This window comes from Nocardioides furvisabuli (assembly GCF_021083185.1).
GTDB lineage: Bacteria > Actinomycetota > Actinomycetes > Propionibacteriales > Nocardioidaceae > Nocardioides > Nocardioides furvisabuli.
The window spans coordinates 1-56390 of the sequence record NZ_JAIGQB010000010.1; the positions used below are offsets into that span (position 1 = coordinate 1).

Consider the following 56390-nt stretch of genomic DNA (forward strand, 5'->3'; position numbering starts at 1 on the left):
GACGTTTCGACACCTCGCAGCCTCGAGCGGGGGCACCAGCCTGCTACGACGCCATGCCGATGTCGTGAGACATCACTATTCCGATGTCGTGAGACACCCCATTCCGATGTCCTGAGCCAGCACACTGTCAGCCCGACGGTGTGATGTCTCAGGACATCGCGGACACCCGAACCTACGGAGACGTAGGTTCGGGTGTTCTTCATCTCGGGGGTCCTGCGTTGGATGCCTCGCCCGCAGGACGACGCACACGCGCATGCGCGTCGTTGCTGTTGCACGGTCCGGTCACTCGGGCGGACCTGCGCGTCGCCTCCTCGCTCGCAGCCGAGCGACGGCAGCGAGCGCGAGCACCGGGCCGGCGACCAGCAGGGCGACGTCCGCCACCGCGAGCAGGGTCGACGCCTCGAGCACGTCGGCCGGAGGGGTGGCATAGCCGTCCTCGAGTCCCAGGACGATGTGCAGGTTCACGACGACGACGGCCGCGACGAGCAACCCTGCGAGCGCCGCGAACGCGTACACCACAGCCGTCACGGCCGGGTGCGGTGTCATCCTCGTCATGGGCGGTCTCCTGATGTGGAGGGCGCGTGATGTGACCCACGCGCAGGGGGGTGGGCGGGCCGACAACTTTGTGGGTCCGGGGGGCGTCCCTGACAGTGGTACCGCATCCGTGTAGACGAACGTCGCCCGCGACGGCGACCGGGAAGGCTGAATTCGTGTCGAGATCGTTGGTCCTGCTGTCCCTGTGCCTGGTGCTGGGGGCCCCGCTGTCGGCGGTGCCCTCCGCGACGGCCGCCGATCCCACGCGGAGTGGTGCTGTGGTGGCGGCCGCGCAGCCGCGTACGGTCGCTGCGAGCTCGGCCGCGGCGCCGGCGAAGGTGGATCGCAAGCGGTGGAAGGCGCCGCAGGGCCCGTTCTTCAACGACCCACGCCGCAAGAAGGGCTGGTTCCGCATCGAGCGCAAGGTCATCGACACGATCAAGCACACCCGCAAGGGGTCGACGATCCGGATCGCGGTCTACTCCTTCGACCGCATGCCGGTCGCCAAGGCGCTCATCGCCGCCCATCGTCGCGGTGTGAAGGTGCAGATGATCCTCAACGACCACCAGTACACGCGAGCGATGCGGGCGGTCCGCAAGGAGATCGGGGCCAGGCGCTACCGATCGAGCTTCATCTACCGGTGCACCGCCGGGTGCCGCAGCAAGCAGAACCAGTACAACAACATGCACACCAAGTTCTACTCGTTCTCCCAGGCCGGCCGGTCGAAGGACGTGCTGGCCGTCGGGTCGGCCAACCTGATGCTCAACGCCGACAAGCACCAGTGGAACGACCTCTACTTCACCTCCGGCGACCACGAGCTGTTCCGACAGTTCGTCGGACTCTTCAACGACATGCGCAAGGACTACGACACCCGGCAGCCGCCGCAGTTCTTCTGCGGCACGCCCGCCAACGGCGTCGCGTGCGACGACTCCGTCGACAAGCACACGGTCTGGGCCTTCCCCAAGCCGTCGGGTCCGAGGAACGACGTCGTGCTCGACATGCTCGGCAAGGTGCAGTGCCTGACCCCCGACGGCGCCGGCGGTCGGACGCGGACCCGCATCGTGGTGTCGATGCACACGATGCGCGGGAACCGCGGCGACTACCTCGCCGAAGCGATCCGGCAGAAGTGGGCCGAGGGATGCAAGGTCCGCGTGATGTACGGGCTGATCGGCTACCACACCAAGCGGGTCCTCGGCGCCCCGACGGCGCGCGGGCGGATCCCGCTGCGGTCGACCGGTCTGGACTTCAACCCCGACGACGACTACGACCTCAACAAGGACGGCAAGGACGACCTGATCCTGTCGGTCTACAGCCACCAGAAGTACGTCGCGATCCAGGGCAACTACAACGGCAACCCCGACACGCACATGGTCGTGACCGGGTCGGCCAACTGGGCGAGCCTCAGCCCCGGCAACGACGAGGTCCGAATGACGATCCGCGGCAAGAAGCTGACCCGCAAGTACGTCGGGAACTTCAACTACCAGTGGCGGAACAAGCGCAACTCGCGCAACGCCTACACCACGACCTACGTGAACTTCCGGGTCGCCCGCAAGGTCGTCGACGAGGACGGCGACACGCGCACGGTCTGGCGCACGGTGCGGCGACCGGTCGTCACCGTCGAGCCGGACCCCTACCGTCCGGGGCCGTACTGGGAGAACGACTGAGCCCGCGGCTCACGCCAGGGTCGTGAGGTCGGTGTTGGCCCCGCACACCACGACAGCCACCCGTTCGCCGGACGCAGGGACGTAGGCGCCCGACAACAGGCCGGCGAGCGCCGCTGCGGCGCCGTGCTCGGAGACGATGCGATAGCGCTGCCAGAGGTGGTCGCGCGCGGCGACGATGTCGTCGTCGTCCACGAGCACCGACACCGGGGCCTCGAGCTCGGCCGCAGCGAGCGCGAGGTCTCCGACGCGCCGGGCGCCCAGCGAGTCGGCGGCCACCCCTGAGACCTCGACGTCGACGGGGTGGCCAGCTGCGATCGCGTGGTGGAGCGTCGGGATCCGTCGTGGTTCGACGGCGACCACGCGCGCGCGTCCCCGCACCGAGGCGGCGACCCCGGCGTAGAGCCCGCCGCCTCCCACGGCGACGACGAGGGTGTCGATGCCCGGCTCGTCGTCGAGGACCTCCTCGGCGAGGGTGCCTGCCCCGGCCGCCACCTCCGGCTGGTCGTAGGCGTGGGCGTACGCCGCTCCGACCTCCTGGGCGAACTCGAGCGCGGCCTGCTGCGCCTCGGCGTACTCGGTGCCGACCAGGCGCACGTCGGCGCCGTAGCGCCGAATGCGTTGGACCTTCACCGCCGGCGCGGTCTCCGGGACGAACACGGTCGCGCGGACGCCGAGCTCGCGGGCGGCGTAGGCCTGGGCCAGGCCGGCGTTGCCGCCGGACGCCACCACCACGCCGGCGTCACCGAGCTCGCCGCGCTCGATCGCCACGAGCTGGCGGTTGAAGGCGCCGCGGGTCTTGAACACCCCGCAGTGCTGGAGGTGCTCGCACTTGACCCACAGGTCGTCGGAGTCCGACGGCGCCAGCAGGGGAGTCCGGCGCACGCGGCCGGCGATCCGCTCGCCAGCAGCCAGGACGTCGTCGCGGGTGATCGTCACGGCACCAGTATCCGGGTCGTCACCGAGGGCGAGAGGTGGGTGGAGGACCTCGGCCACGTCGATCAGGAGGACGGGTCGGGCACGGGCCCGAAGACCTGGTTGCAGGTCCAGCCTGCGCAATCGACCAGGTCGGTGCGTCGCAGCTCGAGCGCGGCCCGGACCTCGGCGTAGTCCGGGTCGTCGACGAGGTTGACCGTCTCGTCGGGATCGAGCAGCCGGTCGTAGAGGAACCCGTCGACCCCGTCGGTGCCGTAGAGGTAGCGCTCGGTGCGCACGCCGCGGTGCGACCAGCCGTTCCCCAGGGTGCGGCCGGTCTGGATGAGGGTGGTGTCGCGGAAGGTCTGCTCCTCCCCACGCAGCGTCGGCGCGAGGGAAGCGCCGTCGACCAGCCACTGCGGGGACACGTCGGTCAGCGCGGCGAAGGTGGCCGGCAGGTCGACGAGGGTCACCGGCAGCGCGGAGGTCGAGCCGGGCTCGATGCCGGGGCCGCGCACCAGCAGCGGCACCTGGAGCGCCTCGTCGGTCAGCACGTCCTTGCCGACGAAGCGGTGCTCACCGAGGGAGTAGCCGTTGTCGGAGGTGAACACGACGTAGGTGTCGTCGAGCACGCCCTGCTCCTCGAGGGTCTGCACCAGCGAGCCGACGGCGCGGTCCACGGACTGGAGCGAGCGGAGGCGGGCGGTGTTCTCCTCGGCGATCTCCTCACGGGAGACGGGGGCGAGCCGACGCAGGTAGGCCGGCTGGTCGCTCACGTCGGCCTCGTTGAAGGCGGGGGAGTCGAAGGCAGAGGGCCGCTGGTCGGTGAACAGGTCGCGGTCCCGCGGCTCGGCCGGCGGCAGGCCGCGACCGCCCTCGGCGGCGATCCGGTAGTGGGGCGCCAGGTGCCAGGCGTAGACGACGAACGGGTCGCCGCTGGCGGCGAAGTCGCGGATGTCGGCGTTCGTGCGCTCCTCGATGACCGACGTGACGTAGCTGTCGGTGAAGCGTTCGGGATCGCCGTCACCGCTCATCGTGAAGTCGACGTAGTCGTAGACGCCGCGGGTGAGCGCGTTCCAGTGCGTCCAGCCGGCAGGGCGTACGTCGCCGGGGTGGTAGCCGTTGAGGAACTTGCCCACGAAGCCGGTGCGGTAGCCGCTGTCACGGAACCACGAGCTGGCCTCCTGCGTGGGGTCGAGCGCGCTGAAGCCGCCGTGGACGCCGCGGTTGTGCTGCACTCCGTTGTTCTGCGCGTACTGCCCGGTGGCCAGCTGCGCCCGGGCCGGGCAGCACAGCGGGTGCGGCGAGATCGCGTCGGTGAACTCCATGCCCTCGTCCGCGAGGAGGCGCCGTGTGATCGGCATGTGGTCGAGGTCGTCGTCGCGCATGTCGTCGGTGAGGACGAAGACGATGTTGGGGCGGGCCGCGGCACCGGGCGCCTGGGTCGTCTGGACCATGCGGACCGACTCCGAGCCGCGCGCTCCGCCGTCGGAGGCCGTCACCGTGGCGAGGGTGGCGACGAGCACCACCAGGAGTGCAGCAGTCACCGACTGTGCCCACGATCGCATCTGTGCCATTCCCCCGCCGGGACCGTCTCGGTCCTGTGTCTCGCCCCACGTGTGGGGGCCACAGTAGGGCGGGCGGGGGCGCCTCCCCAAAGCGACACGACGACTGGGGCGAAGACGGCTGCGGCCGCTAGTCTGAGGACTCGCCGACGCCGATGCCACTGCCCAGAAGGAACCCACGCGCCGACCATGGACGACAGTCAAAGTCCCCGCACGACCGCACTGAACGACCGGTGCGCGTCGTGACCCCCCTCCTCCTGCTCCTGCTGTCGCTGGCCCTCGTGGCCGCCTGCGGACTCTTCGTGGCCGCGGAGTTCTCCTTCGTGACCGTGGACCGGCCGAGCGTCGAGCGCGCCGCTGCCGAGGGCGACGAGGGCGCGCGCGGTGTGCAGCTGGCCCTGCGGTCGCTGTCCACACAGCTCTCCGGCGCCCAGGTCGGCATCACGGTCACCAACCTGGCGATCGGCTTCCTCGCCGAGCCCGCGATCTCCGACCTCATCGACGGTCCGCTCGCCGCTGCCGGCACGCCCGACTCCGTGGTCACGCCCCTGTCGCTGGCCCTGGGCCTCGCGCTCGGCACCGTCGTGACGATGATCTTCGGCGAGATGGTGCCCAAGAACATCGCCATCGCGCGCCCGCTGCAGACCGCCCGCACCACGCAGGGCTTCATGCGCGGCTTCACCGCGCTCACCAAGCGCCCGATCCGGGTGCTGAACGGCTCGGCCAACTCGATCGTGCGGCGACTCGGCATCGAGCCGCAGGAGGAGCTGCGCTCCGCGCGCAGCTCGCAGGAGCTGGCCTCCCTCGTGCAGCGCTCGGCCGACCAAGGCACTCTCGACGCCGACACCGCGGAGCTGATGGAGCGCTCGGTCGAGTTCGGCACCCGCACCGCGGGCGAGATCATGACGCCCCGGGTGCGCACCACCACGGTGGAGGACGGTGACCGGGTGTCCTCGATCATCGAGCTGGCGCGCCAGACCGGTCACTCCCGCTTCCCGGTGCTCGACGCCGAGGATGCCGTCGTCGGGACCGTGCACGTCAAGCACGCCGTCGCGGTGCCGGTCCACGAGCGCGCGACGACGCGGATCAAGCACGTCATGGTGCGTCCGGTCGTCGTGCCCGACAGCCTGCGCCTCGACCCGCTCCTCGCCCTGCTGCGCCAAGACGGTTTCCAGATGGCCATCGTGCTCGACGAGTACGGCGGCCACGCCGGCATCGTGACCCTCGAGGACGTCGTCGAGGAGATCGTCGGCGACATCTCCGACGAGCACGACCGCCTCGGCGCGCGCATCCGCCAGCGCCGCGACGGCAGCTGGACGCTGTCGGGCCTGCTGCGCCCCGACGAGGTCGAGGACGTCACCGACGTCGAGCTCCCCGACCACGAGGACTACGACACGATCGCCGGTCTGGTGATGCGCGAGCTCGGCAAGATCCCCGCGCCCGGCGACCGCGTCGAGCTGCCCGTGCCCGACCGCAGTGAGCCGCACGAGCCGCGTGAGCGGCTGGTGACGCTCACCGTGGAGCGGATGGACGGACTGCGCATCGACCGCATCGAGCTCCGCATCGTCCACACCGCGGAGCTTGCGAGCCAGCAGGGGGCCTCCGATGAACAGTGACCTCTTCGGCGTCGGTCTGGCCGTCGTCCTGCTCGCCCTCAACGCCTTCTTCGTGGGCGCCGAGTTCGCGCTGCTCGCGGCCCGGCGCAGCCAGATCGAGCCGCTGGCCCAGGAGGGCTCGCGCGCGGCACGCACCACGCTCCGTGCCATGGAGAACGTCTCGCTCGTCATGGCCGGCGCCCAGCTCGGCATCACCGTCTGCTCGCTGGGCCTCGGCGCCATCGGCGAGCCGGCCGTCGCCCACCTGCTGGAGCCCCTGTTCCACGCGGCACGGGTGCCCGACGACCTGCTCCACCCGGTCTCCTTCGTCGTGGCGATGTCGATCGTCGTCTACCTCCACGTGGTCCTGGGCGAGATGGTCCCGAAGAACATCGCCCTCGCCGGCGCCGACCGCGCCGCGATGGTGCTGAGCCCGCCGATGATGGTGATCGTGACGGTGCTCCGACCGGTCATCGCCGGCATGAACATGGTCGCCAACGCAGTGCTCCGCCTGCTGCGCATCGAGCCCAAGGACGAGGTCCACTCGAGCTTCACGCGCGAGGAGGTCGCGGCGCTGGTCGAGGAGTCGCGCGGCGAGGGCATGATCGAGGCGGACGAGTACGACCGCCTCGCGGGCGCGCTCGGCTTCACCGAGAAGTCGGTGGCCTCGATCGTGATGACGCCCGATGGCCTCGCGACCGTGGCACCCGGTTCGACGGTCGCCGATGTCGAGGCCCTGTGCGCTGCGACCGGCTTCAGCCGGTTCCCGGTCGCCGCCGCGGACGGCACGCTGCTGGGCTACCTCCACATCAAGGACGCGCTCGAGTCCGACGACGACAAGCGCTCCCGGGTCATCGAGGACAAGTGGATCCGCCCCTTCGCCTCGGTGCACCCCGACGACCTGCTCCACGACGCACTCGAGAGCCTGCAGGCCAAGGGCGCGCACATGGCGCGCGTGGTGCAGCGCGACGGTGCGGTCATCGGGCTCGTCACGCTCGAGGACGTCCTCGAGGAGCTGGTCGGCGAGATCCGCGACGCCGCGCACCACGACGTGTCCACCGTCGACGCCACCTGAGTGCTGGATAGGGTCTGAGCGTGTCCGAGGAAGCGTCCCGCGTCTGGACCGTGCCCAACATCATCAGTCTGGTGCGGCTCGCCGGTGTGCCCCTGTTCCTCTGGCTCGTGCTCGGACCCGAGGCGGACGCGATCGCGCTCGTCGTGCTGATGGTGGCCGGCTTCACCGACTTCCTCGACGGCTGGCTGGCCCGCCGGCTCGACCAGTACTCCCGGCTCGGGGAGATCCTCGACCCGGTCGCGGACCGGCTCTACATCCTCGCCGTCGTCATCGGCCTCTACATGCGCGACATCATCCCGTGGTGGGTGGCGCTCGCCCTCCCGCTGCGCGACCTCCTCCTGTGGGGCCTGGTTCCGATCCTGCGCACCCGGGGCTTCTCCGCGCTGCCGGTGCACTTCCTCGGCAAGGCGGCCACCTTCAACCTGCTCTACGCCTTCCCCCTGCTCCTCCTCGGTGAGGGCGACGGCGTCGTCGCCACCCTCGCGCGCAACTTCGGCTGGGCCTTCGCGTGGTGGGGGATCGGCCTCTACTGGTGGGCCGGGGTGCTCTACGCCTGGCAGGTGCGCACGCTCCTGCGCGACACACCACGGCGTACGTCGCCGGCGACCGATCATGGCTGAGCCGCGCCTGCAGGGCGGACGGACCACCGGGGAGGACGCCCGGCGGCTTCCCGACCACGTGACCACGCCGCTGCTCTCCCTGATCACCGCCCGTTCGATGGACGAGGACTACGCCCACGTCGCCCAGAAGCGAGCAGCTGCCGGCCTGGAGCCGGCTCCGGGGCGGCCGCGCCCGCACTGGACGAGCATCGCGGCCGTGGCGCTGCTCGGGGTGATGGCCGCCGTCGTCGCGGCTCAGACCGACCGGCAGGCGCCCGTCGACGAGCTCAGCCGGGCGGCACTGATCGAGCAGATCGAGCGTCGCAGCGACACCCTCGACGCCCTCCAGGGGCAGGTCGGTGAGCTGACCCGGTCCAACGCCGAGGCAGCCGTCAACAGCACCCGCACCCAGGGCCAGCTCGACGACATCCAGACGAGGCTGCGACGCGTCGAGCTGGTCACCGGCTTCTCCGCCGCCCGCGGCCCCGGGGTGCGCCTGACGGTGCAGAACCGACCCGACGTCGACGTCAACGACGAGATCCGCGACGAGGACCTGGCGTTCCTGGTCGACGGGCTCTTCGCGGCCGGCGCCGAGGCGGTCGCCGTCAACGACCAGCGGATCAACCTCCTGGGTGGGATCCGCAACACCGGCCGCGCCATCCACGTCAACGGTCGCCCGGTCAACCCCCCGTACGTCATCTCGGCCATCGGCGACCCGCAGACCCTCCAGGCGCGCCTGCTCCAGACGAGCCAGGGGCAGGAGTGGTTCAATCGCGTGAACTTCTACGGATTCGTCTACGAGCCGGAGAATGTCGACGACATCCGCCTGCCCGCTGCGCGCGAGCGTGTGCTGCGTGATGTGATCGAGCTCAACGCCGACCCGGACGGCGTACAGGATGGAGGGGGGAGCGCGCCGTGATAGCCGCCCTTGGCCTGCTCATCGGCATCCTCGTGGGGCTCGTGTTCGCCCCCGACGTGCCGCTGAGCCTGCAGAACTACCTCCCCATCGCGGTGGTGGCTGCGCTCGACGCCGTCTTCGGTGGGCTGCGGGCCTACCTCGACGGGATCTTCGACGACAAGGTCTTCGTGGTCTCGTTCGTCAGCAACGTGGTGATCGCGGCCGCGATCGTCTACCTCGGGGACCAGCTCGGAGTGGGCGCCCAGCTCACCACGGGCGTGGTCGTGGTGCTCGGCATCCGCATCTTCTCCAACGTCGCCGCCATCCGGAGGCACGTCTTCCATGCCTGAGCAGGAGCCCGCCCCGACACAGGAGGACGCCGGGTCCGACCCGGGGCGCGACCGGCTGCGGGGGGCGCTCACCCGCCCCTCGGGCCGACAGGCGGTGGTGGCGGTGCTGCTCGCGGTCCTCGGGTTCGCCGTCGTGGTGCAGGTGCGCGACACCCAGGCCAACGACACCTACGCCGGGCTCCGCGAGAGCGAGCTGATCCAGGTGCTCGACGGACTGACCGGCACCGCCGAGCGGGCCCGCCGCGAGGTCGAGCGCCTCGAGAGCCGCCGCGACGAGCTGCGCGACGAGAGCACGCGACGTTCGGCGGCGCTCGACGAGGCCGAGCAGCGGGTGCGCACCCTCAACATCATCGCCGGGCTGGTGCCTGTCACAGGGCCCGGCCTGCGGGTGACGATCACGGAGTCGACGACCCGGGTGAGCGTCGGCTCGCTGCTCGACACCGTGCAGGAGCTGCGTACGGCGGGCGCGGAGGCGATCGAGCTCAACAACTCCGTCCGACTCGGCGCCGACAGCCACTTCGAGGACGGGATCGGCGGCATCGAGCTCGACGGCCAGCTGCTCGAGCCGCCCTACGTCCTGGAGGTGATCGGCGACGTCCACGTCCTGCGCACCGCCCTGACCTTCTCCACCGGACCGGTCGAGACGCTGCAGACCCTCGACGGCGCCGCGGTGCGCATCGAGGAGCTCGAGCAGGTCGAGATCATGAGTGTCCGCGAGCCCACCCGACCTGACTATGCGGAGTTCAGCGAAGGCCAGTAGCCTGCCGGGCAGTCCGCCGCGGCATCCGAACCGGCATCCAGCACCAGACAGCTCGAGGAGTCCCACGTGTATCCGGAGAACCTGAAGTACACCAGCGAGCACGAGTGGGTGCGCACCCCCGGCGACTCAGAGGGATCGGTGCGCGTCGGCATCACCGACTTCGCGCAGGACGCGCTCGGCGACATCGTCTACGTCTCGCTGCCGCAGGTCGGCGACGCGGTGACGGCAGGGGAGACCTGCGGGGAGCTCGAGTCGACCAAGTCGGTCAGCGACCTCTATGCACCGGTCACCGGCGAGGTCGTCGCCGTGAACTCCTCGCTCGACTCCACCCCCGAGCTGGTCAACAGCGACCCCTACGAGGCCGGCTGGCTGTTCGAGGTGAGCGTCGGTGACGCCGCCCAGGTCGAGGGCCTGATGGACTCCGCCGCCTACCAGGCCAGCCTCGCAGGCTGAGCCGTCCGCCGACCCACCGCCACCGTCCCTGATCGTTCCCGCGTGCCATCGCGGGGCTGATAGGTTCGGAACAACCGTCAACCTCAACCCTCGGCTGAGGGTTGGGTGTCGATCCGCCGAGGAGCCCCCATGCCGTTCTGCACCGCCTGTGGCAAGCAGAACCCCGACGACGCCCGCTTCTGTGCCCAGTGCGGCACCAAGCTGCTCGTCGGGGAAGACACCGGGTCCAGCCCGGTCGAGTCCACCGCGACGATCACCTTCGGCGTGCCCGACCAGCGCGAGTCCTCCGACCGCCAGCTGAGCCCGGTGGACGCCGCCGCCGTCGACGCCCTCCCCGAGGGCCACGCGCTGCTGGTCGTGCAGCGCGGGCCGAGCGCCGGCAGCCGCTTCCTCCTCGACACCGACGTGGTCGGCGCGGGCCGTCACCCCGACAGCGAGATCTTCCTCGACGACGTCACCGTGTCGCGCCGGCACGCGGAGTTCCGACGCTCCGGCGCCGGCTACAGCGTCAGCGACGTGGGCAGCCTCAACGGCACCTACGTCAACCGCGACCGCATCGACTCCGTCGAGCTCAACGACGGCGACGAGGTCCAGATCGGCAAGTACCGCCTGGTGTTCTTCTCCTCCCACCCGAACAGCTGACCGGTGAGTGCCCCGACGCCCTCGGCATCGAGTCGCGGCGCCCGCTTCAACATCGGGCAGGTCCTCGACCAGCTGCGGCCGGACTTCCCCGGGGTGACGATCCCCAAGATCCGCTTCCTGGAGGACCAGGGCCTGGTCAAGCCGGAGCGCACGGCCGCGGGCTACCGCAAGTTCTCCGGCGACGACGTCGCCCGGCTGCGCTACATCCTGCTGATGCAGCGCGACCACTACCTCCCGCTCAAGGTCATCGGCGACCACCTCGACGCCATCGACCGGGGCCTGGAGCCCCCGGCCATCGAGTCGGTCGTCCCGCGGGTGCCGAAGGTGGCGCTCAGCTCCGACGGCCTGCCCAGCCCGGAGTCGTTCCGCCGCAGCAGCGACCTGCGGCTCTCGCGCCGTGAGCTGCTGAAGGTCGCCGACATCTCCGAGGACCTGCTCTCGCAGCTCGAGCAGTACGGCCTGGTGAGCGCCCGCACCGGGACCGGGCACTTCGACAGCGACGCCCTCGTGGTGGCGCAGACCGCCCGGGAGCTCGCCGACTTCGGCTTCGAGCCGCGGCACCTGCGGGCCTTCAAGACCGCTGCCGACCGCGAGGTCGGGCTGGTGCAGCAGGTGGTCGCACCCCTGGCGCGGGGTCGGGACGCCGCAGCGCGCGGGCGTGCAGAGGACGCGACGTCCGAGATCGCGGCGCTCTCCGTACGCCTCCACGCCACGCTGGTGAAGGTCGGCCTCGACCGCGGCTGAGCCCGGCCCGACCGGATCAGGGGACCTGAGTAGGGTGGGGGCATGCGCGAAATGGACGTCGTCGGAGTCCGCGTCGAGATGCCCTCCAACCAGCCGATCGTGCTCCTGCGCGAGGTCACGGGGGAGCGGTACCTCCCGATCTGGATCGGAGCCGTCGAGGCCACGGCCATCGCCTTCGCGCAGCAGGGCGTCACGCCGCCGCGCCCGTTGACGCACGACCTGATGCGCGACGTGCTCGAGGCGACGGGCCAGCGCCTCGACGAGGTGCGCATCGTCGACATGCAGGACGGCATCTTCTTCGCCCAACTGGTCTTCGACGGTGGCGCGGAGGTCGGGGCCCGTCCCTCGGACTCGATCGCCCTCGCCCTGCGCACCGGGACCCGGATCGTGTGCGCCGAGGCCGTGCTGGAGGAGGCCGGACTCGCGGTGCCTGCCGAGCAGGAGGACGAGGTCGAGCGCTTCCGCGAGTTCCTCGACCACGTGTCACCCGACGACTTCGAGGAAGCGCCCTGATCGAGCGCCGCCCCGCGTCTCGACCATGACCCTCAACCTGAGGATGAGGGTTGCGACACGCCGCTCGGTGGATGGACAAGCCGAACTCCCGGGCTTACCTTGAACTGTCTCTGTTGTAACTCCACCGTTGTGGTTGTCGGCCCCGGCCGACTCCGGGCGGGCCCTTCCCCCAGGAGTTACCGCTCAGCGGAGGAACTGACCTGGAGGGTCACTGTGGCTAGCAACGAGAACGAGCAGGGCGCCGACGCCGCCAGGATCAAGGCTGCGGCGGAGGCCGCCGAGGTTGCCGAGGAGCAGGGTCTGCTCTTCGGCGACGACGTCTCGCCGCTGCCCAGCGACACCGGCTACCGCGGACCGACCGCCTGCAGCGCCGCCGGGATCACCTACCGCCAGCTCGACTACTGGGCCCGCACCGGTCTCGTCGAGCCGAGCGTGCGTGGTGCAGCCGGCTCCGGTTCCCAGCGTCTCTACTCCTTCCGCGACATCCTGATCCTCAAGGTCGTCAAGCGCCTGCTCGACGCCGGGATCTCGCTGCAGCAGATCCGTACGGCGACCGCGCACCTGCGCGAGCGCGGCACCGACGACCTGACCCGCGTCACCCTGATGAGCGACGGCGCCTCGGTCTACGAGTGCACCAGCAACGACGAGGTCATCGACCTGCTCCAGGGCGGGCAGGGCGTCTTCGGCATCGCCATCGGCGGCGTGTGGCGCGAGATCGAGGGCACCCTCGCCGAGCTGCCCAGCGAGCGCACCGCCGGCGAACCTGCCGCGCCGGTCGCGGGCGACGAGCTCGCCGCGCGTCGTGCCGCCCGCCAGACCGGCTGACCCCGCACGTCACGACCCTCCGACGAGGCCGCCCGGACGTCCGGGCGGCCTCGCCCATTTAGCCCACCTTCGGCATGGGTCTGTCGGCGGACCGGGTTAGACTGCTGCTCGCCGACATCCCGTGCGGGAGAGTCACCACGGCCGGTCCACGGACCGGCCGGTGTGCGCCGAAGGGGCAATTCCTCCCCGGAACCTCTCAGGCACCCGGACCGCACGGGTTGGCACTCTGGAGGCCACCGGGCCGACAGAGGGGGAGGCCCCACTGAAGCGACCTCAGGGAGCCCCCGTGCCGGACGCCACCCCCACCACCAGCGACGCGACCTCCCTCGGTGAGTTCGTCGCCCGCCACATCGGCCCCGACGACACGGGAGTCGCGCACATGCTCGAGGCCGTCGGCCACGACTCGCTCGAGGCGCTGATGACGTCCGCGGTCCCCGGTGGCATCCGCACCGCCGCGTCGCTCGACCTGCCGGCCCCCCTCGACGAGGAGGCGACGGCACGGGCGTTGCGCACCCTCGCCTCGCAGAACCGCCCTGCCGAGGCCATGATCGGCCTGGGCTACCACGCGACGATCACCCCGGCGGTGATCCGACGCAACGTGCTCGAGGACCCGTCCTGGTACACCGCCTACACGCCCTACCAGCCCGAGATCTCCCAGGGGCGCCTCGAGGCCCTGCTGAACTTCCAGACCGTGGTCGCGGACCTCACCGGGCTGCCGACGGCGAACGCCTCGTTGCTCGACGAGGGCACTGCCGCGGCCGAGGCCATGACCCTCGTACGCCGTGCGCAGCGCAATGCCACCGGCCCCTTCGTCGTGGACGCCGACGCCCTCCCGCAGACCATCGACGTCGTGCGCACCCGCGCGGAGGGGATGGGCATCGAGGTCGTCGTCACCGACCTCGCAGGCGGCCTGCCCGAGGGCCCGGTCAGCGGTGTCCTGGTCCAGTACCCCGGTGCGTCCGGCGCGGTCGTGGATCCCCGACCGGTGATCGACGCGGTGCACGAGCGTGGCGGGCTGGCCGTGGTGGCGGCCGACATCTTGTCGCTGGCCCTGCTCGAGGCGCCCGGGACCATGGGAGCGGACGTCGTGGTGGGCTCGTCGCAGCGCTTCGGCGTGCCCCTCTTCTACGGCGGGCCGCACGCAGGGTTCATGTCGGTCTCTGTGGGTCTGGAGCGCCACCTGCCCGGGCGCCTGGTCGGCGTCTCGGTCGACGCGGAGGGCCGTCGCGCCTACCGCCTGGCCCTCCAGACGCGCGAGCAGCACATCCGTCGCGACAAGGCCACCTCCAACATCTGCACCGCCCAGGTGCTGCTCGCCGTCGTGGCGTCGATGTACGCCGTCTACCACGGGCCCGACGGGCTGCGCCGGATCGCGCAGCGCACCCACGCCCACGCCGACCGGATCGCCGGAGCCCTGCGCGCGGACGGCGTCGAGATCGTCAACGACACGTGGTTCGACACGCTCACCGTGGCCGTGCCCGGTCGGGCCGACGAGGTCGTGGCGGCGGCTCGCACCGTGGGCCTGCACCTGCGGCTGATCGACGCCGACCATGTCGGTGTCTCGACCTCGGAGCGCACCAGCCCCTCGACGGTGGCCGCCGTCCTGCGCGCCTTCGGTGTCGCGGCGAACGGCGACGAGACGGCCGAGGGCCTGCCGGCCGACCTGCACCGCACCACCGAGTTCCTCACCCACGAGGTCTTCAACTCCCACCACAGCGAGACGCAGATGCTGCGCTACCTCGCCCGGCTCTCGGGCCGCGACTACGCCCTGGACCGCGGCATGATCCCGCTGGGCTCGTGCACCATGAAGCTCAACGCGACGACCGAGATGGAGCCGGTGAGCCTGCCCGGCTTCGCGGACCTGCACCCCTTCGCCCCGGCGCAGGACGCCACCGGCTACCGCGAGCTCGTCGACGACGTCGAGGGCTGGCTCGCCGAGGTCACCGGCTACGACAAGGTCTCGGTGCAGCCCAACGCGGGCTCGCAGGGCGAGCTGGCGGGCCTGCTCGCGATCCGCGGCTACCACCTCGCCAACGGCGACGCCGGTCGTGACATCTGCCTGATCCCGTCGTCGGCGCACGGCACCAACGCCGCGTCGGCGGTGATGGCCGGGATGAAGGTCGTGGTCGTGAAGGCCTCCGACGACGGTTCGGTCGACCTCGACGACCTGCTCGCCAAGTGCGAGCTGCACGCCGACACGCTCGCCGCGATCATGGTCACCTACCCCTCGACCCACGGGGCCTACGAGGACTCCATCACCGACCTGTGCAAGATCGTGCACGACCACGGGGGCCAGGTCTACGTCGACGGCGCCAACCTCAACGCTCTGCTCGGCTACGCACGTCCCGGTGAGTTCGGTGGCGACGTGTCGCACCTCAACCTCCACAAGACCTTCTGCATCCCGCACGGCGGCGGCGGTCCCGGCGTCGGCCCCGTCGCCGTACGCGCCCATCTCGCGCCCTACCTGCCCTCACACGCGTGGCACCCCGAGGCGGCCAAGCGCGCGGGCATCGGCCCCATCAGCGCAGCGCCCTACGGCTCGGCCGGCATCCTGCCGATCAGCTGGGCCTACATCCGGATGATGGGCGCCGAGGGCCTGACCCGCGCGACGGCCGTGGCCGTGCTCTCGGCCAACTACATCGCCCACCGGCTGAACGACCACTTCCCGGTGCTCTACCGCGGGCACGGCGACCTCGTGGCGCACGAGTGCATCCTCGACCTGCGCGGCATCACCAAGGCCAGCGGCGTCACGGTGGACGACGTGGCCAAGCGCCTGGTCGACTACGGCTTCCACGCCCCGACCATGTCGTTCCCTGTCGCCGGGACGCTGATGGTGGAGCCGACCGAGTCCGAGGACCTGGCCGAGATCGACCGGTTCTGCGACGCGATGATCGCCATCCGTGGAGAGATCGCGCGGGTCGAGGCGGGGGAGTGGACGCCGGAGGACTCCCCGCTGCGCCACGCCCCCCACACCGCCCGCGCCCTCGTCGGGGAGTGGGACCGCAGCTACTCGCGCGAGGTCGCGGTCTTCCCGCAGGGCATCGACCCCGACAAGTACTGGCCGCCCGTCGCCCGCATCGACCAGGCCTACGGCGACCGCAACCTGGTCTGCGCGTGCCCGCCGCCGGAGGCGTTCGCGCAGGACTGAGCCGCGGGCGAGGCCCACGTCGTAGGGTCGGCCGCGTGAGCGATCAACGGCAGCGCCTCCTCGACGTCGCGCAGGCCGAGGGCCGGCTGACCTCCGTGGTGGGTGCGGTCTTCGACCGCTACGGCGCGGTGTGGGCCGGCGGCGCCGGTGACGCGCCCGGCCTCGACGGGCAGTACCGGATCGGTTCCATCACCAAGACGATGACGGCCGTCCTGGTCCTGCAGGCGCGTGACGCCGGACTGCTGGACCTCGACGACCGGCTCGGCGACCACCTCGGTGACGTCGGCTACGGCGAGGTGAGCATCCGGGACGTCCTGGCGCACACCTCCGGCATGCAGAGCGAGCCCCGGGGGCCGTGGTGGGAGCGCACCCGCGGGAGCGACTTCGGCGCACTCGCCGCAGCCAACCGCGGCGACGGGAGGGTCGCAGGCACGGGTGAGTGGTTCCACTACTCCAACCTCGGCTACGGCCTGCTCGGCGAGGTGGTCGCCCGCCGCCTCGGCGCCCCGTGGCGGGTCCTCGTCGCGGAACGGCTCCTGCGGCCGCTGGCCATGCGCGCCACGTCGTACCTCCCGCGTCCGGGCGCGCAGCCGGGCTGGAGCGTCGACCACTTCACCGGCATCCGCGTCCACGAACCGTTGACCGACACCGGCGCGATGGCGCCGGCCGGCCAGCTGTGGTCGACCCTGGCCGACCTCGTCACCTGGGGCCAGCTGCTGGGCGGTGCGCGCCCTGACGTCCTCGCCGACGCGTCGCTGGCCGAGATGCAGCGGCCGGTGACCGACGACTACGGGCTCGGACTGATGCTCGGGCTGCACCCCGGCGGACGTCTGGTGGGCCACAACGGCTCGATGCCGGGTTTCATGGCTGCACTGCACGTCGACCCCGACAGCGGCATCGGCGCGGTCGTGCTGACCAACGCCACGACGGGCATCGACCCGCGGGAGCTCGCCGTGTCGCTCATCGAGGGCGATCCCGACGCCGACGAAGCCCGACCGGCACCCTGGCGTCCCACGCGTTCACTGCCGGGTGCGGTGCAGGGCGTGCCGGGGGTGTGGTTCTGGGGCAACACGGCGTACGACGTGCGCTGGCACAACGACGGCCTCGAGCTCCGGGCCATGGCGCGCGGCAACGTCGTCACGGACCGCTTCGCGGTCGTCGACGGCACGCTCGTCGGCGTGAGGGGCTACCACCGCGGCGAGCGGCTCGACGTCGTACGCCGTCCGGACGGCACGATCCGCAACCTCGAGTGCGCGACCTTCGTCTACACCCGGGTGCCCTACGACCCCGAGGTGGAGATCCCCGGCGGCCACCCGCGTCGGTAGACCCCGACACGTGCTCAGACGCCCTGCGACACGCTCGACATGTTGAAGTCCGGGATGCGCAGGGCCGGGGTGGCGGTGCGTGAGAAGTAGTCGTCGCCCCACTCGCGGCTGAAGCTCGGCACGGTCTCGGTGGCCGCGCTGAAGCGGTTGAGCAGGTCGACCGGGCTCTCGTTCCAGCGGAAGTTGTTGGCGGCGCCGATGATCTCGCCGTCCTCGACGACGTAGACCCCGTCGCGGGTGAGGCCGGTGAGGAGCATGGTCTGCGGGTCGACCTCACGGATGTACCACAGGCAGGTGAGCAGCAGGCCGCGTTGCACGCCCGTCACCATGTCGTCCATGCTGCCCGCACCGTCGCCGACCTCGAGGACGAGGTTGTCGATCATCGGGGTCACGGGCTGGCCCGTCATCGCGGCCGAGTGGCGGGTCTGGAGCAGGCCGGTGAGCAGCCCGTCGCGGATCCAGTCGGTGCGCTCGAGCAGCAGGCCGTTGTCGAAGACGGAGTCGGTGTTGTCGGAGGCGCCTGCGATGACGAAGGGCGCGCACTCCAGCCCGGGACGGGCGGGGTCGGAGAACAGGCTGACTCCCGGGGCTGCGACCTTGTCGCCGATGCGGGTGCCGCCACCACGGCGGCTGTAGACGGACTCGCCCTCGTGGGCCACGCGGGCGCCGGCGCCCCAGTAGGCGTCGATCATCAGGTCGGCGACCGAGGACGGCGGCAGGATCGTGTCGTAGCGCCCCGCGGGCAGGTCGATGCGGCGCTCGGCCCATCGCAGACGCTGCGCGACCGTGGCGGCCATCGCGGCAGCATCGACGTCTCGGAAGTCGCGGGTCGCCCCACCCGTCCAGGCGCTGCGGGTCAGCGAGGTGTCCTTGCCGGTGCAGGCGTAGTGGCCGGTGGGCTGCACGTGGCGCAGCCGCAGCCCCCGGGTGGAGCCGAGGTAGGTGGTGGCGACGTCGTGGTTCACGAAGCCGTAGAGCAGGCGGTCCTCCGCGCTCGCCTCGCGGAACGCCTCGCCCAGGGCGGGCGCGAAGGCGTCGTAGACGCCGATGTCGGTGGTCTCCGGCTCCAGCTCCCAGAGGGGGGAGGTCAGGTCGGAGACCAGCTCGCCGGCGTCCTCGGCGGGCGAGCCGGCTCGCGCGGCGGCGTCGGCGCCCTGCACCAGTGCGGTGACCTGGTCGGTGGTGGAGGCGCTGCCGGAGACCGAGCCGGTCGCGACGCCGCCGGTGACGGAGGCGAAGCTGATCACGGTGACCGAGACCTCGGTCATCACGCCGTTGGTGGTCAGCGTGTTGTTGGCCCAGCGCAGGTTGGCGCTGGTGACGTCGCGGACGATCGCGATGCAGTCGTCGGCGGTCGAGGTCGCGAGCGCGTGCTCGACGAGCTCCTGTGCGGTGGTCCTCATCAGTGGCCTGCCTCGTCGATGGTGTTCAGGATGTTGACGCCGCGGAAGAGCGCCGACGGGCAGCCGTGGCTCACCGCCGCCACCTGGCCGGGCTGGGCCTTGCCGCAGTTGAACGCACCGCCGAGCACCCAGGTGTCGTGCCCTCCCACGGCCTCCATCGAGCCCCAGAAGTCGGTGGTCGTGGCCTGGTAGGCGACGTCGCGGAGCATGCCGTCGAGCCGGCCGTCGGTGATCTTGTAGAACCGCTGGCCGGTGAACTGGAAGTTGAAGCGCTGCATGTCGATCGACCACGACTTGTCGCCGACGACGTAGATGCCGCGCTCGACGCGCGAGACGAGGTCGTCGGTGGCGAGGTCGTCGGTGCCGGGCATGAGCGACACGTTGGCCATCCGCTGGATCGGGATGTGGCCGGGGGAGTCGGCATAGGCGCAGCCGTTGGATCGACCGTCGTTCAGCTCGGGCTTCAGGTGCCCCATCGAGCGGTCGAGCTGGTATCCGACGAGGACGCCGTCGCGCACGATGTCCCAGGCCTGCGTCTGCACGCCCTCGTCGTCGTAGCCGACGGTGGCCAGGCCGTGCTCCTGGGTGCGGTCGCCGCGGACGTTCATCACCTCGGAGCCGTACTGCAACGTGCCGAGCTTGTCGTAGGTGGCGAACGACGTGCCGGCGTAGTTGGCCTCGTAGCCCAGCGCCCGGTCGAGCTCGGTCGCGTGGCCGATGGACTCGTGGATCGTGAGCCAGAGGTTGGACGGGTCGACCACCAGGTCGTAGGAGCCGGCCTCGACACTGGGCGCCTTGAGCTTCTCCGCGAGCAGCTCGGGGACCTCGGCCAGCTCGGAGTCCCAGTCCCAGTGGGCGCCGGAGAGGTATTCCCAGCCACGGCCGACCGGCGGGGCGATCGAGGCCATCGAGTCGAAGATGCCGGTCTCCGCGTCCTCCCCGGTGGCCTCGAACCCGGGCTGGAGGCGTACGCGCTGCTGCGTGGTGCGGGTGCCGGACAGGTCGGCGTAGTACTTGTTCTCCTGCACCTGCTGCAGGAAGGCGGTCGCGTGGGCGACCGCGCTGCTCGCGCGCAGGCGCTCGGTCCACTCGACGAGCAGATCGGCCTTGTCGCGGGTGGGGACGTCGAGCGGGTTGACGTCGTAGCCGGAGATCCAGGTGACGTCGTCGTGCACCGGCTCGGGGGCCAGCTCGACGGGGGTGGTGGTCATCGCCGCGGCCACGCGCGCCACGGCCACGGCCGTCTCGGCCAGGCGCCGCGCCTCGTCGTCGGTCAGCACCACGCCGGAGGCGAAGCCCCAGGCGCCGCCGTGGACCACCCGCACCGCGAACCCGAGGTCCTCGGCGTCGCTGGCGGTCTGGAGGTGGCCGTCGCGGGCGCCGAGGTACTGGTAGCGGTTGCGCTCGAAGCGGAAGTCCGCGTGGGTCGCACCCAGCTCCTGGGCCCTGGCCAGGGCGACGTCGCCGAGACGGCGGTGCGGCAGTTCGCTGAAGGTCGGGTCGAGCCCGGGCGCACTCATGGGAGCGAACCTATCCGAGCCACGGCCGGCGCTACGACCGGCTCAGGCCAGCTCCAGCGTCGTACGGCTGCCGGTGCGGCCTCGGTGCACGCGCAGCTGGGTGGGGATGCGGGTCTGGAGCTCGGGCACGTGGCTCACCACGCCGACCACCCGGCCCCCGTCGCGGAGCGTGTCGAGGGTGTCCATGACGTCCTCCAGCGTCTCGGAGTCGAGCGATCCGAACCCCTCGTCTACGAAGAGGGTCTCGAGGTCGGTGCCGCCGGCCTCCTCGGTGATCACGTCGGCCAGGCCGAGGGCGAGGGCGAGGGAGACCACGAAGGTCTCCCCGCCGGACAGGGTCGCGGGGTCGCGGTCGTCACCGGTCCAGTCGTCGCGCACGACCAGGCTCAGGCCGCCACGTGTCTCGCCCGCACCGCGCTGCCCGGTGTGGACGAGGGAGTAGCGCTGGTCGCTCATCGTGGACAGCCGCAGGTTGGCCGCCTCCACGACCTGGCCGAGTCGGTGGGCGAGGACGTAGGCCGACAGCCGCATCTGGAGGCGGTTGTCGGGGTGCTTGCCCTCGACCATCGCGGCCAGGTCGGTGACCAGCTCGAGATCGTCGCGCACGGGGGTCCACGCCGCGAGGGCGACCTCCACCTCGTCGGCGAGCCCGCGAAGACGACGGCCGCGGTCGCGCAGGCTCATGTCGCGGTGGCGTTCCGCGGCGGCGGCCTCCTTCGCGCGGTGATGGGCCTGGGCCAGCGCCTCCAGGTCGGGCGGGTCGGCCGCAGCGGAGCGCACGAGGTCCTCGTCGGTCAGGAGCTCGGCGACCCGGGCGGCCTCCCGCTCGTGGCGCTCGACGAGGCGTTGGAGCTCGGCCACGTCGTCGTCGGACAGCCAGGACGCGGCGGCGGCCGTCGAGGAGTCGAACCCGGCGCGCCCGGCCAGCTCGTCGGCCGCCTGCTGGGTGCTGGTGGCGGTGGCGTCCGCGCGGGAGACCTCGGCGGTGAGGTCGCCGATGCGTTGCGCCAGTGACTCCACCTGCTGGTGGAAGGTGGTCAGGGCATCGAGGTCGACGTCGTCGGCATCGGGCACGACGGCGGCGACCTGCTGTCGCAGCGCCTCGAGCCGGGAACCCAGTACTGCCGCCTCGGTGTCGTGCTGCGCGGTGGCGGCGACGAGCTCGTCGCGGGCGGCCGCGAGCGCGTCCTGCTCGGCACGCAGGGCGTCGACGCGTGCCTGGAGGGAGGGGAGGAGAGCTGCGTCGGCACGCGCCCGGTCCAGGCGTGCGAGCGCGGACTCCTCCTCGATCAACAGCTGCTCGACGGAGTCGCCCGACTCGGCCAGGGCGGCGGCGAGCTGGGACTCCAGGCCACGCACCTGCTGGGCGTGGGCCTCCACGACGACCTCGAGGTCGTCGACCTCGCGCCGGGCCTCTCGCTCGGCGGCCTCGTCGGGAGCACCGGGGGCGGGTGAAGCGAGGGAGGGGTGGTCGGCCGAGCCGCACACCGGGCAGCAGGCGCCTACGGCCAGCTTGCCGGCGATCTCGGCAGCCATGCCGTCGAGGCGCTGCTCGCGGATCTCCACGAGCGTCTCGCGGGCGAGGAGTCGGGTCTGCGCGGCCTCTGCGAGAGCGACCTCCGCCGTGACGAGCTGGGCGCCGATCGCCTCCGCAGAGCGAGCGGCGCGCAGCCGGACGCGGAGCACCTCGAGGTCGCGGGAGAGGGCCTCGGCCGTGACCACCGAGTCCTGGGCGGCGCCCAGCGGCACGAGCGCCTGCTCGAGCGCGGCGGGAACCTCGTCGGCACGCTCCTGCAGCTGTCGCAGTCGGGCCGCGGACTCCTCGCGCACCCGCTCCACCCGGGCCAGCTGTCGGGCGACGTCCACGGCCTGGCGCTGGAGGGGACGGACCCGGGCGATGTCGGTCAGGGCCCGGGTCGCGGCACGCCGGTGGTCCGCCACCTGCTGGTCGTCGAGGGACTCCTGCTCCAGCAGCTCGCGCAGGCGTCCACGAGCCTCAGCGGTCTGCTGCTCGAGGTCGTCGACGTCTCGGCGAGCCTGGATCGCGAGGTCGTGGAGCGGGCGGACCGCGCCGGCGCGCTGTGCCTTGTCGACGCGTCGCCGGCGACTCGCGTGCTCCGGCTCGGCGGCCTCCACGGCGGCGTGGGCGCGGCGGGCGGCGGCGTACGTCGCGCGGAGTCCCGCCAGCTCGATCCCGGCAGCCGACGCCTCGGACGCGGCCACCTCCTCCGCAGAGGCGTTCTCGACGGCGATCGCCTGCTCCACCGATGCGGTGACCGCGGCCTCGCTCAGCCCCCGCAGCCAGTCCTGGAGTGCGGTGGGATCGGCGGACCAGTCGTCCGGAGCCTGGTCGTCGGCGACCTCGCTCACCCGGCTGACGAGGTCCGCGACCGCGCGGTGGTGCGCGTCGCCCGTGCGGCGCAGCTCGATCCGCCGGTCGCGCAGCCAGCGCTCGGTGCGGTCGAAGCGGCCCGTCTGGAACACCTGCTGCAGGAGGGCGTGGCGCTCCTCCGAGCGCGCCCGCAGGAAGGCCTGGAACCTGCCCTGCGGCAGGAGGGCGACCTGGCAGAACTGGGGGAGGGTCATGCCGACGAGGCGGGTCACGAGGTGCCCGGTCTCGTCGAGGCGGGTGCTGAGCGGGTGCCAGGCATCGGCGCCGTCGTCGTCTGCCCGGCGCTCGGAGATGACGACGCGGGCCTGCTCGGTGGTGGTGCCCTGGCCGCGGCGCTTGGGGCGCGTCCAGGCGGGGGAGCGCTCGATCCGGAACCGTCGACCCGACATCGTCGCCTCGAGCACGACCCGCGGAGCGACGTCGGCGGCGGCGTGGTCGGAGCGCAGCCGCTTGGCGACGGCGCGGTCGCCGGGCACGTCGCCGTAGAGGGCGAAGCAGACGGCGTCGAGGATGCTGGACTTGCCGGCGCCCGTGGGACCGCTCAGCAGGAACAGCCCAGCGTCCGAGAGCGCGTCGAAGTCGACGCGGGACGCCTCGGCGAACGGGCCGAACGCGACCACCTCGAGGTGGTGCAGCCTCATGCGGACCTACCTCCGTCGTTGTCGCTGCCGAGGCTCGCACCGACGAGGACGTCGAGCTCGGGGTCGTGGCAGCAGGCGTCGAAGGCGTCCTGGAGCAGCGCGGACTCAGCGGGGGTGGCCTCCACGCCGCGCACGTGGCGGACGAAGTCGAGCGCGATGGCGTGGTCACTGGTGCCGGGGGCCGGACGTCCGGGGGCCTGCACGTCGGTCACCGGGGCGGGGAACTGCAGCACGAGCGTGCGCGGGAAGCGTCGTCGCAGCTGCTCCATCGCGCGAGCAGGGCGCGGCACGTCGGTGAGGGTGGCCTGGACCCAGTCCTGCTCGCGGTCGGCGAGCGACCGGTCCGTGAGCAGGTCGGCGAGCGAGCCGCTGATGCGCGAGAGCCGACGCGGGACGGGCGCGTCGATCCACCGCGCGGAGGCGAATCCCTTGGCGTTGAGCTCGACCAACCAGCTGCCCTTGACCTGGTCGGCCTCGGAGAAGGAGTAGGCCAGCGGCGAGCCGGAGTAGCGCAGTGCGTCGGACAGCACGTGGGGGCCGTGCAGGTGGCCCAGCGCGGTGTAGTCGATGCCGTCGAAGGTGCTGGTCGCGACCCGTGAGACCCCGCCCACGCTGATGTCGCGCTCGGACTCCGACGGGGTGGCGCCGGCCACGAACGCGTGGGCCAGCACCACCGAGCGGGTCTTCGTGCGCGCGGCCAGGTCGCGGCGTACGCGGGTCATCGCCTCGGACAGCGCCGCCTCGTGGCTGCGGTGGCCCAGCGACCACGGCTCGAGGAGGGCGGACGGGTCGAGGAAGGGGATCGCGTGGATCGCGACGTCGCCGTGGCGGTCCTTGAGCACGACGGGGCTGCCGACCGAGGCGGCGCTGGTGCGGACGAAGACGCCCGCGGCGTCCATCAGGCGGGAGCCGAAGCCGAGGCGCTGGGCGCTGTCGTGGTTGCCGCTGCTGACCACGACCTTGGCACGCGACGCGGCGAGACGGGCGAACGTCTCGTCCGCGAGCGCGACGGCGTCGACGTGGGGGAGAGCGCGGTCGTAGACGTCGCCCGAGACCACCACGACGTCGACCTTCTCCGCCTCGACGACCTCGAGCAGGTGGTCGACGAACGCACCCTGGTGCCCGAGGAGGTCCTCGCGGTGGAAGGACCTCCCGAGGTGCCAGTCGGAGGTGTGGAGGATGCGCACGTGACGACCGTAGGACGCCGCACCGACAGCGGTGGGCCACCACGCCGCGAGGGCGCTCAGCAGTAGCGGACGGAGCGCCCCGGGGAGGTGAATCCCCACAGGTCGATGCCGGCGTTTTCGGCGAGGCGGGCCGCCAGGCTGGTGGGCGCCCCGACGGCGACGATGGAGCCGACGCCGCTGGCGGCGGCCTTCTGGACCAGCTCGAAGCCGACCCGTCCGCTGAGCACGAGGCACGCGGCGGCCGCCGGCTCACCGGCCAGCACGCGGGCGCCCACGACCTTGTCGACCGCGTTGTGGCGCCCCACGTCCTCGCGCACGACCAGCAGCGTGCCGTCGGCATCGGCGAGCCCCGCGGCGTGCACCCCGCCGGTGCGCTCGAAGAGGGTCTGGCGCTCACGCAGCGCGTCGGGCAGACGTCGTACGACGTCAGCGTGTGGGCGCGGTCCCGCCCACGGCGCCGCCGTCCGGGCGGTGAGCGCGTCCTCGACGCTGTCCTTGCCGCAGACCCCGCAGGCCGATGATCCGGCGGAGGCGGAGACGTGCCGGTGGGGGAGGTCCGCAGCATCGGTCAGCGTCACGGTGACGACGTTGAACTCCTGCTCGGGAGCCAGGTCGGTGTCGGTGCAGTAGGCCACCTGCGTGAGCGCGGCGGGGTCGGCCACCCCCTCGTGCACCAGCCACCCGGCGGCGAGCTCGAAGTCGTGGCCAGGGGTGCGCATCGTGACCCAGGCACGCCGCGGCGGGAGCGCCCCGGCGCGGACGCGGATCTCCAGCGGCTCCTCGGTGATGAGTCGGTCCTCTCGGGGGACCTCACGCTCGGGGAAGTGCTCCACGACCCGGGTCCGGACCGAGGGACCGGGACGTCTGACGCGCTCGCTCACCACCCGTCGACCCTAACCGCAGGGCGGTCGCGACCAGGCGTCGGCAGGTGGTCGAGATCACCCCGTCCGCGATGCAGGGGAGGACCGACGGGGTCACTAGCATGTAAGAGTCGCGATCGCGCGACCACATCTTACATTCACTGCTCATCACGTGGAGGGCCGGATGCCCTCGGAAGGACAGATCTCCATGATCTCGCAGCTGCACCTCGCCCTGAGCCTCGTCGATGCACGGGCCCACTCGGTCGAGGACCAAGCCCTCCTGCGGAGCGTGGAGATCGCCCGACGTGAGGAGCGCCGCGCTCGTCGCGCAGGGCGTCGCGCCCCACGCTGACCCCGCGCCAGAACCCCCTCTGGCAGGGTGTCCTGCATGACGGACGAGACCCTGCGCAGCGTCGACATCACCCGCATCGGCCCGGCCCGCTTCAAGGCCACCAACGCCCGTGGTGGGGAGACCTTCTTCGGCACCGGGGGAGACGACCCCGACTTCACGCCGGTCGAGCTCCTCCTGGCCGCGATCGCCGGATGCAGCGCGCTCGATGTCGAGGCGATCACGCACAAGCGCACGACCAGCACCCGCTTCGACGTACGAGCCGAGGGCGAGAAGGTGCGCGACGAGCACGGCAACCACCTGACCGGGCTGCGGGTGTCCTTCGAGGTGGAGTTCCCCGAAGGACCCGACGGCGACGCTGCACGCGACCGGGTGCAGTCGGCCATCGCGATGTCGCGCGACCGCTTGTGCACGGTCTCGCGGACCGTGCAGCTGGGCGAGGACGTCGTCTACGACGACCTGGCCCCGGAGGAGCCCGTCAGCCGACCGTGACCGACTCGATCGTGACGTCCTCGTTGGGGGCGCCGCCACCCGCGGGGTTGGCGTTGTCGTTGCCCACCGCGGCGATCTCGTCGAGCACCTCGAGGCCCGCGGCGTCGATCGTGCCGAACACGTTGTAGCTCGGCGGGAACTGCGAGTCGCGGAAGACGAGGAAGAACTGCGAGCCGTTGGTGTCGGGCCCGGCGTTGGCCATGGCCAGGGTGCCGGCGGGGTAGGCCTCGTCGCCGGTCAGCTCGTCGGCGAAGGAGTAGCCCGCGCCGCCCGCTCCGGTGCCGGTCGGGTCACCGCACTGGAGGATGCCGAAGCCCTCCATGTCGCCGATGCGCGGGCACGGGGTGTCGTCGTAGAACCCCTGCTCGGCCAGTGAGACGAACGAGTTGACCGTGCACGGCGCGCTTTCGGCGTCGAGGGTGAGGCCGATGTCGCCGAAGTTGGTCGTGATGGTCGCAGCGACCGTGCCCTCGGCCTGCGCGTCGGCGTCCGGCGCCTCGACCTCGCGGGCGGCCTCGCGGCCGTCCTCGGGGTACTCGCACGTGGCCGTCTCGCCGGAGGCCGTGCTCTCCGAGGACGACTCCGAGCTGCCGGCGGGGTCCGACGCGGTGTCGTCGCCGCTGTCACCGCACCCGGCGAGGACGAGGACGGACAGGCACGCCAGGACGGCGGCAGGACGCTTCAGTGCGGGTCGCTTCGACATGCGGGCGATCGTAGGCGAGCCGCGCCTCACATCTCCTCGTGGGTGTCGGGGTCGCCGCCGAACAGGCGCCCGTCGTCCTCGCCGAGGGCGGTGATGGCCGCCATCTCGCCGTCGGAGAGCTCGAAGCCGAAGACGTCGAGGTTCTGCGCCTGGCGTCCCGCGTCGGCCGACTTGGGGATCGGCACGGATCCGAGCTGGACGTGCCAGCGCAGGATGACCTGGCCGGGGGAGACGTCGTGGGCGCGCGCCGCGGAGGTGACGGCGTCCTCGTCGAGCGGGGCACGACGCTTGCCCATCGGGCTCCACGCCTCGGTACGGATGCCGAGGCGCTCGTGCACCTCGCGCATCCGGTCCTGCGGGAAGCGCGGGTGCAGCTCGACCTGGTTGACCGCGGGCGTGACGCCGGTGTCGTCGATGATGCGGGCGAGGTGATCCTCGGTGAAGTTCGAGACACCGATGGAGCGGACCAGTCCGTCCTTCTGCAGCTGCACGAGCGCGCGCCATGCCTCGACGTACTTCCCCTGGCTGGGGTTGGGCCAGTGGATGAGGTGCAGGTCGGTGTGCTCGAGGCCGAGACGCTCCAGCGAGCCGCGCACCGAGGCGATGGCGTCGTCGTAGCCGTGGTGGCGGCCGGGGATCTTGCTGGCCACGAGCACCTCGTCGCGAGCGAGCCCGGAGCGACGCAGCGCCTCGCCGACCTCGAACTCGTTCTCGTAGTTCACCGCGGTGTCGAGCAGCCGGTAGCCGGCTTCCAGTGCGCTGAGGATCGCGCCGGTGCCGGCCTCGCCGCGCAGCGGGTACGTGCCGAAGCCGATCGCCGGGATCGGGGTGCCGTCGTTCAGGGCGTACGTCGGGATGTCAGCCATGCGTCCAACCGTAGGGGACGTCCGACACCGGTGTAGTTCGTGGCCGCTGGCGGGGAGGGCCCGACCCCCTCTATCTGACATAATGTCAGTTATCGGCGAACCGGGTGGAGTCCAGCCCACAGGGGCATATACGGCCAGATGCAGGTGCGGAGTCCCTCGTCTCTGCCACTCCACCACCCAGTGCCACCGGCTAGTCCAGCACGCAACTCCGTCGCTTGCGGGACGCCCCCGCCGGGAACGCTCTCGTGCTTGATGCGGAACGATCGACCCGCAGCCCCGAGAGACATGTCAGCTGCGTCAGGACTCCGAGCCGAACCAGTCATCCGAGTCCGGTACAAGCGCTGCCCACAGCGACCTCAACTCAGTCCACGCGACCTGGGACTGCCACGACAGCCACGCAAGTTCCTGGGAGGTGTACGTCAGTCGCTTCACGGAGCCCCTGTTGACAGTCGTGATGCGGAAGTGCCCATCGACACGCTCAACGAAGCCATGTGCCAACGCGTTGCGCAACTTGTTCACTCGTGCCAGAACTTCCGGGAGGAAGGGCCACCGATCCATCAGGTCAGCGTCCAAGACCGTGGTCAGCAGCGCGATGCGGTCCTGCATGGAGACTCGACTGAAGACTCGCTCCGCCAGCACGTCGGCAGCCTCTTGGTCGCGGGCGTAGCGCATGGCCAGAACGTCGTTCAGGGCTGCGTCGAGAGCGACGAAACGCTCTAGGACCACCGTGCGGACGACATGGCGAGCGACGTCGCTGGTGTCGAACTCGTGCAGCCCAGCGAAGTACTGCTCTAGGTCAGTCGGCTCTTGCACGCGGGCGACAGTACGCGGGGGAAGCCGCGGCAGTTGTTGAAACCTCCCCCGTGCTACTGGTCGGGGGCGGTGCCAGGTCGATGCGACTCCGGACCGTGGATCGACTGGTCGGTGCGACTTCCTTCCTTCTCCCAAGTCACCTCTCCGGTTTCTAAGGAGTACCACCGCTGCCAGTACCGCCCTGACCGCTGGTCTATGACGATCACCTTGCGCTCTTCACGACCACGATCGTGGTTCCACTCAATCCGCATCGTGACATCGAGCTGGGTGCCTGCTGCCCGATCGCCTGCACGAAGCCGCATGGTGATCGGATTCCGTTCATCCCCGACGCGCACAGTCGCTGACTGCCTGACCTTCTCGGCAGGTAGGCACTCATCACAGATCAGCAGACGCGTTGAACCACCGCAGATCGCACAGGGAACGTTGGCGAGCACACCACGAATCGTGTCACGGAGGACGCTTTAGGTCTCCCCATCGCTACTTCTCTTCCCTAGTCCATCCAGCGGCCAGCGCACCTCCGGAGTACCTCTGCGATGGCATCGGTGTCGGACAGTCGTCCGTCGGCGATCGAGATGACGAAGTCGTACGCATCGTCGTCGGGTGCGTCGATCTCGACGCCGTTGAGGTCCAGGAAGACCAGCGCGGCCAACCATCCGAGTCGCTTGTTGCCGTCGACCAGCGCGTGGTTCCCCAGGAGGGACTGCAGCAACGCAGCGGCCTTCTCCTCGATGCTGGTGTAGGCGTCGTCTCCCCACAGGCGCGTCCGAGGACGGTGTGCCGCGGAGTCGAGCAGGCCGATGTCCCGCACGGGTCCGACGCCGAGGTCCTGGGCGAGCAGCAACAGGTCCTCCAGCGTCAGGTGCGTGGTCACTCGCCGAGTCGCCGCAGCACGTCGGCGTACCTCGAACGCAGTCGGGACGAGGCGTCGCGCACCGACGCCTCGTGGGCGTGCCGGTCGACGTACTCCCTGACGGCGGCGCGAGCGACGTCCTGCATCGAGCGGTCCTCGGCCTCGGCCTGCGCGCGCAGGGCCTCCGTCTCGTCGTCCGTGAGTCGCAACGTCATGGCCATGCTGGAATGATACCACTCTGGTATCAAATCGTCACTGCGTACAACACTGTCACGGGAACCCCTGCGGCGCACGACGCGTTGGACACTCGCCCGTCGTGCGTCGAGAGGAACCCATGCTGCCCAGTCCCACAGTCCAGGCTGACCGACTCATCTCACTCGGTGTGCACGAGCACGCCGGTCTCACTGCCGACCAGCTGCGAGCCGCCGCCGCGACGTCTGCTGACGGCCTGCTCGTCACCGCGGCACCGGCCTCCACGCTGGCTCCGCTGATGACCCGGGGCGAGCGGACCGGCTTCGTGGTCGAGGACATGACGGACGTGGACGCCTTCGACGCCGCTCCCCTGCCGCCGACGCCGTACGTCGTCAGCGGGCCCACCCGCGGCGACGAGCACGCGAACCGGAGCCCCGAGGAGTGCCTGCCGGAGATCCTGGCGGCGGGCCGATCGCCGCTCACCCTCGGCGAGGGGATCCACTGGGTCCTCCAGGACCCCGACGTGCTCGAGCGCAACCGGTGCTTCATGACCATCGGGTCCAGGCTGCCCAAGGCCAACGGGACCTACGACGCCCGCACGCCGGCGCTGTGGATCAGCAACGGCACCGGTCGCGACGGGCGCGAGCGCAAGGACGCGGCCAAGGTCGGGTGGTGCTGGTGGGGCAACCGGCACACGTGGCTCGGGATCGCCTCGTGCTCCGGGCGGACTCCCCTCGGCTGAGAGGGCCGCGTCAGCTCGGCTCCCAGGCCAGCACCGCGTCGCGCAGCTCGTCCGGAGGTGCGACGCTGTCGAGCGTCAGCACCGGTCGCCCCACCTCGGCGAGCCACTCCTCGTGGGCCCAGAGGCTGCGACCGGTGAACTCCGGGTCGTCGTAGCCGCTCGCCCAGGTGAGGAACTCCTCCCAGGCGCCCGGGTCGGACGTGCGCCCCTCCCGGCGCAGCTCCTCGCGGGCGTGCAGCCGGCGCATCCGCTCAGCCGGGTCGAGCCGCAGGAAGACCACCGCGTCGCACTCAGCGACGATCTCCTCGCCCCAGCCCAGCATCGAGCCCGACAGCACCCACGCCTCGCGCGGCACGAACACCCGCCGCATGAGGGTGATCCGGTCGGCCTCGGGACGTTTCTCGGCGTACGGCGGGTCGGTGGGCACCCAGAAGTAGTCGTCGGCGTCCGCGTGCGGGACCGACCACCACGACGCGAGGGTGCGTGCCAGCGTCGTCGTGCCCGATCCGCTGGCGCCCATCACGTGCAGCCGGCAGCGCCGCATCAGAACCGCCGCAGCTGATAGGTCCCGACGGTCGTGGCCACGACCTCGTCCTGCGCGTCGGTGATCGACGCCTCCAGCACGAACTCTCCCCTGCCGGTCGCGAGCGCGTCGCGGCGCACCCGCGCCACCTCGTCGTCGGACAGGCTCGTCGCGGCGCGTACGACGCCCAGCGCGGGCCGCCGGAACCGGATGGTCGACTCCTTGACGAGCGGCACGAAGCCCGCGAGCTCGCCGTCCGGGTCGAGGTCGAAGGTCGCCAGGCTCAGCACGCCACCGAGCATCTCGGCGACGCTGAACAGCGACCCGGCGTAGGTGACGCCGAAGTGGTTGACGTTGGGCTCGGCCGGCAGGTCGGCGACAGCACGGCCCGGCCCCACCTCGACGAGACGGATGCCCATCGCCTGGAGGATGGGCATCGAGGCGACGGCGTCGGCGAACCGGTCGGACACCTCACGCCCCCAGCGTCGTCCGCAGGGCCGTGACGTCCTCCGGCCCGACGCGGCAGCAACCACCGACGAGCCGGGCGCCCGAGACCACCCATGCGTCGACGTCCTGGGCGGTGAAGTCCGAGCGCCCCTCCCACTCGCGGGTCTCGGCGTTCCACGACTGTCCGGAGTTGGGGTAGACCACGACGGGGCCGTGGGGGCCGGCGAGCTGGACGGCGTCGCGGGCGTCGACCGGTGTCGTGCAGTTGACCCCGACCGCCAGCACCTCGGCGACGTCGGCCGCCATCGCGAACGCCTCCTCGAGCGGCTCCCCTGCCCGGGTGCGTCCGTCCGCAGCCGACAGGGACAGCCACGCCGGGATGCCGGTGCCGTCGAGCTCGGCCAGGACAGCCTCGACCTCGGCCAGGCACGGGATGGTCTCCACCGCCAGCACGTCGGCGCCCTCCCCCACGGTCGAGGCGAGCACGTCGAGCCGGGGTCGGTGGAAGGCCCGCAGCCCGTCGACGTCGAGGTCGTAGTCGCCGCGGTACTCCGACCCGTCGGCGAGCGCGGCGCCGTACGGCCCCACGGACGCGGCGACCCAGCCGTCCGGGGCTGCGGCGTCGCGGGCCGCGGCGGCCAGCGCCACGCTGCGGCGCAGGAGGGTCTCGACCTCGTCACGGTCGGCGCCTGCGGCGCCGAAGCCCTCGAAGGAGACCTGGTAGGACGCAGTCGTCGCGACCTCGGCGCCCGCAGCGAAGAACTCCCGGTGGGCCGCCTCGATCGCGGCCGGGTCGTCGAGCAGCAGGCGCGCGGACCACAGGTCGCTCGACAGGTCGTGACCGTGCCGTTCGAGCAGGGTGGCGAGCCCTCCGTCGAGGACGACGGGGCGGGAGGCGATGGTCTCGCGGAGGCTGTGCGGGCTCATGTCCCCCATGCTCGCAGGTGCCGGCGAGCCGTGGGGTTGGACCCGTCGGTCACGATCACGGAGTGCCAGAGGGACACACCATCCATCGACTCGCCCGCCACCACGCGGCGATGCTGGTCGGCCAGCGCATCGCCGTCGACAGTCCGCAGGGGCGCTTCGCCGACGGCGCGCGGTTGCTCGACGGACGGGTGCTCGGCGCGACCGACGCGTGGGGCAAGCACCTGTTCCACCGCTACGACGACCTCTGGCTGCACGTGCACCTCGGGCTCTACGGCAAGTTCCGCGACGGCGTCCTTCCCGCCCCGGAGCCGCGCGGGGCGCTGCGACTGAGGCTGGTCGGTGCAGGACACTGGCTCGAGCTGCGGGGACCGACCGCCTGCGAGGTGATGACCGGCGCCGAGCGCGCGTCGGTGCTCGCGCGGCTCGGTCCCGACCCCCTGCGCCGCCGACCGGACGCCGAGGCGTTCGTGGCACGCGTCCGGCGCAGCCGGGCCCCGATCGCCACCCTGCTCATGGACCAGTCGGTCGTCGCGGGGGTCGGCAACGTCTACCGAGCCGAGGTCCTGTTCCGGCAGCGCCTCGATCCCTACCGCCCCGGCCGCGAGCACGACGGCGGGACCCTGGGGCAGCTCTGGGACGACCTCGTCGTGCTCCTGCGCGCAGGTGTGCGCGCCGGGCGCATCGTGACCACCCTGCCGGAGGACCGGGAGCGTCCGGCGGGCCGGCCCCGGAGGGTCGACTCGCACTACGTCTACGGACGGGCCGGGCTGCCGTGCCGGATCTGCGGGACCCCGGTGCTGGACGCGCAGATCGCCGCCCGGCGGCTGTTCTGGTGCCCGGTCTGCCAGGGCTGATCCGGCCGCGACCTCAGGCGCCGACGTACGCCGCCAGGTGCTGGCCGGTCAGCGTCGGTGTCCCCGCGGCCACCATTTCGGCCGGGGGCCCCTCGAAGACGATGGCGCCGCCGTCGTGGCCCGCGCCCGGACCGAGGTCGATGATCCAGTCGGCGTGGGCCATCACGGCCTGGTGGTGCTCGATGACGATGACCGACTTCCCGGAGTCGACGAGGCGGTCCAGCAGCCCGAGGAGGTTGGCGACGTCCGCGAGGTGGAGGCCGGTCGTGGGCTCGTCGAGGATGTAGACGTCGCCCTTCTCCCCCATCTGCGTGGCGAGCTTCAACCGCTGGCGCTCGCCGCCCGACAACGTCGTCAGCGGCTGGCCGAGCGTGACGTAGCCCAGTCCGACGTCGGCGAGGCGCTCGAGGATCTTCCCGGCGGCCGGGATCCTCGCCTCTCCCTCGCTGAAGTGCTCCAGCGCCGCGACCACCGACATCTCGTGCACCTCGGCGATGTCCTTGCCGCCGAGCGTGTGCTCGAGCACCTCGGCACGGAAGCGGCGGCCCTCGCACTCCTCGCAGGGCGACTCGACGGTCGCCATCGGGCCGAGCTCGGTGAAGATCACGCCCGCGCCGTTGCAGGTCGGGCACGCGCCCTCGGAGTTGGCGCTGAAGAGCGCGGGCTTCACGCCGTTGGCCTTGGCGAATGCCTTGCGGATGGGCTCGAGCAGTCCGGTGTACGTCGCGGGGTTGCTGCGCCTCGACCCCTTGATCGCGCCCTGGTCGATCACGACGACCTCGTCGCGGCCGGCCAGCGATCCGTGGATCAGCGAGCTCTTGCCGGAGCCGGCGACCCCGGTGACGACCGTCAGCACGCCCAGGGGCACGTCGACGTCGACGTCGCGGAGGTTGTGTGTCGAGGCGCCGCGGACCGCCATCGCCCCGGTCGCCCCGCGCACGGACTCCTTGAGCCGGGCCCGGTCGTCGAGGTGCCGGCCGGTGACCGTGTCGCTGGCGCGCAGTCCGTCCACATCACCCTCGAAGCAGATCGTCCCGCCCTCGGCGCCCGCGCCCGGTCCGATGTCGACGACGTGGTCGGCGATCGCGATGGTCTCGGGCTTGTGCTCCACCACCAGCACGGTGTTGCCCTTGTCGCGCAGCTGGAGCAGGAGGTCGTTCATCCGTTCGATGTCGTGCGGGTGTAGGCCGATGGTGGGCTCGTCGAAGACGTAGGTGACGTCGGTGAGCGAGGAGCCGAGGTGCCGGATCATCTTCGTGCGCTGCGCCTCGCCGCCCGACAGCGTCCCGGCCGGACGGTCGAGCGAGAGGTAGCCCAGGCCGATCTCGGAGAACGAGTCGAGCAGGTGCTGCAGGCCCTTGAGCAGCGGCGCGACCGACGGCTCGTCGAGCGCGCGGACCCAGTCGGCGAGGTCGCTGATCTGCATCTCGCACAGGTCCGCGATCGACTTCCCACCGATCGTCGACCTCCGCGCCTCGGGCGTGAGTCGCGTCCCCTCGCAGTCCGGACACGTCTGGAAGGTCACCGCGCGGTCCACGAAGCGGCGTACGTGCGGCTGCATCGCCTCGGGGTCCTTGGACAGCATCGACTTCTGGATCTGCGGGATGATGCCGTTGAACGTGAGGTTGACGCCCTCGACCTTGATCTTGGTCGGCTCCGACCACAGCATCGTCTCGAGCTGCTTCTTCGTGAAGGTCCTGATCGGCTTGTCCATCGGCAGGCCCATGCCCTCGAAGAGCCGGCCGTACCACCCGTCCATGGAGTAGCCGGGCACCGTGAGCGCCCCGTCGGCGAGCGACTTGTCGGCGTCGTAGAGCGCGGTCAGGTCGATGTCGTTGACCTTGCCCATGCCCTCGCAGCGCGGGCACATGCCGCCGAGGTACACCTCCTGCTTGGCGACCTTGCGCTCGGTGCGCCCGCCCTTCTCGGTGGTCATCATCCCGCTGGCCTTGCGGGTGGGGACGTTGAAGGAGTAGGCCGTCGGCGGGCCGACGTAGGGGTCGCCGAGGCGGCTGAAGAGGATCCGCAGCATCGCGTTGGCGTCGGTGGCCGTGCCGACCGTCGAGCGAGGGTTGGCACCCATCCGCTCCTGGTCGACGATGATCGCGGTCGTCAGGCCCTCGAGGTGGTCGACGTCGGGTCGGGCCAGCGACGGCATGAAGCCCTGCACGAAGGCGCTGTAGGTCTCGTTGATCATCCGCTGCGACTCCGCAGCGATCGTGGCGAAGACGAGCGAGCTCTTGCCCGACCCGGACACGCCGGTGAAGACCGTCAGGCGCCGCTTGGGCAGCTCGACGGTGACGTCCCTGAGGTTGTTCTCGCGCGCTCCCTCGACCCGGATGAGGTCGTGGTCGTCGGCCGGGTGCGTGGTGGTCATGCGTGCTGCTCTCCCCTGTCTGCGCGCCGCGGCCTCCCGCCCGGCGGCTGCCCGTCATCCTGCCAGTACGACGTCCTGTGCGGCAGGGACGTGACAGCGCTCGCCCCGCAGGATGAGGCCCGGTCCTGGGGCGGCGTGCCATGGTCGTGGCATGACCTCACACGACGACCAGCTCGAGACCGTCGCCCGGATCATGGAGGACACGCGCATCGCGGTGCTGACCTACGTGAGCCCCGAGGGCGCGCTCGTGTCCACGCCGATGGGGACGCAGGACTTCGAGCAGCCCGGCACCACCTGGTTCCTCACCGAGCGCGACACCGACAAGGTCCGCGCCATCGAGGCCGACCCCCGCGTCAACGTGTCCTACTCCAGCGACGCCGGTTGGGTCTCGCTCTCCGGCACCGCGCGCGTCAGCGAGGACCGCGCGAAGCTCCGGGAGCTGTGGGACGCCTCCGCCGGCGCATTCATGTCGGGCGGACCGGAGGACGCGTCGAACGTGCTCCTGGAGGTCGATGGTGCGACCGCGGAGTACTGGGAGTCGCCGGGCAAGGTGAGGGCCGCCGTCGAGCTCGCCAAGGGCCTCGTCGGCCGGCACACGCCCGACATGGGCGACAACGACACCGTCAGGCTCTGATCCCGTGCTGGTCGACGCGCACGGACCCGCTGGCGCCGGTGAGGCGTGGCGGCTCTTCACCACCCCCGAGCTCTGGCCGACGTGGGCACCGCAGATCAGCTCGGTCGAGGCCTCCGACACCGTGCTGACGACGGGCACGACCGGTCGCGTCCACGGCCCGGCCGGACTCTCGGTCGACTTCACGGTCACCCACGTCGACCACGCCGAGCGCTCATGGTCCTGGCAGGTCGGACGCGGGCCCGTCGAGGTGGGCATGGACCACCACGTGCTCCCTGCCCCCGACGGCTGCCGAGCCGTGCTGCGCGTCCCGGGCCGCTCGGCTGCTGTCGCGCAGCCCTACCGGGTCCCCGCAGCGCTGGCCCTGCGCCGTCTCGTGGCCGGCTCCCCGGGCGGTGGTGACGGCGATCCCGTGGAGGAGGTGGGGACCTTCGACTTCGCCTTCACGCCGTCGTACGCCGTGGCCGGGCGTGCTTTCGGCATCACCCCCCGGACCACGACCGTCGAGGTCGGGCCCGAGTGGCTCTTCGTCCGCTACGGCCCGTGGCGCCTGGTCACCCCGCGCAGCAACCTCGCCTCCGCCGAGGTCACCGGCGGGTTCTCCTGGGTGAAGACCGCCGGGCCTCCGCACCTGTCGCTCAGCGACCGCGGGATCTCGATGACCACCAACGGTGACCGCGCGCTGTGCCTGTCCTTCCACGAGCCGGTGCCGTCGATCGACCCGACCGCCTCGATCGCGCACCCCGGTGCGACGCTGTCGGTGGCGGACCCCGAAGGCCTCGCCGCCGCGCTGGGCCTGGGCGCCTGACGACCCTGCGTCAGGCCCGGACGACCTCGAGATCGAGCCACTCCCCCAGGGCCTCGATCTCGGCGTCGACCCGAGACCGGCGACCGGCCGACCAGTCGTCGTCCTCGTGCACCGCGTCGACGACGAGCACGCCGGCCGCGGGGTCGGCGGTCGCGTCGACCTTGCCGACCAGCTCGTCGCCGTCGAGGACGGGCATGGCCCAGTAGCCCCATCGCCGTGCCTCGACCGGCTTGTACATCTCGAGCTGGTAGTCGAAGCCGAAGAGGTCCGCCATCCGCTTGCGGTCGAAGACCAGCCGGTCGAGGGGCGAGAGGATCGCAGTACGCCCCTCGAAGGCGTCGCCGTCGGCATCGTCGAGGAGCGCCGGGTCGACACGCCACTGGCCGCGGGTGCCCTCGACGCGCGCGGGCTCTCCGACGTCCCGGACGGCGTACGGCTCGTGCCAGGCCTCCAGCGCTCGCGGACGCGCCAGCCCGAGGGCGCGGAGGCGTCGTCCGGCGAGGGTGCGGTGGGCTTCCTCGGCGGGCACGGTCGGGTCGCCCGGGTGGACCCGCTCGGCGAGGTCCCACCGGCGCTCGCGCCCCTCGCGGGACGCGACCGCGACCTCACCGCGCGCCTCGAGGCACTCGAGGAGCTTCAGGACGTTCTTGTGGTCGGTCCAGCCCGTCGAGCGCCACGGCACCTCGCAGGTGTCCGGCAGGTCGCGGGCGGGCGTCGGGCCCTCCGCCCGCAGGTGGGCCAGCACGTCGCGCCGGCACCCGTCGTTGGCGGCCACCCAGTCCGCGAGGTCGTCCTGCCACGGCTTGACCGGCGGCTCCCCCGGCCAGGCGTCCATGTCGGCGCGCAGGAGGGCGACGTCCTCGGCCGGCCGGAGCAGGCCCTGCACCTCGACGACGGAGCCGTTGCCGACCAGCTCGTCGAGGTCGTCGGTCTCGTAGGCGCTCCCCAGCCGGGTCCACAGCGCGAGGTCGGCGTGCAGGGCCACCACCGAGGTGAGGTCGACCTGGAGGAATCCCAGGTGGCGGATCGTGTCGAGGACGTCGGTCGGGCGGTGCGCGTCGAGCAGCTGGGCGCGGACGGCCACGCGCCGGGCCTGCTGCCGCGTCAGCTCGTGCACCCCACCCATGACGTGATCCTAGGGGTGCGCGGACCTCTGCCCTCGCGCGCGCGGCCGGGCCACCCAGGCATGGCCCCATCGGGTCATTCGGGTGCCAGATCGGGTAAACGAGCGGGTGTCGGGCCCCGAACGGCGTCATCCGGTGCCACTCTCGACGTCACGAGGACGAGGGGCAACCGGTGCCCCCGCCCACCCGGGAGCGGGAAGGAGCCAGACCATGTGGGACACCGTCGAGACCACCACGGACCACCTGTCGCACGACCTGCCCTGCGCGGGATGCGGGCACGGGCGCCACACCTACCTGCCGTGCTCCGACACGTGCGACTGCGCCGAGGGCCGCGACCGGCTGCTCAGCGCCGTGTGACCGGCGCAGCCCAGGGCGCCCTCAGCGCTGCTTGACCCGGTCGAAGACCTTCGCCTCCAGCCGGCGCTTCATCCCCCGCCTGAAGCGCTGGTGCACCCGCTCGTGGGCGGGCGGGCGACCATCCTCGTCGAGGGCGTAGCTCGCGACCTTGGCCAGCCGGGGACGCTCGTGGTCGTCGATCACCTCGCCGGTGACCCACCACATGCGCAGGCTGGGTCCGTCGAGCTGGAGGCACGCGAGGTTGTTGTCGAACCACGGACCCTCGGCGTAGCGCCAGGTGAGCGGCGCGTCGGGAACCCGCGCCGACCTCGACGCCAGCCGGCCCACGGGCCCGGCGACCCCGTAGGACAGCACCGCGGTGGCGAAACGCATGTTGCGTGACAGGGGGTTGCGGATGGGTGAGCAGACAGCCTGGAGGATCGTGGAGCGCATCGGCGGGCCGTGTCGCAGGGGCTTGGCCTCGCTGACGTAGCTGTGGTGCACGTCGCCGGACAGGAAGGTCACCGTCGACGGCGCGGCCCCGCGCTCTCCCGCGGCCACCTCCATCACCTGGTGCACCACGTCCTGGAAGCTCTTCTGGAAGGCGCCCCAGTGCTCGAGGTCGACGAGCTGGCGCAGCCACTCCCCCGCGCGACCGCCGCGCTCACCCCAGGCGCCGTCGGCAAGGGCCTCGCTGAAGGCCTCGAGGTGGTGGAGCCCGCGGGCGAGCATGAAGGGCAGCGACGTGCCGATGAGCAGGTGGTCGACACCGCCGCGGAGCTGATCGTCGAGCCATGCCGCCTCGTCGGGGTCGAGCAGCGCACGTGCGTCGGGCTCGAGCTCACGGGCGGCCCGCGAGTCGACCACGACGAGCCGCGCCTGGGTGTCGAACTCGCGGACGTAGCTCCAGCGGTAGGTGCGCGGGTGCTGGTCGACACGCTCGGCGAAGGCGTCGAGCACCTCGCCGAGGTCGAGCTCGTCATCGCCCGAGTGGGCGAGCACCTGCGCCCAGACCTCGTCCTGGGCCCGCTCCTGCGGCGACATGTTGCCGAGGTGCTGGTAGACCCAGTAGGACCCGAGACCGGCGACGATGCGCCCGTGCCACCACGAGGTGGCCTCCATCTCGCGGCGCCAGTCCTGCGAGGTGTTCCAGTCGTCGCGGATGTCGTGGTCGTCGAAGATCATCGCGCTCGGCACGGTCGACAGCAGCCACCGGTTCGCCGGGTCCGACCACGCGAGGGCGTAGAGGTGGGCGTACTCCTCGTAGTCCTTGAGCTCGGTCCACGGCGCCTGCTCGATGTCGCGCCGCGCGCTGATGAACTCGCGCATCGCCTCGGTCGTCTCGTCGGCGTAGACCTGGTCGCCGAGGAAGAGCACCAGGTCGGGCATCCGGCTCGGGTCGAGGTCCTCGTCGTCGGGGTCCATCGGCGCGACCTGGCCGGCGAGCTCGAGCGCCCAAGCGCGCATGGCGTCGACGCCGTGCGTGCGGTTGCCCTTCTCGTCGTGGGAGACCGACGTGCGGCACGAGCCGAAGGCGAGCCGGAGCGGTCGTCCTGCCTCCAGCGTGGCGATCACCGGGGCGGGGAACGCGGAGGAGGGGTCGGGCCAGACCTGCCGACCGTCGATGTCGACCGAGTAGGTGCCGGTGCTGCCCGGCTCGAGGCCCTCGAGGCAGACGAGCGCGTAGTGGTGCCCGTGGACGGTGAAGGTCGGCGCGCTGGCCGAAGCGGCGCCGCGGGTCACGGTGACCGTCCCGCGGTCGCGGGTCTCGACCCACACTGCCGCGGACGTCTCGTCGACGTGGCGCAGGAGCGGGCCGAGGACCAGGGGGGCGTCCGAGGTGCTCACGGCTGGAGGAGGACCTTGGTCGCGCGGCGCTCGTCCATCGCACGGTAGCCCTCGGCCGCCTGCGCCATGGGCAGCGTCAGGTCGAAGACGCGTCCGGGGTCGATGGCGCCCGACAGGACACGCTCGAGCAGGTCCGGCAGGTAGCGGCGCACGGGGGCCATGCCGCCGGCGAGGCCGACGTTCTTCTGGAACATCCGCCGCACGGGAAGCTCGACGCCGTGGGGCACCCCGACAAAGCCGACCGTGGAGCCGGGCCGGGCGACGGCGAACGCCGTCTTCATCGCGCCGTCGGTGCCGACGCACTCCAGCACCGCGTCGGCGCCGACGCCCTTGGTGAGCTCGGCGATGATCGCCTCGCCCTCCTCGTCGCGCTCGGCCACGACATCGGTCGCACCGAACGCGCGGGCGATCTCCTGGCGCGACTCGTGGCGCGACATCGCGATGACGCGGTCGGCGCCCATCTGCGAGGCGGCGAGCACGCCGCACAGGCCCACGGCGCCGTCGCCGACGACGACGGCGGTGCCCCCGGGGCGTACGCCTGCGGCGACCGCCGCGTGCCAGCCGGTGGCCATCACGTCGGTGAGGGCGAGCAGGGACGGGACGAGCGCCTGGTCGGGCATCCCGTCGGTCGCGACGAGGCTGCCGTCGGCCTGGGTCGCCCGGACGTACTCCCCCTGCCCGCTCGTGGTGAAGCCGAGCTGGGTGCAGGCCGACTGGACGCCCGCGCGGCAGTGGACGCACGTGTTGTCGCTGTGGCAGAACGGCACGACGACGAAGTCGCCGACGCGCACGTCCTTCACGTCCGCGCCGACCTCCTCCACCACTCCCACGCACTCGTGGCCGATGGTGGAGCCCGCGTCGATGTCGTTGTGACCGCGGTAGGGCCAGAGGTCGGAGCCGCAGATGCAGCCGGCGACCACCTTGACGATCGCGTCGGTGGGCGCCTCGATCCGGGGGTCGGGCACCTCCTCGAAGCGGATGTCACCGGGGGCGTGGATGGTGGTTGCTCGCATGGTGGCGATCCTGCCATGCAGGCCCACCCCCGCCCACACCCCCGCGGGGACCGGCGGAGTGGCGTTATCTCATATCTGAGATACCGTGGTCGCCATGGCTGACTACAAGGGTCGCATAGGCAACCTCATCCGCGATGCGCGCAAGCACCGGGGTCTCACCCAGCACCAGCTGGCCGAGCTGCTCGGCACCAGCCAGAGCGCGATCAACCGGATCGAGAAGGGCCACCAGAACCTCTCGCTCGAGATGCTCGCCCGCATCGGCGCGGCGCTCGACTCCGAGATCGTGGCGCTCGGCGCCGGTCCCACGCACCTGCGCGTGGACGGCCCCACGACCCTGTCCGGATCGATCGACGTGAAGACCTCGAAGAACGCCGGCGTCGCACTGCTGTGCGCCTCCCTGCTCAACAAGGGACGTACGACGCTGCGCAAGGTCGCGCGCATCGAGGAGGTCAACCGGCTGCTCGAGGTGCTCAACTCGCTCGGGGTCGCGACCCGCTGGCTCAACGACGACAACGACCTCGAGATCATCCCGCCGGCCGAGCTCAATCTCGCCGCCATCGATGAGGCCGCCGCCCGGCGCACCCGCTCGGTGATCATGTTCCTCGGCCCGCTGCTGCACCGCTACGACGAGTTCGACCTGCCCTACGCCGGTGGCTGCAACCTCGGCGAGCGCACCGTCGAGCCGCACATGTCCGCGCTGCGCCCGTTCGGCCTCGACGTCAAGGCGAGCGACGGCAGCTACCACGCCAGCGTCAACCGGACCATCGAGCCCGAGCGCCCCATCGTGCTCACCGAGCGCGGCGACACGGTCACCGAGAACGCGCTCATGGCCGCCGCCCTCCACCCGGGCACGACCGTGATCCGCAACGCCTCGTCCAACTACATGGTCCAGGACCTCTGCTTCTACCTGCGCAAGCTCGGCGTTGAGGTCGACGGCATCGGCACCACCACGCTGCGCATCACCGGCCGGACCTCGATCGACGTCGACGTCGACTACTCCCCCTCCGAGGACCCGATCGAGGCGATGTCGCTGCTCGCAGCGGCGATCGTGACGAAGTCGGAGATCACGATCCGACGGGTGCCGATCGAGTTCCTCGAGATCGAGCTGGCCACCCTCGAGGAGATGGGTTTCCGCTACGACCGCTCGGAGGAGTACGTCGCCAACAACGGCGAGACCCGCCTGGTCGACCTCACGACCTACGCCTCCGACCTCCGTGCGCCGCTCGACAAGATCCACCCGATGCCGTTCCCGGGACTCAACATCGACAACCTGCCCTTCTTCGCCGTCATCGCGGCCGTCGCGGACGGGCAGACGCTGCTGCACGACTGGGTCTACGAGAACCGCGCCATCTACCTCACCGAGCTCACCAAGCTCGGCGCGCAGGTCAAGCTGCTCGACCCGCACCGGGTGCTCGTCGAGGGCCCGACCCACTTCTCCGGCGCCGAGATCGTCTGCCCGCCGGCCCTGCGCCCCGCAGTGGTGCTGCTGATCGCGATGCTCGCGTCGAAGGGCCGCAGCGTCCTGCGCTCGACGTACGTCATCCACCGCGGCTACGAGGACCTCGCCGAGCGGCTCAACGAGCTCGGCGCGAACATCGAGACGTTCCGCGACATCTGAGACGGGCAGCGTCGACCGAGGAACGAGGTCGGCGCGTGGGCGCGGCCAGATTGAGCAAGCCCTCCGAGCGAGGAACGAGCTCGGAGCGGGCGCGTCGAAATCACCCCGCTAGGACCGGTGGTTTCGAGGCTCGCTGCGCTCGCACCTCAACCAGCGAGGGCGAGGGGTGGTGCTCGACTGCTCGACAAGCGCGGAGTGCGAGGTGGTGGGCCTCAGCCGAAGAGCGTCTCGACCCAGGCCCGCGACTGCTTGCCGACCGACGGCGGTGCCGTCATGTCGGCGGTGATCCGCGGCATCGGGGCCGTGTGCTGGCCGGCGTTGCGGTGCCAGTCGGTCTCGGCCTCCACCAGCACGCCGAGATCGGCGCGCGAGAGGAAGACGCCGTGTCCCTCGGGGCACTGGTGGACGCTGGCCTCGCCGAGGGTGCGCTCGTCCATCTCGGCGTCACATCGAGGACAGGTCATGCTCTCCATCCCCCGACGGTACTCCCGAACCCCATAATTGCGCCGTGACCGCGCCGCACACGCCCGCCCCGGGCTACCTCGACCTGCCCCGTCCCCTCGCCTTCGCCCACCGCGGCGGTGCCTACCACCCTGAGATCGAGGGCCTGGAGAACACGCTCGCCGCCTTCCGGCACGCGGTGGCACTCGGCTACACCTACCTCGAGACCGACGTCCACGTCACCAGCGACGGCGTGCTGCTCGCCTTCCACGACACGGTGCTCGACCGCGTGACCGACCGCACCGGCAGCATCGCCGCCTCCACCTACGCCGAGGTGCAGCGCGCGCTCATCGGCGGCTCGGAGCCGGTGCCGACGCTGGGCGAGCTCTTCGACGCCTTCCCCGACGCGAGGTTCAACATCGACCTCAAGTCCGACGGCGCGGTGGAGGCGCTGGCGGCGTTCATCGAGGAGCGCGACGCCTGGGACCGGATCCTGGTGGGCTCGTTCTCGGCCAGGCGAATGAAGTCCTTCCGCCGGCGCACCGCGCGGCGGGTCGCCACGTCGGCGCACCCGCTCGAGGTGGCCGTGTTCGTGCTCTCCCCCAGCGCCCGCCTGGCGCGGTTGCTCACCCGCGGGCGCCCGGTGGCCCTGCAGGTCCCGCACCGGCAGGGACGGCTGCTGGTGGCCTCCGCCGGGCTCGTACGCCGTGCGCACGCGGCCGGCGTCCAGGTGCACGTGTGGACGATCGACGACCCAGTTGAGATGAACACCCTCCTCGACCGTGGTGTCGACGGCATCATGACCGATCGCACGGACATACTCAGGGACGTGCTCCGCGCCCGCGGACAGTGGAACGCACCACGTGGAGGATGAGGCATGAGCAACGTAGGCGGCGTCGCCAACCTGGAGCCGTTGGCGCAGGCCAAGGAGCAGCGCGCCTGGTACTTCTACGACTGGGCCAACAGCGCCTTCGCCACCACGGTGTCCGGCGTCCTCTTCGGGCCCTACCTCATCGCCATCGCCGAGGAGGCTGCGGTCGACGACCGGGTCTCGGCGCTCGGCCTCTCGATCGCGCCCGGCGCCCTGCCGGCGTACGTCATCACCTTCTCGACACTGATCTCCGCGCTCGTCCTGCCGCTGCTGGGGGCTGTGGCCGACCGCACCGCGCGCAAGAAGGACCTGCTCGCGGGCTTCGCGTGGTCCGGCGCGTTCTTCGCCGCGCTGCTCTTCTTCATGACGGGCGACAACTGGCAGCTCGGCGCGATCACGTTCATCCTCGCCAACCTCTGCTTCGCGGCGTCCGCGGTCGTCAACGACTCGATCCTGCCGATCATCTCGAGCGAGTCCGACCGCGACCGCGTCTCCTCGCGCGGGTGGGCCTACGGCTACGCCGGCGGCGGTCTGCTGCTGGCGCTGAACTTCGTGCTGGTGAGCTTCCACGACACGTTCGGTCTCACCGAGGGCATGGCGGTGCGCATCTCGCTGCTGTCCGCGGCCGTGTGGTGGGCGGCGTTCACCTTCATCCCGTTCCGGGGGCTCCGCAACCACCCGCCGGCCGACGTCGAGCACGTCGAGGGCGGCGTTCTGCAGCGCAGCTTCGGCCAGCTCTGGATCACGCTGAAGGAGCTGCGCAACTACCCCGTGGCGCTCACCTTCCTGCTCGCCTACCTGTTCTTCAACGACGGGATCCAGACGGTCATCAGCCAGGCCTCGGTCTACGGCGTGGAGGAGCTCGGCTTCGACCAGGGCACCATGCTGGGCGTCTACCTGCTGGTCCAGTTCGTGGCGGTCGGCGGTGCGCTGTTGTTCGGGCGCATCGCGGCCACCCGCGGGGCGAAGAACACGATCCTCGGCGGCCTGGTCATCTGGATGATGATCGTGACCGCCGGGCTGTTCATCCCGGAGAAGTCACTGGTGCCGCTGCTGCTGCTCGGCGCTGCCATCGGTCTCGTGCTGGGCGGGACCCAGGCGCTGGCGCGCTCGTACTTCTCCCTGCTGATCCCACGGGGCAAGGAGGCCGAGTTCTTCAGCTTCTACCACGCGATGGAGCGCGGGACGTCGTGGTTCGGGACGCTGGTCTTCGGCCTGGTCTACACCTTCACCGGGTCCTACCGGCCGGCGATCTTCGCGCTGATCATCTTCTTCGTCATCGGCGGACTGTTGCTGGTGCGCGTCGACACGGCCAAGGGGATCCGCGACGCCGGCAACGACGTGCCGGCCGTCATCTGACGTCCCCGCACGCCCGGATCTGCGCACAACCGCGACCACCTGCACCCCTGGGGGTGAAGTGACTCACGCGTGAGCGTGGGTTGCGACGCCATGAATCCACGGAATTGTGGCGGCCCCGCTACGGTTGAAGGATCACAGAGGGGCGAAACCCGCCGCCACGAGCGGCGTCACGGACCGCGGTCCTGTTCGTCCCCCTCACAACCCGGCAGACAATTCAACGGGTGTCAGCAACCCAACTGGAGGTGGGCACGGTGGCGGAGCGCACACTGCGTGGCGCGAGGCTCGGCGGCCAGAGTTTCGAGGACGAGCGCGGCATCGAGTTCGCGGCTCGGCAGCAGGTCGGCTATGCATGCAAGCAGGGCCACGAGTTCGAGGTCACGATGTCGGTCGAGGCCGACATCCCGGCCGTGTGGGAGTGCCCGCGCTGCGGTGCCGAGGCGCTCAGCACGGCGGGCATCCTCCCCGAGGAGAAGGTCGAGAAGCCGGCTCGCACGCACTGGGACATGCTCCTGGAGCGTCGCTCGGAGAAGGAGCTCGAGGACATCCTCAAGGAGCGGCTCGACCTGCTCCGCGGCGGAGAGATCGGCCCGGCGCACCTGCACCGCGCCAACCGCAAGAAGCGGGTCTCCTAGGCCGTACGGCAGCTAGTCGACGACGTCGCCCCGGACCACCGGCCCCTCGGCCCCCGGTCCGGGGCGTCGTGCGTCCCAGCTGGGCGCACCGGGGAACCCGCCGAGGCCCGAGCCCGGCACGACGACGAGGCGACGCTCCACCACGGAGGTCAGCAACCGGCGCGCCACCGGTCGGGTGAACGGCAGGATGAGAATGATCCCGAGCAGGTCGAGCAGGAAGCCCGGGCTCAGCATCAGGGTGCCGCCGATGAGGATCAGCGCACCGTCGGCCATCTCGCGGGCCGGCATGCGCCCCCCCCCTGCAGCGCCTCGCGCAGCGCCAGCCAGGCTCGCCCGCCCTCGCGCTTGATCAGCCACGCACCCACCATGCTGTCGAGCACCAGCAGCACGATCGTCCACCAGGGGCCGACCAGCTGGCCGACCTGGAGGATCGCCCAGATCTCGGCCAGCGGGACGACGACGAACGCGAGCGCCAGCACGGGGCGAAGCCACCGGCGACGGCGCCGGGCGGTTCGGGGGCCGAGCGGCTGGCTCACGCGTCGACCCTGGTCCGGTGCAGGCGGGCACGGCGCTGGGACAGGCCCCAGCGGGTGATCTTCTTCAGCGACTCGCTGGCCACCTGTCCGCTCATCTTGGAGTCGCCGCGCACGCGCTCGACGAACTCGATCGGCACCTCGGTGACCCGGAGGCCGCGCGAGACCGTGCGGTAGGCGAGGTCGGTCTGGAACACGTATCCAGTAGACAGCACGGACTCAAGGTCGATCGCCTCGAGCGTCGTGCGCCGGAACAGGCGGAACCCGGCGGTGGCGTCCTTGACGCGCATCCCGAGCAGGAGCCGGACGTAGAGGTTGCCGCCGCGCGAGAGCAGCAGGCGCTGGAGAGGCCAGTTCACCACGGAGCCGCCGGGCACGTAGCGCGAGCCGATCACCAGGTCGGCGGTGTGGAGCGCGTCGAGGAGCCGGTGCAGCTGCTCGGGCTGGTGGGAGCCGTCCGCGTCCATCTCACCGATGACGTCGTAGCCGGCCCGCAGCGCGACGTCGAAGCCGTGGAGGTAGGCGGCGCCCAGGCCGGCCTTCTCCGTGCGGTGCACCACGCTGATCGCGGGGTCGCGGCTGGCGAGGGCGTCGGCGAGGTCACCGGTGCCGTCGGGGCTGTTGTCGTCGACGACCAGCACGTCCACGCCCGGCTGGGCACGGCGCAGGCGCTCGACGATCCACTCGATGTTCTCCGACTCGTTGTAGGTCGGGATGACCATCACGACCCTGCCGAGCCCCTCGACACTCACGCCTGCTGACCTCGTCCCGGTGACGGTGCGACGGCGCGGTCGCCCCGTCGGCCACGACGATAGGCGATCAGGACCGCGAGCGTGTGCACGACGAGGAACATGAGCGTGAACCTCGCCGGCCACACGCCCAGGCGTACGGCGGGGGTGATCGTGGTGCTGAGCCCGACGGTCTCCACCAGCACCTCCTGGGTGCGCGCGGGTGCCGAGGCGACGACCGATCCGTCGGGGCGGACGACACCCGAGATCCCGTTGATCGCGGCCACCACCACCCAGCGCCCGGTCTCGAGGGCGCGCAGCCTGCTGATCTCGAACTGCTGGTCCAGCTGGGCAGTCCTGCTGAAGAGCACGTTGCTCGTCTGCACCGTCACCATCCGGGCACCCCGGGCGACCTGCCCGGAGATCACGTCGTCATAGGCGACGTCGAAGCAGATCGCGTCGGCCACCAGCAGGTCGGCGACCCGGATCGGGACGAGGCTGGTGCCACGGACCATGTCGCGTGGCACCAGCCGGAGCTGGCCGTAGGTGTCGGGGATCAGGCTGCCGCGGAAGGGGATGTACTCGCCGTACGGCACGGGGTTCCGCTTCGTGTAGCGGTCGGCGCTGCCCAGCCCCGGCTCGAAGACGATCCCCTGGTTCAGGACCTGCGTGTCGTCGAGCGGGTCGTCGGCGATCGCGCCGACGAGGACCGGCACACCGATCGCCTCGGTGGCGGCCTCGATCCCGGCGCGGGCGCGCTCATCGGTGAAGGGGTCGACCGCCGTGGAGTTCTCCGGCCACACCACGAAGTCCGGAGCCGGGACCAGCCCGGCGGCCACGTCCTCGGCGAGCTGCTGGGTGGCCCTCACGTGGTTGTCGGTGACCTCGCGGTTGACTGCGACGATGTCGGTCCCGTCGCCGGGGATGTTGCCCTGCACGGCGGCGACGGTCGCAGTGCCGGTCTCCTCCACCGGGACGGTGACGACCACGGGGGCGAACGTCACCACGGTGAGCGCGCCGACCGCGGCGTACGTCATGGGCGTGGGCGTCCGGAGGCGGAGCAGCACCCATGCGAGCACCGTCCCGGTGAGGGCGACGAGGAAGCTCACCGCGGTCATCCCGATCCACGGGATGGCGTCGGCCCAGGGTGTGTCCGCGGTCGCGTAGACCAGGCGACCGAAGGGCATGCCGCTGAACGGGAAACCGCTGCGCCAGGTCTCGACGCCGACCCACCACAGGGCTGCCCACACGGGCCACCCACGCTGTCGGAGGCTCCAGGACAGCCCGATGCCCAACGGCACGAAGAACGCCGCCTCCAGGGCGCACATGGCGACCCAGGCGTCGGTGCCGACCGACCGCATCCACACCATCACCGCATAGGTGAACGTGATGCCGAACAACAGGCTCGGGAGCCAGGCACGCCGCGCGCGCAGGCCGCGCACCGAGAAGACCAGCGCTGCGATCGCCGGCGGCATGAGCCACGACCAGCCGATCGGCTCGAAGGCCGCTGCCAACACGAGTCCGCCCACGAGGGCGAGGAGGCAGCGCTGGAGCACGCCCCAGACCGTAGCCGACGGCTGCGCACCTGCAGCGGTGCGGGAGGGACGCAGGGGCTTCGGACCAACGCGCGACCGACTGGCTGGCGATCACGCGAAGTTGTCTAAGGCCCCGTGGTCCCTCCCGCATCCGGCCCCCGCGGGGCGCTGTCGACGGGACGCCGGACGGAAGGCATCGCTGGCTTCGCGTACCCCACGTCGGACCTCCCGGTGTCGAAGGCGCCACCCACGAGCTGCACAGGCGGACCCGGAGACCTTCTCGCCGTCGCCGCGGAGTGTCAACACGCCCCTGACCTGCCAGAACGCGCGTTGTCGCAGGTCAGCGACGTGCAGTCGCCGAGAACTCACCGAGAAAATTTCACCTGGATCGGCGTGTCGTGCCGTGACACGCCGACGGTCAGAACTGCGCGGGAGGTACGACGACGGTGCCGGTGGCGGTGGTCGCCACCACCGGCGGGTCGAGGACCTCGGCAGCGCCGGGCGCCGCCTCGGTCGGAGTGCCGCGTCCGACCACGTGGACGGCGAAGTCCATCACCCGGCTGCGGGTCCCCTCCCTGACGAGGGTCGCGGTGATCTCCAGGACGTCGCCGGCGCGCACCGGGGCCTTGAACTGGACGTCGGAGTAGGAGGCGAAGAGGCCCTCGTCGCCGTCGAGGACGATGCACATCTCGGTGGCGACGTCGCCGAAGAGCCCGAGGCTGTAGGCGCCGTCGACGAGGTTGCCGGCGTAGTGGGCGTGCGAGTAGGGGACGTAGCGCCGGTGGGTGATCACCGTGCCGACGCGGTCCCCGGCGGGGCGGACGTCGCTCATGAGGCCTTCTCCTGGGTGGGGGTGCGCGGGCCGGTGAGCCGGTGCACGATGAAGGACGCGACCTCGCCGGGCGTGGTGCCCCGGCTGAAGACGCGGTCGACGCCGAGCTCGTCGGCCATCGTCTCGTCGAAGCGGGGACCGCCCACGACCAGCAGCGGGCGCCGGGCGGCAGGATAGGCCTCGCGGAAGGCCGCGGACATCTCGCGGGTGTTGAGCAGGTGGGCGTCGCGCTGGGTGACGACCTGCGAGACGAGCACCGCGTCGGCCTTCTCCTCACGAGCCGCCTCGACGAGCTGCGGGACGGAGACCTGGGCGCCGAGGTTCACGACCTTGATCTCGCGGTAGTACTCCAGGCCCTTCTCCCCCGCGAACCCCTTGATGTTGAGGATCGCGTCGATGCCGACGGTGTGCGCGTCGGTGCCGATGCACGCGCCCACCACCGTGAGCCGACGGCGCAGCGAGCGCTTGATCGAGGCGTTGGCCTCCTTCGGCGTGAGCAGCGGGTAGTCGCGCTCGACGACCTCGACCGTGCTCGGGTCGACGAGGTGGTTGACCCGGCCGTAGACGACGAAGAAGGTGAAGCCCTCCCCCATCGGCTTGGCGTGCACGACGAGCGCGGGGTCCATGCCCATCTTGTTGGCGAGCTGGACCGCGGCGCCCTCGGCGACCTTGGAGTGCTCGATCGGCAGCGTGAACGACAGCTGCACCATCCCGTCGCCGGTGGTGTCGCCGTACGGGCGGATGAGGCTCACTTCTCCCCCTCGAGGATCTCGGTCGCCGGGTTGTAGTAGTCACGGGCCTTCCTCGCCACGCCGTCCAGGCCCCTGCCCTTGTCGGCGGGCCGCTTCATCAGGCCGAACGTGCCGTCGGCGATCGCGGCCAGCAGCGGCGGGTCACCGGCGGAGTCGGTGTCGTCCTTGATCTCCTGGAGCAGCCCGATCGCCTCGCCGAGCACCTCGCGGGCGCGCTGGGCGATGAAGCCGTCCGGGGCGGGCCGGAAGTCCTCGCGGAGGTTGCCCGCAGCGTTCATGACGTAGCGGACGTTCTGCAGCGCGAGGTCGCGGTCGGAGATCCACGGCGTCACCACCGCCTCGGTCATCATCCCGACGAGCAGGATGCCCTGGCCGGTGAGCGCCCCGACGAGGTTGAAGAAGCCGTCGAGGAGGTAGCCCTTGAAGATGTCACCGGTCATGTGGCGGGTGGGCGGCATCCACTTGAGCGGCGCGTCCGGGAACAGCTCGCGGGCGAGCATCGCGTGGGCCAGCTCGAGGCGGAACGAGTCGGGCACCTCGGGGTCGATCTCGAAGGCGTGGCCCAGGCCGAGCTGCCAGTCCTCGAGCCCGGCCTCCTTGGCGAAGTACTCGTTGAGCAGCTGGCTGGTGGTGACCGTGTGCGCGGCCTCGACGGCGTCGGCGGTGGTGAGGTAGTTGTCCTCGCCGGTGTTGATGATGATGCCGGCCCGGGCGTGGACCTGCCGGCTGAAGCGCTGGTCGACGAACGTCCGGATCGGGTTGATGTCGCGGAAGAGGATGCCGTACATCGAGTCGTTCAGCATCATGTCGAGGCGCTCGAGCCCGGCCAGCGCGGCGATCTCCGGCATGCACAGGCCCGAGGCGTAGTTGGTGAGCCGGACGTAGCGGCCGAGCTCCCTCGACGTCTCGTCGAGCGCTGCGCGCATCAGGCGGAAGTTCTCCTGGGTGGCGTAGGTGCCGGCGAAGCCCTCGCGGGTCGCGCCCTCGGGCACGAAGTCGAGCAGCGACTGCCCCGTCGAGCGGATCACCGCGATCACGTCGGCGCCCTCGCGGGCCGCGGCCTGCGCCTGCGGGATGTCCTCGTGGATGTCGCCGGTGGCGACGATGAGGTAGATCCACGGCTTGCTGGGGGCGTCACCGACCTTCGCGATCATCTTCTCGCGAGCGGCTCGTTGGCGGTCGATCTGCCTGATGCCGGCGCCGACCGCCTTGCGCGAGGCCGTCCGCGCGCGCGTGGCGTCCTTGCCCTCGGGGACGCGGAAGGTCACCGACCCGGCGGCCGCCTTCTGGGCGAGGGTGAGCAGGTCGTCGCCCTCCCCGCGCAGCAGCGCGTCCCACGCCGGGAGGCTGACACCGTGCTCGAGGCCGACGTCGGCGCGGACGGCGTCGGTGAGCCGGTTGACCCACGGGGTGCCGTCGGGGTCCGCGCCGCCGAGACCGGCCAGGCGCAGCGTGGCGCGCTCCACCGACACGGTGGTGTGGCGGGTCGCGAGGTCGACGATCGGCTTGCCGACCTGGCGGGCGAGCGTGCGCGCGCGGCGTACGTCGGCGCGGTCGATGCCGAGCTGGCTGACGGGCCTGCGGGCCGCCATCAGAGCCTCCGCTCGAAGAGCGCACGGACGCCGGCGTCGGCGCGCAGCAGCTCCATGGCGTACGCCGCGTGCCCGGGGACGTAGCCGTTGCCGACGAGCATGCGCACGTCGGCGGCCAGGCCCTCCGCGCCGAGTGCGGCGGCGCTGAAGCTGGTGGCCATGGAGAAGAAGATGACGGTGCCGCCCTCGGCGGTGGCGAGGATCGCGCCGCCCTCGCAGCCGGGGACGTCGACGCAGACGACGGTGACGTCGGCCGGGCCGCCGGCAGCGGTGACCGCCTCGCGCAGCGCGATCGGGTCGCGGGCGTCGGCGACCGCCACGGCGTCGGCCAGCCCGGCACCGGTGAGCAGGTCGTGCTCGCCCTGGTGGGGCACCACGCCGATGGTGCGGGTCGCGCCGGCGGCGCGCGCCGCGGCGAGGCTCAGGGAGCCCGACTTGCCCGCTCCGCCGATGACGGCGACGACCGGGGCGCCGGTCCCGTCGAGCGTGGCGCGGGCGGCGTACTCCTCCACCACGCGAGCGGTCAGGGCGGGCGCGCCGCACACGTCCATCACGCTGAGCGAGAGGGCCGGGTCGAGGTCGTCGGGGATGACGGCGGCGATCGAGCGGCCGAAGAGGATGGCGTAGCCGTCGCACGGCACCTGCTCGCTGCGACCGTCCCAGGCGGCGAGGCCGTCCTCGATCACGAGCGGGGTCAGCGTCAGGCTGATCAGGGTGGCGACACGGTCGCCGACCGCCAGGCCCAGGGGCGAGGCGGGCCCGACCTCCTCGACCGTGCCGACGAGCATCCCGCCGGACCCGGTGACCGGGTTCTGCATCTTGCCGCGGGTGGCGACGATGCCGAGCACCTCGGCGCGTACGCCGTCGCCGCTGGTCTCGCCGTACTTCGTGTGCGCGCGCTCGAGCTGGCGGAACGACGCGGCGTCGAGGTTGAGCCGCTCGACCCGCACGCGGACCTCGTCGGGCCACAGCTCGCGCCGGGTGTCGAGGCGCTGGGCGGCCTGGGGCAGCACGACGGCGTCGTCGAGGACGCGGTGCAGGCCGGTCGGATCGCCGGCCCGCAGGCCGGTCTGGAGGTCCGAGGTGGGGATCATGCGGTGCATCCTTCTATATTTCAGCAGTTCGGCCGCAAATCTTGCGGCGTGGCATTGGACTCGCCGCATGTTCTCCGCGTACTCTCCCAGATGTGTCGCCGACCACACAACCGGCGCGCCGCACGGCCACACCACGACCCGCTCGGGTCGGCACCAAGGAGATCTCATGAGCCTCGAGACCGCCACCCACCTCGGGCCAGGCCTCGCCAACGGACAGCCCTACCCCTACCAGCGCGTCGAGCTCGTCGAGCCCGACTGGACGCGGTTCCCCGGCTGGGCGGGCGTCACCGCCGAGGAATGGGCGTCGGTGCAGTGGCAGCGCGCCCACTGCGTCAAGAACGTCAAACAGCTCCGCGAGCTGATGGGCGACCTGCTCGACGACCGGTTCTACGCCGACCTCGAGCGCGACCAGGCCGAGCGCGCCACGATGTCGATGCTCGTGCCGCCGCAGATGATGAACACGATGGTTCCCGCAGCGTCGCCTGCCGGTCCGGGGTCGCTCACCGAGGCGTTCTACGCCGACCCGGTCCGTCACTACATGATCCCGGTGTTCAGCGACCGGCGCACCGACTGGCCCTCGCACCCGCACGCCGCGCGCGACTCGCTCCACGAGCACGACATGTGGGCGACCGAGGGGCTCACCCACCGCTACCCCACCAAGGTGCTCGCGGAGCTGCTGCCGACCTGCCCGCAGTACTGCGGCCACTGCACCCGCATGGACCTCGTCGGCAACTCGACCGTCGTCATCGACAAGCTGAAGTTCGCCGGCAAGCCCCACGACCGGCTCGGCGACATGCTCGACTACCTGCGGCGCACGCCGTCGGTGCGCGACGTCGTCGTCTCCGGCGGCGACGTGGCCAACATGCCGTGGCCGCGCCTCGAGGCGTTCCTCATGTCGGTGATGGAGGTGGACAACATCCGCGACATCCGCCTGGCGACCAAGGCACTGATCGGCCTGCCGCAGCACTGGCTGCAGCCCGACGTGGTCGAGGGCGTCTCCCGAGTGGCCGGGGTGGCGCGCTCGCGTGGCGTCTCGCTCGCGATGCACACCCACGCCAACCACGCAGCCTCCGTCACGCCGATCGTCGCCGAGGCGACCCGCGCGATGCTCGACGCCGGCCTGCGCGACGTACGCAACCAGGGCGTGCTGCTCAACGGCGTCAACGCCGACCCGCACGCCCTCCTCGACCTGTGCTTCCGCCTGCTCGACGGCGCGCAGATCATGCCCTACTACTTCTACATGTGCGACATGATCCCGTTCTCGGAGCACTGGCGGGTCTCGCTCGCCGACGCCCAGCGCCTCCAGCACCACATCATGGGCTACCTCCCGGGTTTCGCGACGCCGCGCATCGTGTGCGACGTCCCCTTCGTCGGCAAGCGCTGGGTGCACCAGAACGCCGACTACGACACCGAGCACGGCATCTCCTTCTGGACCAAGAACTACCGCACCTCGATCGAGTCCGACGACGCCGAGGCGCTCTCGCGCCACTACGAGTACTACGACCCGATCCACACGTTGCCCGAGTCCGGCCAGCAGTGGTGGGAGGAGCACGGGCGGCTCGACGAGGCCTCGCTGAAGGCTGCGGAGATGGCCGAGGCGTCCAGGCGTACGGCGGCGCTCCAGGCTTGGTGAGGTCGGGATCCGCGGTCTTTTCGGGATCTGGGGCTGTCTGTTCGGGATCCCCGGCTGGCCGGTGATCCCCTAGGTTGTCGGCCCTTGCACGGCCTGACAACGTGCGGGAGTCCCTGACAACCTCTCCGCCGCGGCCCGCACCTGTGAGGTCGCGGACCTGGTCATGGGCCACGAAGTGTCCACAAGCGGTGCTGGGCCTTGCTCTTCCACAGCTCCGTGGAGGACTGCGAGCCAGATGTAGCCTCCGGCACGCAGTGTGTGCGCATGGAACCTCGACTCCGCGCACTCATCGCCGAGCACGGCGTCTTCACGCGCAAGGAGGCCAACGCGCTCGGCTACCACGATGCCGCCATCGCCGCCCACGTCCGGTCGGGAGCGTGGGTCCGAGTCAGGCGCGGCGCCTACGTTCTCGGACCTGACTGGTCCGACCTGGGGGCCAAGCAGCGCTACGCCATCCTGTGTCGGGCTGTTGCGCGACAGGCCAGTACGCGCGTGGTGCTCAGTCATCTGAGCTCGGCGAACGAGCACGGCTCGCCACTCTGGGATTGCGACTTGGCCCCGGTGCACCTGACCCGCCCGGACCAGCGAGCCGGACGAGCCGAGGCCGGCGTGGTCCAGCACCGGGGCGCGATCGAGAAGGACGACGTCGTACGCCGTCGCGGGCTCGAGGTCATGAGCGCCACGCGGACCGCCCTCGAGCTCACCATGCTCCTGGACGCCGAGCACGCGCTGGTGGAGATCGACTACCTGCTCCACCACAACCTCACCACGATCCCGGAGCTACGCAAGCGCTACGAGGCGATGACCTTCTGGCCGCGCACGCTCACGACTGAGCACGTCCTCCGCCTTGCGGACGCCCGGTCGGAATCTGTGGGCGAGACCAGGGCCCGCTACCTGTGCTGGAGCGAGCGCTTGCCGGCACCCGTTCCCAACTACCCCATCCTGGACAGCAGGGGCTTCGAGATCGCGCGGGTCGACCTCGCGTGGCCCGAGCTGGGGGTGTTCCTGGAGTTCGACGGCAAGGTGAAGTACGAGGAGCACCGGCGCGAGGGCGAGTCGGTGACCGACTGCGTGCTGCGGGAGAAGCAGCGTGAGTCGCTGATCTGCGAGCTCACCGGGTGGCGGTGCATCAGGATCGTCTGGGCCGACCTCTACAAGCCGGCGGAGACCGCCGCTCGCATCCGGCGGCTGTTTTGCACGAATGCCGCCTGACCCGGTGGGTTGTCAGGCTCTCCTGGTGGTTGTCGGCCCATGCACCGCCTGACAACCT

54 protein-coding genes, 1 pseudogene and 1 riboswitch are annotated in these 56390 nt (G+C 71.3%); of the genes and pseudogenes, 26 read left to right on the plus strand and 29 right to left on the minus strand.

Annotated features, from left to right (window positions below; translation table 11 throughout):
- Positions 1 to 282: 282 nt before the first annotated feature.
- Complete coding sequence (locus tag K4G59_RS16800) at positions 283 to 555, minus strand: hypothetical protein (protein WP_231252213.1); 273 nt, start codon at positions 553 to 555, stop codon at positions 283 to 285.
- Positions 556 to 710: 155 nt separating this feature from the next.
- On the opposite strand from K4G59_RS16800, the gene K4G59_RS16805 reads away from it, so the two are divergent.
- Positions 711 to 2198: a phospholipase D-like domain-containing protein gene (locus tag K4G59_RS16805; RefSeq protein ID WP_231252214.1), complete on the plus strand. Its 1488-nt coding sequence runs from the start codon at positions 711 to 713 to the stop codon at positions 2196 to 2198.
- Positions 2199 to 2207: 9 nt separating this feature from the next.
- Here K4G59_RS16805 and K4G59_RS16810 read toward each other — a convergent pair whose 3' ends face one another.
- Together K4G59_RS16810 and K4G59_RS16815 are read right to left on the minus strand one after the other, a co-directional pair.
- On the minus strand, positions 2208 to 3134 hold the full coding sequence (locus K4G59_RS16810) for a threonine/serine dehydratase (protein WP_231252215.1): 927 nt from the start codon (positions 3132 to 3134) through the stop codon (positions 2208 to 2210).
- Positions 3135 to 3196: 62 nt separating this feature from the next.
- Positions 3197 to 4657, minus strand: coding sequence for a sulfatase family protein (locus tag K4G59_RS16815; RefSeq protein WP_231252216.1), 1461 nt, complete (start codon positions 4655 to 4657; stop codon positions 3197 to 3199).
- 260 nt (positions 4658 to 4917) lie between these two features.
- Between K4G59_RS16815 and K4G59_RS16820 the strand changes: the two genes are divergently transcribed.
- The 13 genes from K4G59_RS16820 to K4G59_RS16880 all read left to right on the plus strand — a co-directional run bounded on the left by K4G59_RS16820 (position 4918) and on the right by K4G59_RS16880 (position 17602).
- A complete protein-coding gene (locus tag K4G59_RS16820; protein ID WP_231252217.1) occupies positions 4918 to 6291 on the plus strand; it encodes a hemolysin family protein in 1374 nt (457 codons plus the stop codon).
- On the plus strand, positions 6281 to 7345 hold the full coding sequence (locus K4G59_RS16825) for a hemolysin family protein (RefSeq protein ID WP_231252218.1): 1065 nt from the start codon (positions 6281 to 6283) through the stop codon (positions 7343 to 7345). Before K4G59_RS16820 ends, K4G59_RS16825 begins: the two co-directional genes overlap by 11 nt.
- A gap of 20 nt (positions 7346 to 7365) precedes the next feature.
- Positions 7366 to 7965: a cardiolipin synthase ClsA gene (gene clsA, locus K4G59_RS16830; RefSeq protein ID WP_372461828.1), complete on the plus strand. Its 600-nt coding sequence runs from the start codon at positions 7366 to 7368 to the stop codon at positions 7963 to 7965.
- Positions 7958 to 8863: a DUF881 domain-containing protein gene (locus tag K4G59_RS16835; RefSeq protein ID WP_231252219.1), complete on the plus strand. Its 906-nt coding sequence runs from the start codon at positions 7958 to 7960 to the stop codon at positions 8861 to 8863. Before clsA ends, K4G59_RS16835 begins: the two co-directional genes overlap by 8 nt.
- Positions 8860 to 9192: a small basic family protein gene (locus tag K4G59_RS16840; protein WP_231252220.1), complete on the plus strand. Its 333-nt coding sequence runs from the start codon at positions 8860 to 8862 to the stop codon at positions 9190 to 9192. The genes K4G59_RS16835 and K4G59_RS16840 overlap by 4 nt, the downstream gene beginning before the upstream one ends.
- Positions 9185 to 9952: a DUF881 domain-containing protein gene (locus tag K4G59_RS16845; protein WP_231252221.1), complete on the plus strand. Its 768-nt coding sequence runs from the start codon at positions 9185 to 9187 to the stop codon at positions 9950 to 9952. The genes K4G59_RS16840 and K4G59_RS16845 overlap by 8 nt, the downstream gene beginning before the upstream one ends.
- 66 nt (positions 9953 to 10018) lie before the next feature.
- Entirely contained in the window at positions 10019 to 10405 is a 387-nt protein-coding gene (gene gcvH, locus K4G59_RS16850; RefSeq protein ID WP_231252222.1) for a glycine cleavage system protein GcvH, read from the plus strand.
- 129 nt (positions 10406 to 10534) lie between these two features.
- Positions 10535 to 11047: a zinc-ribbon and FHA domain-containing protein gene (locus tag K4G59_RS16855; RefSeq protein ID WP_207081429.1), complete on the plus strand. Its 513-nt coding sequence runs from the start codon at positions 10535 to 10537 to the stop codon at positions 11045 to 11047.
- A 3-nt stretch (positions 11048 to 11050) separates the two neighbouring features.
- Entirely contained in the window at positions 11051 to 11791 is a 741-nt protein-coding gene (gene ftsR / locus K4G59_RS16860) for a transcriptional regulator FtsR (protein ID WP_231252223.1), read from the plus strand.
- A 42-nt stretch (positions 11792 to 11833) separates the two neighbouring features.
- Positions 11834 to 12304 carry a bifunctional nuclease family protein gene (locus K4G59_RS16865; protein ID WP_231252224.1) on the plus strand — a complete coding sequence of 157 codons (471 nt, stop codon included), beginning with the start codon at positions 11834 to 11836 and terminating at the stop codon, positions 12302 to 12304.
- A gap of 255 nt (positions 12305 to 12559) precedes the next feature.
- Positions 12560 to 13129, plus strand: a complete 570-nt coding sequence (locus K4G59_RS16870; RefSeq protein WP_443685845.1) for a MerR family transcriptional regulator — start codon at positions 12560 to 12562, stop codon at positions 13127 to 13129.
- A 114-nt stretch (positions 13130 to 13243) separates the two neighbouring features.
- Positions 13244 to 13351, plus strand: a riboswitch (glycine riboswitch).
- 64 nt (positions 13352 to 13415) lie between these two features.
- Positions 13416 to 16277, plus strand: a complete 2862-nt coding sequence (gene gcvP, locus K4G59_RS16875; RefSeq protein ID WP_308189423.1) for an aminomethyl-transferring glycine dehydrogenase — start codon at positions 13416 to 13418, stop codon at positions 16275 to 16277.
- Between the two features lie 35 nt (positions 16278 to 16312).
- On the plus strand, positions 16313 to 17602 hold the full coding sequence (locus tag K4G59_RS16880; RefSeq protein WP_231252225.1) for a serine hydrolase domain-containing protein: 1290 nt from the start codon (positions 16313 to 16315) through the stop codon (positions 17600 to 17602).
- 14 nt (positions 17603 to 17616) lie between these two features.
- Here the strand turns inward: K4G59_RS16880 and K4G59_RS16885 are convergent, their stop codons facing one another.
- From K4G59_RS16885 to K4G59_RS16905, 5 genes are read right to left on the minus strand one after another with little or no spacing between them, the layout of a single operon-like run.
- Positions 17617 to 19005: a metallopeptidase TldD-related protein gene (locus K4G59_RS16885; RefSeq protein ID WP_231252226.1), complete on the minus strand. Its 1389-nt coding sequence runs from the start codon at positions 19003 to 19005 to the stop codon at positions 17617 to 17619.
- A complete protein-coding gene (locus K4G59_RS16890; RefSeq protein ID WP_231252227.1) occupies positions 19005 to 20525 on the minus strand; it encodes a TldD/PmbA family protein in 1521 nt (506 codons plus the stop codon). Before K4G59_RS16890 ends, K4G59_RS16885 begins: the two co-directional genes overlap by 1 nt.
- Before the next feature lie 42 nt (positions 20526 to 20567).
- The gene (locus K4G59_RS16895; protein ID WP_231252228.1) at positions 20568 to 23558 is read right to left on the minus strand and encodes an AAA family ATPase; all 2991 of its coding nucleotides are present in this window, start codon (positions 23556 to 23558) and stop codon (positions 20568 to 20570) included.
- On the minus strand, positions 23555 to 24745 hold the full coding sequence (locus K4G59_RS16900) for an exonuclease SbcCD subunit D (protein WP_231252229.1): 1191 nt from the start codon (positions 24743 to 24745) through the stop codon (positions 23555 to 23557). Before K4G59_RS16900 ends, K4G59_RS16895 begins: the two co-directional genes overlap by 4 nt.
- Positions 24746 to 24801: 56 nt before the next feature.
- Positions 24802 to 25626 (minus strand): formate dehydrogenase accessory sulfurtransferase FdhD, encoded by an 825-nt coding sequence (locus K4G59_RS16905; RefSeq protein ID WP_231252230.1) that lies wholly within the window; start codon positions 25624 to 25626, stop codon positions 24802 to 24804.
- 367 nt (positions 25627 to 25993) lie between these two features.
- On the opposite strand from K4G59_RS16905, the gene K4G59_RS16910 reads away from it, so the two are divergent.
- Positions 25994 to 26446, plus strand: coding sequence for an OsmC family protein (locus K4G59_RS16910; protein WP_231252231.1), 453 nt, complete (start codon positions 25994 to 25996; stop codon positions 26444 to 26446).
- On the opposite strand, the gene K4G59_RS16915 is transcribed toward K4G59_RS16910, so the two are convergent.
- The 6 genes from K4G59_RS16915 to K4G59_RS16940 form a co-directional block, all read right to left on the minus strand.
- The gene (locus K4G59_RS16915; protein ID WP_231252232.1) at positions 26433 to 27149 is read right to left on the minus strand and encodes a peptidylprolyl isomerase; all 717 of its coding nucleotides are present in this window, start codon (positions 27147 to 27149) and stop codon (positions 26433 to 26435) included. The genes K4G59_RS16910 and K4G59_RS16915 overlap by 14 nt on opposite strands.
- Before the next feature lie 26 nt (positions 27150 to 27175).
- Positions 27176 to 28015: an aldo/keto reductase gene (locus K4G59_RS16920; RefSeq protein WP_231252233.1), complete on the minus strand. Its 840-nt coding sequence runs from the start codon at positions 28013 to 28015 to the stop codon at positions 27176 to 27178.
- 297 nt (positions 28016 to 28312) lie between these two features.
- Positions 28313 to 28828 carry a hypothetical protein gene (locus K4G59_RS16925; RefSeq protein ID WP_231252234.1) on the minus strand — a complete coding sequence of 172 codons (516 nt, stop codon included), beginning with the start codon at positions 28826 to 28828 and terminating at the stop codon, positions 28313 to 28315.
- Positions 28829 to 28881: 53 nt separating this feature from the next.
- The gene (locus K4G59_RS16930) at positions 28882 to 29262 is read right to left on the minus strand and encodes a hypothetical protein (protein WP_231252235.1); all 381 of its coding nucleotides are present in this window, start codon (positions 29260 to 29262) and stop codon (positions 28882 to 28884) included.
- 56 nt (positions 29263 to 29318) lie between these two features.
- Positions 29319 to 29699, minus strand: a complete 381-nt coding sequence (locus K4G59_RS16935) for a type II toxin-antitoxin system death-on-curing family toxin (protein ID WP_231252236.1) — start codon at positions 29697 to 29699, stop codon at positions 29319 to 29321.
- Entirely contained in the window at positions 29696 to 29899 is a 204-nt protein-coding gene (locus K4G59_RS16940; RefSeq protein WP_231252237.1) for a ribbon-helix-helix protein, CopG family, read from the minus strand. The genes K4G59_RS16935 and K4G59_RS16940 overlap by 4 nt, the downstream gene beginning before the upstream one ends.
- A gap of 113 nt (positions 29900 to 30012) precedes the next feature.
- Here K4G59_RS16940 and K4G59_RS16945 point away from each other — a divergent pair, with 113 nt between their 5' ends.
- On the plus strand, positions 30013 to 30612 hold the full coding sequence (locus K4G59_RS16945; RefSeq protein ID WP_269210328.1) for a DUF5701 family protein: 600 nt from the start codon (positions 30013 to 30015) through the stop codon (positions 30610 to 30612).
- 10 nt (positions 30613 to 30622) lie between these two features.
- On the opposite strand, the gene K4G59_RS16950 is transcribed toward K4G59_RS16945, so the two are convergent.
- The 3 genes from K4G59_RS16950 to mmuM are packed head-to-tail and all read right to left on the minus strand — an operon-like array spanning position 30623 to position 32509.
- Positions 30623 to 31132: a P-loop NTPase family protein gene (locus K4G59_RS16950; RefSeq protein WP_231252239.1), complete on the minus strand. Its 510-nt coding sequence runs from the start codon at positions 31130 to 31132 to the stop codon at positions 30623 to 30625.
- 23 nt (positions 31133 to 31155) lie between these two features.
- On the minus strand, positions 31156 to 31605 hold the full coding sequence (locus K4G59_RS16955; RefSeq protein ID WP_231252240.1) for a PaaI family thioesterase: 450 nt from the start codon (positions 31603 to 31605) through the stop codon (positions 31156 to 31158).
- Between the two features lies 1 nt (position 31606).
- Positions 31607 to 32509 (minus strand): homocysteine S-methyltransferase, encoded by a 903-nt coding sequence (gene mmuM, locus K4G59_RS16960; protein WP_231252241.1) that lies wholly within the window; start codon positions 32507 to 32509, stop codon positions 31607 to 31609.
- A gap of 62 nt (positions 32510 to 32571) precedes the next feature.
- Between mmuM and K4G59_RS16965 the strand changes: the two genes are divergently transcribed.
- Positions 32572 to 33363 (plus strand): Fpg/Nei family DNA glycosylase, encoded by a 792-nt coding sequence (locus K4G59_RS16965; protein WP_231252242.1) that lies wholly within the window; start codon positions 32572 to 32574, stop codon positions 33361 to 33363.
- A gap of 13 nt (positions 33364 to 33376) precedes the next feature.
- Here the strand turns inward: K4G59_RS16965 and K4G59_RS16970 are convergent, their stop codons facing one another.
- A complete protein-coding gene (locus tag K4G59_RS16970) occupies positions 33377 to 35740 on the minus strand; it encodes an ATP-binding cassette domain-containing protein (protein ID WP_231252243.1) in 2364 nt (787 codons plus the stop codon).
- A gap of 151 nt (positions 35741 to 35891) precedes the next feature.
- Between K4G59_RS16970 and K4G59_RS16975 the strand changes: the two genes are divergently transcribed.
- Both K4G59_RS16975 and K4G59_RS16980 read left to right on the plus strand, forming a co-directional pair.
- Entirely contained in the window at positions 35892 to 36374 is a 483-nt protein-coding gene (locus K4G59_RS16975; RefSeq protein ID WP_231252244.1) for a pyridoxamine 5'-phosphate oxidase family protein, read from the plus strand.
- Positions 36375 to 36378: 4 nt separating this feature from the next.
- Positions 36379 to 37179, plus strand: a complete 801-nt coding sequence (locus tag K4G59_RS16980; protein WP_231252245.1) for an SRPBCC family protein — start codon at positions 36379 to 36381, stop codon at positions 37177 to 37179.
- 10 nt (positions 37180 to 37189) lie between these two features.
- Here K4G59_RS16980 and K4G59_RS16985 read toward each other — a convergent pair whose 3' ends face one another.
- Complete coding sequence (locus tag K4G59_RS16985) at positions 37190 to 38305, minus strand: DNA glycosylase AlkZ-like family protein (protein WP_231252246.1); 1116 nt, start codon at positions 38303 to 38305, stop codon at positions 37190 to 37192.
- Positions 38306 to 38513: 208 nt separating this feature from the next.
- Here K4G59_RS16985 and K4G59_RS16990 point away from each other — a divergent pair, with 208 nt between their 5' ends.
- A complete protein-coding gene (locus K4G59_RS16990; RefSeq protein WP_231252247.1) occupies positions 38514 to 38660 on the plus strand; it encodes a hypothetical protein in 147 nt (48 codons plus the stop codon).
- A gap of 21 nt (positions 38661 to 38681) precedes the next feature.
- On the opposite strand, the gene K4G59_RS16995 is transcribed toward K4G59_RS16990, so the two are convergent.
- On the minus strand, positions 38682 to 40487 hold the full coding sequence (locus K4G59_RS16995; protein WP_231252248.1) for an alkaline phosphatase D family protein: 1806 nt from the start codon (positions 40485 to 40487) through the stop codon (positions 38682 to 38684).
- Positions 40484 to 41500, minus strand: coding sequence for a zinc-dependent alcohol dehydrogenase family protein (locus K4G59_RS17000; protein WP_231252249.1), 1017 nt, complete (start codon positions 41498 to 41500; stop codon positions 40484 to 40486). The genes K4G59_RS16995 and K4G59_RS17000 overlap by 4 nt, the downstream gene beginning before the upstream one ends.
- 94 nt (positions 41501 to 41594) lie before the next feature.
- Between K4G59_RS17000 and K4G59_RS17005 the strand changes: the two genes are divergently transcribed.
- On the plus strand, positions 41595 to 43118 hold the full coding sequence (locus K4G59_RS17005) for a helix-turn-helix domain-containing protein (RefSeq protein ID WP_231252250.1): 1524 nt from the start codon (positions 41595 to 41597) through the stop codon (positions 43116 to 43118).
- Between the two features lie 212 nt (positions 43119 to 43330).
- Here the strand turns inward: K4G59_RS17005 and K4G59_RS17010 are convergent, their stop codons facing one another.
- Positions 43331 to 43591, minus strand: coding sequence for a TFIIB-type zinc ribbon-containing protein (locus K4G59_RS17010; RefSeq protein ID WP_231252251.1), 261 nt, complete (start codon positions 43589 to 43591; stop codon positions 43331 to 43333).
- Between the two features lie 35 nt (positions 43592 to 43626).
- On the opposite strand from K4G59_RS17010, the gene K4G59_RS17015 reads away from it, so the two are divergent.
- From K4G59_RS17015 to K4G59_RS17025, 3 genes are all read left to right on the plus strand, one after another.
- Entirely contained in the window at positions 43627 to 44433 is an 807-nt protein-coding gene (locus K4G59_RS17015) for a glycerophosphodiester phosphodiesterase family protein (protein ID WP_231252252.1), read from the plus strand.
- Positions 44434 to 44436: 3 nt separating this feature from the next.
- Complete coding sequence (locus tag K4G59_RS17020; protein WP_231252253.1) at positions 44437 to 45789, plus strand: MFS transporter; 1353 nt, start codon at positions 44437 to 44439, stop codon at positions 45787 to 45789.
- A gap of 251 nt (positions 45790 to 46040) precedes the next feature.
- Positions 46041 to 46421, plus strand: a complete 381-nt coding sequence (locus K4G59_RS17025) for an RNA polymerase-binding protein RbpA (RefSeq protein WP_207081399.1) — start codon at positions 46041 to 46043, stop codon at positions 46419 to 46421.
- 12 nt (positions 46422 to 46433) lie between these two features.
- On the opposite strand, the pseudogene K4G59_RS20690 reads toward K4G59_RS17025, so the two are convergent.
- The 7 genes and pseudogenes from K4G59_RS20690 to kdd all read right to left on the minus strand — a co-directional run bounded on the left by K4G59_RS20690 (position 46434) and on the right by kdd (position 53487).
- Positions 46434 to 46957, minus strand: a pseudogene (locus tag K4G59_RS20690) (FxsA family protein).
- Complete coding sequence (locus K4G59_RS17040) at positions 46954 to 47706, minus strand: polyprenol monophosphomannose synthase (protein WP_372461830.1); 753 nt, start codon at positions 47704 to 47706, stop codon at positions 46954 to 46956. The pseudogene K4G59_RS20690 and the gene K4G59_RS17040 overlap by 4 nt, the downstream one beginning before the upstream one ends.
- Positions 47703 to 49238: an apolipoprotein N-acyltransferase gene (gene lnt, locus K4G59_RS17045; protein WP_231252256.1), complete on the minus strand. Its 1536-nt coding sequence runs from the start codon at positions 49236 to 49238 to the stop codon at positions 47703 to 47705. Before lnt ends, K4G59_RS17040 begins: the two co-directional genes overlap by 4 nt.
- A 397-nt stretch (positions 49239 to 49635) precedes the next feature.
- Entirely contained in the window at positions 49636 to 50049 is a 414-nt protein-coding gene (gene kal, locus K4G59_RS17050) for a 3-aminobutyryl-CoA ammonia lyase (RefSeq protein WP_231252257.1), read from the minus strand.
- Positions 50046 to 50801 (minus strand): lysine 5,6-aminomutase subunit beta, encoded by a 756-nt coding sequence (kamE, locus tag K4G59_RS17055; RefSeq protein WP_231252258.1) that lies wholly within the window; start codon positions 50799 to 50801, stop codon positions 50046 to 50048. The genes kal and kamE overlap by 4 nt, the downstream gene beginning before the upstream one ends.
- Positions 50798 to 52393 carry a lysine 5,6-aminomutase subunit alpha gene (gene kamD / locus K4G59_RS17060; protein ID WP_231252259.1) on the minus strand — a complete coding sequence of 532 codons (1596 nt, stop codon included), beginning with the start codon at positions 52391 to 52393 and terminating at the stop codon, positions 50798 to 50800. Before kamD ends, kamE begins: the two co-directional genes overlap by 4 nt.
- On the minus strand, positions 52393 to 53487 hold the full coding sequence (gene kdd / locus K4G59_RS17065) for an L-erythro-3,5-diaminohexanoate dehydrogenase (RefSeq protein ID WP_231252260.1): 1095 nt from the start codon (positions 53485 to 53487) through the stop codon (positions 52393 to 52395). The genes kamD and kdd overlap by 1 nt, the downstream gene beginning before the upstream one ends.
- 166 nt (positions 53488 to 53653) lie before the next feature.
- On the opposite strand from kdd, the gene K4G59_RS17070 reads away from it, so the two are divergent.
- Complete coding sequence (locus K4G59_RS17070) at positions 53654 to 55120, plus strand: KamA family radical SAM protein (protein WP_231252261.1); 1467 nt, start codon at positions 53654 to 53656, stop codon at positions 55118 to 55120.
- A gap of 264 nt (positions 55121 to 55384) precedes the next feature.
- Positions 55385 to 56332 carry a type IV toxin-antitoxin system AbiEi family antitoxin domain-containing protein gene (locus tag K4G59_RS17075; RefSeq protein WP_231252262.1) on the plus strand — a complete coding sequence of 316 codons (948 nt, stop codon included), beginning with the start codon at positions 55385 to 55387 and terminating at the stop codon, positions 56330 to 56332.
- Positions 56333 to 56390 lie beyond the last annotated feature (58 nt).

What these genes read in the sequence shown, in the direction of transcription:
- K4G59_RS16800 (WP_231252213.1), bottom strand. Translation starts at nt 555, where the DNA reads ATGACGAGGATGACACCGCACCCGGCCGTGACGGCTGTGGTGTACGCG.
- K4G59_RS16825 (WP_231252218.1), top strand. Translation starts at nt 6,281, where the DNA reads ATGAACAGTGACCTCTTCGGCGTCGGTCTGGCCGTCGTCCTGCTCGCC.
- K4G59_RS16835 (WP_231252219.1), top strand. Translation starts at nt 7,958, where the DNA reads ATGGCTGAGCCGCGCCTGCAGGGCGGACGGACCACCGGGGAGGACGCC.
- K4G59_RS16845 (WP_231252221.1), top strand. Translation starts at nt 9,185, where the DNA reads ATGCCTGAGCAGGAGCCCGCCCCGACACAGGAGGACGCCGGGTCCGAC.
- K4G59_RS16855 (WP_207081429.1), top strand. Translation starts at nt 10,535, where the DNA reads ATGCCGTTCTGCACCGCCTGTGGCAAGCAGAACCCCGACGACGCCCGC.
- K4G59_RS16865 (WP_231252224.1), top strand. Translation starts at nt 11,834, where the DNA reads ATGCGCGAAATGGACGTCGTCGGAGTCCGCGTCGAGATGCCCTCCAAC.
- K4G59_RS16885 (WP_231252226.1), bottom strand. Translation starts at nt 19,005, where the DNA reads ATGAGGACCACCGCACAGGAGCTCGTCGAGCACGCGCTCGCGACCTCG.
- K4G59_RS16890 (WP_231252227.1), bottom strand. Translation starts at nt 20,525, where the DNA reads ATGAGTGCGCCCGGGCTCGACCCGACCTTCAGCGAACTGCCGCACCGC.
- K4G59_RS16895 (WP_231252228.1), bottom strand. Translation starts at nt 23,558, where the DNA reads ATGAGGCTGCACCACCTCGAGGTGGTCGCGTTCGGCCCGTTCGCCGAG.
- K4G59_RS16910 (WP_231252231.1), top strand. Translation starts at nt 25,994, where the DNA reads ATGACGGACGAGACCCTGCGCAGCGTCGACATCACCCGCATCGGCCCG.
- K4G59_RS16915 (WP_231252232.1), bottom strand. Translation starts at nt 27,149, where the DNA reads ATGTCGAAGCGACCCGCACTGAAGCGTCCTGCCGCCGTCCTGGCGTGC.
- K4G59_RS16920 (WP_231252233.1), bottom strand. Translation starts at nt 28,015, where the DNA reads ATGGCTGACATCCCGACGTACGCCCTGAACGACGGCACCCCGATCCCG.
- K4G59_RS16940 (WP_231252237.1), bottom strand. Translation starts at nt 29,899, where the DNA reads ATGGCCATGACGTTGCGACTCACGGACGACGAGACGGAGGCCCTGCGC.
- K4G59_RS16945 (WP_269210328.1), top strand. Translation starts at nt 30,013, where the DNA reads ATGCTGCCCAGTCCCACAGTCCAGGCTGACCGACTCATCTCACTCGGT.
- K4G59_RS16950 (WP_231252239.1), bottom strand. Translation starts at nt 31,132, where the DNA reads ATGGGCGCCAGCGGATCGGGCACGACGACGCTGGCACGCACCCTCGCG.
- mmuM (WP_231252241.1), bottom strand. Translation starts at nt 32,509, where the DNA reads ATGAGCCCGCACAGCCTCCGCGAGACCATCGCCTCCCGCCCCGTCGTC.
- K4G59_RS16970 (WP_231252243.1), bottom strand. Translation starts at nt 35,740, where the DNA reads ATGACCACCACGCACCCGGCCGACGACCACGACCTCATCCGGGTCGAG.
- K4G59_RS16975 (WP_231252244.1), top strand. Translation starts at nt 35,892, where the DNA reads ATGACCTCACACGACGACCAGCTCGAGACCGTCGCCCGGATCATGGAG.
- K4G59_RS16985 (WP_231252246.1), bottom strand. Translation starts at nt 38,305, where the DNA reads ATGGGTGGGGTGCACGAGCTGACGCGGCAGCAGGCCCGGCGCGTGGCC.
- K4G59_RS16990 (WP_231252247.1), top strand. Translation starts at nt 38,514, where the DNA reads ATGTGGGACACCGTCGAGACCACCACGGACCACCTGTCGCACGACCTG.
- K4G59_RS17000 (WP_231252249.1), bottom strand. Translation starts at nt 41,500, where the DNA reads ATGCGAGCAACCACCATCCACGCCCCCGGTGACATCCGCTTCGAGGAG.
- K4G59_RS17005 (WP_231252250.1), top strand. Translation starts at nt 41,595, where the DNA reads ATGGCTGACTACAAGGGTCGCATAGGCAACCTCATCCGCGATGCGCGC.
- K4G59_RS17010 (WP_231252251.1), bottom strand. Translation starts at nt 43,591, where the DNA reads ATGGAGAGCATGACCTGTCCTCGATGTGACGCCGAGATGGACGAGCGC.
- K4G59_RS17020 (WP_231252253.1), top strand. Translation starts at nt 44,437, where the DNA reads ATGAGCAACGTAGGCGGCGTCGCCAACCTGGAGCCGTTGGCGCAGGCC.
- kal (WP_231252257.1), bottom strand. Translation starts at nt 50,049, where the DNA reads ATGAGCGACGTCCGCCCCGCCGGGGACCGCGTCGGCACGGTGATCACC.
- kamD (WP_231252259.1), bottom strand. Translation starts at nt 52,393, where the DNA reads ATGGCGGCCCGCAGGCCCGTCAGCCAGCTCGGCATCGACCGCGCCGAC.
- kdd (WP_231252260.1), bottom strand. Translation starts at nt 53,487, where the DNA reads ATGATCCCCACCTCGGACCTCCAGACCGGCCTGCGGGCCGGCGATCCG.
- K4G59_RS17070 (WP_231252261.1), top strand. Translation starts at nt 53,654, where the DNA reads ATGAGCCTCGAGACCGCCACCCACCTCGGGCCAGGCCTCGCCAACGGA.
- K4G59_RS17075 (WP_231252262.1), top strand. Translation starts at nt 55,385, where the DNA reads ATGGAACCTCGACTCCGCGCACTCATCGCCGAGCACGGCGTCTTCACG.